This window comes from Bacteroides sp. An51A, assembly GCF_002161565.1.
Taxonomy (GTDB): domain Bacteria; phylum Bacteroidota; class Bacteroidia; order Bacteroidales; family Bacteroidaceae; genus Phocaeicola; species Phocaeicola intestinalis.
On record NZ_NFIC01000008.1, the window covers coordinates 173,015 to 227,882 of the forward strand.

Genomic DNA, 54,868 nt, shown 5'->3' on the forward strand with positions numbered 1-54,868 from the left:
TTTGAAGGGCGTTTTATAATATCATTTTTTCTATCGGGATAACCAGTATGCCTTGTGCGCCTAGCGCTTTCAGCTTACCGATAATTTCCCAAAAGCATTTTTGGTCGAGTACTGTATGTACACTGCTCCATCCTTCTGTAGCCAGCGGCATGATGGTGGGGCTTTTCACTCCAGGTAATACTTCGATGATTTCCTGCAGTTTGTCGGTAGGGGCATTCATCAGTACATATTTTTTGTCTTCAGCTGCTTTTACGGCTTCGATGCGGAAGAGAAGTTCGTCAAGAATGGTTTTCTTTTCGGGCGAGAGTCCGGGATAACCGATTAGTACGGCTTCGCTTTTCATTACTACTTCCACTTCTTTCAGGTTGTTGCTGATAAGTGTGGAGCCGGAACTGACAATATCGAAGATGGCATCTGCCAGTCCGATACCTGGAGCTATCTCTACAGAGCCGGTTATAACGTGGATGTCTGCCTGGATACCGTTGCGTTCGAGGAAGTTGCGTAGTATCCCCGGGTACGAAGTGGCAATTTTCTTGCCGTTAAACCACGATAGCCCTTGATAATTTTCTTCTTTGTGTATGGCTAGTGAGAGACGGCATTTACTGAATCCGAGACGATAGATGATGTCTGCTTTTTCGTTGCGTTCTACAAATTCGTTTTCGCCTACAATGCCTATGTCTGCCACTCCGCTGGCTATGGTTTGCGGAATGTCATCATCGCGCAGGAATAAAACTTCGACTGGGAAATTGCTGGCTTGGGTGAGCAATGTCCGTTTCGATGTAGAGATTTTAATGTCTGCTTCGGAAAGCAGAGCCATGGTGTCGTCGAATAAACGACCTTTGGATTGTACGGCAATTCTTAGCATGTTATTTCTGTTTTTTAGTTGTTTCAAAAAGCAAAAAGGCTTACCGTATTTACGGCAAGCCTTTTTTATCTTATAATAATCAAATTACACGACCTTCAGCCTACCGTATATTTACGTCAGGTAATGATGGTGGCGATGTGTTGTGTAATTTCTCATATTTGTTCTCTTGTTTTTTTCTTTCGTTTGCAAATGTAAAGTGTTTGCGTGTAATATCCAAATATTTATCAGGAAAAAAGTTCTTTTACTTTCAACTTTTCCTTTTTGTGGGCGTACTTAGAAGCTGTTTTGAATTTATCGTGCGATGATTTGGGATGAGTTTTTGAGGCATTTTCGCTTCTGTGATGAGGAAGATAGCGGGCTATCTGACGAAGAACAGGAGCGAAAAAGACCAAAAAATCGCCCAAAGCACACACGAAAACGGATACATCAAGCCAAGAAAAACTTTTTGGAGAAATTCAAAACAGCTTCTTATAATTCGCCCAAGTAAGGAGAAGGATCTAATTCCTTGTTTTGAATCAGTTCGTAAATGTGCCATGCCATTTCAGAAAAATTAGTGTCCAGCTCTTGCATGGTCTTGAGCCTCTCTGTGAGCTGTTGTTTGGAGGTAAAGACAGCTCCCCGTATCATATAGTGGAGTGCTTTTTCTATTTTTCCAAGACGGTAATAGCAATATGAGATAAGATAGCTTATTTTAAACGAGTCCTGATAATCGTGTTTTTCTATCTTTTTGAATGCTTCCAGGGCTTCTTTAAAGTGAAATGCCTGAAAGTAGATAACACCGATATCAAACCATGTATCCTGGATGTTGTAGCTGTAGGCTTCGGCTTTTTTAAAAGATTTCTTGGCAGAGCTTGTGTCGTTGTAGAGTAGGGATAATTCTCCTTTCAGCAGGTAGAACTGATGGTATTTGTCGTTGTATTGCAATCCCAATTCAATGGTTTCGTAACATGCTGTTATTTCTTTGGTGCGCAAGCATGCTAACGCGTGTTTGTAGCAGATTTCTGCCATGTCTACAATTTCGCTTGCTGTAATGCGGTGGTCAAGAATAAGTTGGGTATATTGTTTCATCTTGTCATAGTCCAGCAAGTCGAAATAAATGGATGCCAGTATGTACCATATCGGTTCTTTTTCCCGGACGTGCTTTTCGATGTATTCAAGGCAGGGAATTGCTTCGTGCAGTTGTTCCAGCATCAAATGGCAATCGACTTTCAGTTTCCAGGTGGTAAGGTTTGTCTCGTCTGCTACCATGGCAAAATCAATGGCTTCGAACATCTTGTCATATTCCTTGGTCTGGGCATAGCAGCGGGCAAGGTTTTGCCAGCTGTTCACGTCATAGGGTTCTTCGTCCAGAATGGCGTTGAAGCATTGGAGGACCTGGTCGTAGTGTTGGATTTCAAACTGGTACAGTCCCATAAGTTCCAGGGCTTCCAGATTATCCGGATTTTCATTCAAGGCTTTTTGTATCCATGGGTAAGCATATTTTTTTTGCTGATAATCGGTGTACAGCTGTGCGATATCGAGTATAGTGTCGATGTGCGGATAATCTTCATAGAGTTTGTTCAGTGTTGCCTGTGTCTGGCTCATGTCGTTTTTTTGCAGGTATAGTTCGGCATAGAGCAGCTGGGTATCGTAATCGTTTTGATAGGGGAGGTTATGAATCAGCAGATCCGCTTCGTCTGTATTCCGGCCGCTAAGCAGGGAGTGGCATTTGAAGACAAGCACGTCCTGATTTTCGGGATAGAGGGACAAGGCATAGTCGATGGCTTTGTCCGAGGCATATGGATTTCCTTTGCTGGCATAATATTCGGCAATGAGTGTCAAGTCATCGGCATCGAAATAGGTGCGTGTGCCTTCGCGTACCATGTTTTCGTATTTGGCAAGGGTTTCCTTGAAGTCCGGTTGGTTAAAAATAGAGGATGGATCTTCTTTCATGGATTAGTCTTTTGTTTATGAATTAGCAGGGTAAACAAGTGCTCTTGGTACACAAATGCCCGACAAGTGCATCGGGGATGCAAGATACTTGTCTTTTTATGGCATTTGTGGATAAAGAGCACTTATATATTGGTCATTTCCGGCTGATTTTGCTCCAGGTATCCTTGAGCGATACAGTGCGGTTGAACACCAGATGGTCTGGAGTTGAATCTTTGTCGGGTGTGAAATAGCCGATACGCTGGAACTGGAGGTAATCGAGCGGCTTGCTGTCGGCGAGGAATTTCTCTACGTAGCATTCTTGCAGTATATTCAGCGAGTCGGGATTGATCATCTCTTTCATGGCTTCCAGTGCCGAGCAGTTCTTTTCTTCGCGGATAGCCGCCATAGCATCGCGTGGGTTCTCCACCTTCCATAAGCGGTCGTACAGGCGCACTTCCGCCTTCAGGCAATGGTTGCAGCTCACCCAGTGCAGGGTGCCTTTCACCTTGCGGTTGGCTTCGGGCATGCCGCTCTTGGTATGCGGGTCGTATTCGGCATATACTTCGGTGACATTTCCGTTCTCGTCTTTCTTGCATCCGGTACATTTCACGATGTACGCGTTCTTCAGGCGCACTTCCTGTCCCGGCGTCATGCGGAAGTATTTCTTCGGCGCGTTCTCCATAAAGTCTTCGCGCTCTATCCAGAGTTCGCGGCTGAACTCGATGGTATGGGTAGGCGAGTTCGGGTCTTCGGGATTGTTGATGGCTTCCATTTCCTCCACCTGTCCTTCGGGATAGTTGGTCAGGATGAGCTTCACCGGATTCAGCACCGCCGACACACGGGTGGCACGGGCGTTGAGGTCTTCGCGTACCGCGCTTTCCAGCAGGGCGAAATCGTTCAGCGCGTCGTAGGTGGTATATCCGATTTTGTCCACAAACTTATGGATGGATTCGGGCGAATATCCTCTCCGGCGGAATCCGCACAGGGTCGGCATACGGGGGTCGTCCCATCCGTTTACCAGCCCTTCTTTCACCAGAATCAAGAGGTTGCGCTTGCTCAGCAGGATGTAACTCAGGTTCAGCTTGTTGAACTCGTACTGGCGCGGGCGGTTGTCGTCCAGGTCCTTGCCTTCTTTCACCCAGTCTACAAACAAGTCGTACAAGGGGCGGTGGGGCACAAACTCCAGCGTGCAGAGCGAGTGGGTCACCCCTTCGAAATAATCGCTTTGCCCGTGGGCGAAGTCATACATCGGGTATGCCTTCCATGTATCACCTGTGCGGTGGTGCGGGGTCTTCACCACACGGTAGATAATCGGGTCGCGGAAGTGCATGTTCGGGCTTGCCATGTCAATCTTGGCACGGAGCACCATCTTGCCTTCCTCTATCTCGCCGGCGTTCATCTTCTGGAACAGGTCGAGGCTTTCTTCCACGGGGCGGTTGCGGTACGGGCTTTCCGTTCCCGGCTGGGTCGGCGTACCTTTTTGAGCCGCTATCTCTTCCGAGGTCTGTTCGTCCACATACGCCTTTCCTTCCTTGATGAGGCGGATGGCGAAGTCCCACAATTGCTGGAAGTAATCGGAAGCATAATATTCATTGCCCCACTGGAAGCCCAGCCATTGGATGTCTTCCTTGATAGACTCTACGTATTCCACGTCTTCCTTCGTGGGGTTGGTGTCGTCGAAGCGCAGGTTGCACACGCCTCCGTATTTCTTGGCGATGCCGAAGTCCATGCAGATGGCTTTGGCATGTCCGATGTGTAAGTATCCGTTCGGTTCGGGCGGGAACCGGGTCTGTACTCTTCCCCCGTTCTTGCCTTCTTTCAAGTCTTTCTCCACAATTTGTTCGATGAAGTTCAGGCTTTTCTTTTCTGAACTTTCCGTTGCATTCATTTCAGTCATAACGCTTTCTTGTTTTTACACTTATCGGTTGCAAAAATAGTGATTCTTTTTCTAAATAGAAAAATGTAAAGAATAAAATGCGTGATGCTTCTATGGTGTACGGGACGGTAGGGGCAGCTCAGGTCTTACGGAAGCTTCACATACACCCGGTGCGGCGCGCGTCCTTCGATGCCGATAAGGTGTGCTTCCGTCCACTTGTTCAGGTCGCGCCAGGCGGTGGTCTTGGGCAGTCCTGCCAGTTCGCCGTATGCTTTCAGGGTGATATAGGCGTGGCTTTCCAAATACGACTGGAGGAGTTGCAGCCTTTCTTCTTCCGAATGTACCTTGGGATTCCGTAAGATTTTCTTTCCGGAAGGCGCGCGGAGCACGTTCCCCTGGCATTGCTTGGTGAATTTCTTCGAAGCCGTAAGCCTTACTTTGGCGAACCGGATAGACTGGGCATGCACGTCCGAGGGGTCGTACACCTCGGTATTGGCTTTGAGCGAGACCGAAGCCGTGCCGATGTTCCCTATCTGCACCCGGTATCCGTCCGACAAGTATTGTGCGGTCCAATATTCTATTTCGTCCATCACGGCAAGGATGGTCCCCTTGGTCAGTCCCGAATGGTTGGCGATTTGTTCGGTCAGCTTCTCGAACGTAACCGTCCCTCTCGACACGATTTTAGGGTAAAGGCGTGGTGTGGTGTCTTCCGCATTGGCAGAAGGCACAGGCAAGAAATCATAAAGAGCATCCATGATAATATGATATATTAAGGTTTATAATCTGTTTCCGGCAATATATATTTTATGTTCCACGGCGCGGAATGTATATTCCATGGGCTGGAATATACGTTCCAAAGCGTGGAATATACGTTCCAGCCCATGGAATATAGAACTGAAACGTCTGTAAAGATAATACAATCCAAATGCGAAAGCAAATGTTTGGGGGAGAAAATAAGAAAATCAGAGGAAAACGCAGGCATTGGAATTTACTTCAATTCTTTTCTTAGCGTTTCCATGTCGGTTATATAAGGGAATGTAGCGTTCCTGTATCCGTTAGGGAATTGAACAGCTTGCAGGTCTAAGCCTTTGATATGAACTTCTTCTGTATTTTCTAATTCGAATGTAAGGTATTCATTGCCAGAAGGAGAGAAACCTTTGGATGATAAATCAGCAGCTGTTACGTAAGAAGGAGCTTCAGGAGTGAGTTTGTATAAGAAACGGCTTTTTTTATGATGCAATAACAGATAGGCGGGAACAGGCATGCCTACTGGCATTTGCAGGGCACCACGCCTGAATCCAGAACGGACATAATAGAGCCTGTTTTGCAAAGTCAGATGCAATTGTTTTTCATCCTTATAGTAGCCTACTAATACGAATTCTTTTTCTGATGCATGGATAGAAGCGAAGGTGTTTTTTATATTTAGGGCTATGAATTTAGCCAAGCGGGGAGGTACGGCATTGCCAACCATTTTATAACCTTCTTTTATGTCGTTGTAAAAGAAACGGAAACTATCGGGAAAGCTTTGTATTCTGGCACATTCCCTTATGCTGAACCGGCGATATAAATGTTCATATCCGGCAGCGAATATGCGTTTGTGCGGGGATATGTATTTCATAGCCGGAGCTTGCGGGTGTAAAGGGCAGTTCTTGGCTTGTGCCTGGATGGTAAATGAAACTTCATTCCATGCACGTACCCGATTGCGTGACATGAACTTTGCATCAAACGGACCTGTGAAAACATCATGGTTAAGCCAACGTCCGTATGTTTGATTTACGGTGTCGCCATCCGCATAAAAACGAGGAACTACATTGATGTCTCCTATTGCTTGCTGTAAAGTTATATGAGGTTCTTGTAGAGGATATGGAAAGTGAAAATTGCAATTCAAGTCTTTTAGGAAACCTACGGCAAATACTCGGTAACGGTCTTGAGGAATGCGGAAATCTGCCGCATTCAATAAGGCATAGCTTACAATATAACCTGCTTTTTCAAGAATAGAAAGAAAAGATAAAAACGTTTGCAGATGTTTGTCGCTGATGATACCTTTAACATTTTCGATAACAAAAAATTTAGGTTGCTTCTCTTTTATTAACCGGATATAATCAAGGAATAGCTTTCCGCGCTCGTCGTTTAAGCCAAGTTGTTTCCCTCCTTCACTCCATGATTGGCACGGGGGACCTCCGATAAATCCGTCACAATCAGGAATGTCGGAGGCATGCAGTTTTCGAATATCAGATTTGCATAAAATGGTATGCGGATGGTTATATTGGTAAGTTTCATGTACGGAGACCTCGATATCATTGGCCCAGATGACTTCTATTCCGGCTTGTTCGAAACCGAGGTCTAATCCGCCGCAACCTGAAAAGAACGAAACTGCCTTCATCATAATTATGCTATATCTTCGGGAAGCAGTATGCCTTTTTCTATTAGCGTATTTTTGATTTGCAAAGCTACGTGATAAGCCAGGTTGACCGGAACTGCATTGCCAATCATCTTATAGCCGTAGTTTACGTCATCGTAAATAAATTTGAAACTATCCGGGAAACTTTGTATGCGTGCTACTTCACGGACGCTCATTCGCCTGTAAAGATGTTCGTATCCTTCTGCGAATTTTTGCAGGTTTTTTTCTACTTTAATCATTTTAGGAGCTTGAGGATGCAGCTGGCATTGGCGTCCGCTTGCCTGTACCGTAAAACCAGGTTCGTCCCATGAACGAACTCGGTTGCGCGACATGAATATAGGAGAATATGCTCCTGTAAAATATTCATTATTGGGCACAATGCATGCATCTCCGTTCGTTTTGTTTTTGTCTCGTGCAGGGATAGCTGTGTCTTGTAAATCCCAAATGCATTCACGTAAAGTCGGTTTGTGTTTAAGCGGGGTCGGGTACTTGAAATCGTGAATGTTCAAGTCTTTTCGGAAGCCAATGTAAAAGACCCGATCTCTGTCTTCTGCAACATCGTAATCGTTGGCGTTCAACATTTTCAGATTTACGTCATAACCGGCTTTGTCAAATAATTTCATAAAGCCGCTTACTGCACTGGAGTGGCGTTTGGCTAACATTCCTGAAACATTTTCGGCAACGAAAAATAGGGGCTGTTTATCTTTAAGTATGCGGATATATTCATAAAACAATTGTCCGCGAGCATCTTCAATGCCTTTTAAAGAACCGGCTTCACTCCACGATTGGCAGGGAGGACCGCCAATGATGCCGGTAATGCCATCAGGAAATTCAGAAGAAGGGATATTCCGTATATCTCCTTCTATCAGTTTGACGTTAGGAAAATTTATCCGATAAGTTGGGCATATTTTGGCATCAAGCTCGTTGGCGATTATCGTTTTGAATCCTGCATAATGGAAACCTAAATCCAAACCTCCGGCTCCGGAGAATAAACTGATTAATGTCATCATAATTAATTCCAAAAACAATTTAAAGTAATAATGGTTATTGGCATACCGATTAATTGAATGTCAAATTTCAGTGATGGCTCAACATTGGTTTTTGCGTTATGTATTCGGAAAGAAAATTGCCAGCCTTCATCCATATAGAGTTCAACTGTATTTTGACTGCCTGGTACAAAATCTAAACTAACAATTCGGGTAGGTAAGGACGCTATGGGAATAATTTTTGCGGATTTTTGCGTTTGGCTTGCCATCCCTAATGTACCATGTAGGTTATAAGATTGAATTTTTGTATTCCGTTCTTTATCAATACTGATAATTTTGTAAAAATCATATTCCCCTAAAAGATATTCGACTAACTTTCCGGGAATGTTTTTATGTTTCGCATATTGACGCTTGATTTCATTGATGAATGCTTTCAACAATGGAATATAAATATCTTTTTCTTTGTTGGGCAATTCTTTGAATTTTAAATGTGACCTTTGACTGGCTTTCAGATAATTGAATGTGGACTGTGTGTCTTTCCAATAATCTGATGAACAGGGTATGCCATACCATTTGCTGCCAAAATCTAATCGATCACTTAACCTGCTATGCTTTACGGCAAAATGGTTATGTTTTAAGCTTAATCCGATTTCCCAATGGATGTGATTGCGTATAATTAAGATGTCACGTACATCACCGTTTTCTCCTTTTTTATCGGCTTGTATCAATAATTCCAATACATCTTCCCCTTTTTCGATAATCCGTGGCTCTAATGTGAATAATTTGGCAACAGCTGCATATGCACTTGTTTTATAGATATTTTGTACATTCGTAGCTAATTTATTCCATGCTCGTTGGGCTGCATAATAACTACTGTTTGTAACGATTCTTGCCGGACGTATTTTACTTGTCTCTTCTTGGAGGATAAGTAGGCAAATAAATTCGTAAGCTCTGCCTTGGTTGTTGCTTTTGTTGCTCATGGTTATGTTATATAAGGGTAGCAAAAGTATAAAAAATATTCGAATAATTTCATATTTTGTGTCTTTGTTTTTGTGATGTTGTTGGAATTGATGTAACTTTCGGGGCAGAAATAATATATAATGGACAAGCTAACCAAAGAACAACGGCACCGGTGTATGGCGGCTATCCGCGGCAAGGATACCAAGCCGGAAATGATAGTCAGGAAATATCTGTTTTCGAGAGGATTCAGGTACAGGCTGAACCATCCCCGTTTGCCCGGGCATCCCGATATCGTGTTGCGGAAGTATCGGACGGTTATCTTTGTCAATGGTTGTTTCTGGCACGGGCATGAAGGATGCAGGTATTCGCATTTGCCTCGGACGAATGCAGCGTATTGGCAAGCGAAGATAGAGCGGAACAAAGAACGTGATAAAAAGGAGCAACGTGAACTGGCAAAGATGGGCTGGCATTGCATAACGGTGTGGGAATGCGACCTGAAGCCGGCGAAAAGGAATGAAACGTTAGAGTCTTTGGCATATACGTTGAACCATATTTATTTGAAAGACCGTTCCATCGTTTGTTATGAATTTCCTGAAGAAGTTTCTCCTATGGCTGCCGAGCCGGAACCGGAATATTAATGCCCAAGAAATCAGAAACAGAAAGTTATAGAAAGATTTCCATAAAAAGGTGTCTTATATTCCAACAGCACATGGAACATAATACTGAAACATCTGTAAAGATAATACAATCCAAGTGCGAAAGCAAATGTTGGGGGAGAAAATGCGAATTTAATGCTAAGTCAGGATGAAAGCCAGGATGAAATGACAAAGAAAGCCTTATCTTTGTATGACATCGTGTTTTTTCATAGGATAAATGTATAAGTGATGAAAACGGTATTGATTTTAGTATTCTTTTGGGCATCCGCTATGTTGGGTTATGGACAGGAGCAAGTATTTGATAGTGTCTTGAAGAAGGGCAATGCGTCATTGGTATTTGACAGACCTTCCGCTGATGTGGGCTTTTGTACAGGCATGGCGGCACTGGCAGGCTTTCTTGGGTTTTCTTTACTTATTCTGTTGGTTTTGTACGATTATTCCGGAGTTTTTTATACTTTTGTATTCCGAAAATTAAAGCTAATTAGAAACGGACATGAATTTGACTGGAACTTTGAAAGCCAATCCCGTATGGCGGGAGGCGAAAGATTATTTGCTGATAGCCTTGGGCATGATGATGTACGGGATAGGGTGGACGGTGTTTTTATTGCCCAACAACTTGCCTTCGGGAGCTGTGCCGGGTATTGCTTCTATTATTTACTGGGCAACAGGTTTCCCCGTACAATATACGTATTTGGCTATCAACGGATTTTTGCTGTTGCTGGCATTGAAGATTCTCGGGTTGAAGTTTTGCATAAAGACCATTTGGGCGGTAATTGTACTTACGGTCTTTCTGGCTGTTATCCAGAAGCTGGTTCAGGGAGGACTGATACATGATGAGCCGTTTATGGCTTGCGTGCTGGGAGCTTCGTTCTGTGGCGGTGGAATCGGTCTGGCATTTTCTGCAAACGGAAGTACAGGCGGCACAGACATCATTGCGGCCATTGTGAACAAATATCGCGACATCTCGCTGGGGAGGGTGATTCTGATGTGTGATGTCATTATCATTTCTTCCAGTTATCTGGTGTTGCATGATTGGGAGCGGGTGGTTTATGGTTACGTAGTCTTGTTTATCACCAGTTTTGTCATTGACCAGGTGGTGAACAGTGCACGCCAGTCGGTCCAGTTTTTCATCATATCCAATAAATACGAAGAAATCGGACACCGCATCAATAAAGACCTGCATCGGGGGGTGACATTTATCGATGGTGTAGGCTGCTATACGAACAATGGTGTAAAACTGATGTTTGTCTTGGCAAAAAAACGGGAGTCGAATACCATTTTCCGCCTGATAAAGGATATTGACCCTCATGCATTTGTCTCGCAGAGTGCGGTGATTGGTGTCTTTGGAGAAGGATTCGACCGGATCAAAGTAAAATGAAAAACTTTTTTAATCGAAATATCTATGACGACAACGAGTATTGAAATAGCGCGGCAGATGGCGGGCGATCACAATGTGGCGCTTGCTAAGGAAAGTGTTCACGCATTGGCTGATATTTTGGTCGGCAGGAAATACAAGAAAGGTGAAATGGTGCTGAATGAAGGCGAAGTATGTACTTGTGTGCGTTACATCGAGAAAGGTATGCTGCGCCAGTTCTATTTCAAGTATGGGAAGGATATGACCGAACATATTGCATACGAGAAAGGGGAGGTGGTTTGTCTGGAAAGCTATTTCCGTCAGGAGCCAACCCGTCTGATGATAGAAGCTTTGGAACCGACGGTGCTGTGGGAGATAGACAAGGCAGGCATCGACCGTTTATCAATAGAATATGTGGATATCGGGGTGCTGTATCGGAAGATTTTAGAGAATTCGTTGATAGAATCGCAGGTGAAGGCCGACACGTTGCGTTTCGAGTCTGCTCATGAACGTTATAACAAACTGTTCCAGCTGCATCCGGAAATCCTGAAGCGGGCACCATTGGTCTACATCGCTTCGCTGCTCCAGATGACTCCGGAAACCTTGAGCCGTGTACGTTCGGCAAGCCTGAACAGTTGAGATGTGCGTGATAAGTGATTTATGGGTCTGTAAAGAACTGGATATTTATGACATATGACTTGATTACCATATTAGGTCCTACCGCATCGGGAAAAACACCGCTTGCAGCGGCTTTGGCCCATCGTCTTCATACGGAAATCATCAGCGGTGACAGCCGTCAGGTGTATCGCAGGATGGATTTGGGGACCGGAAAAGACCTTGCTGACTATGTCGTAGACGGACACCGGATACCTTATCACTTGATAGATATTGCAGAACCTGGAACGAAATATAACGTTTTCGAGTTTCAGCACGATTTCCTGCAGGCATACGAGGATATCCGTTCGCGGGGAAAGCTTCCCGTCTTGTGCGGTGGAACAGGCATGTATCTGGAGTCTGTATTAAAAGGATACAAGTTGCTTCCTGTACCTGAAAATCCGGCATTGCGTGAAAGACTTGCCTGTAAATCATTGGAAGAGTTGACGGTTCTCCTTTCGACGTATAAGACTTTGCATAATTCTACCGATGTAGATACGGTGAAACGTGCCATTCGTGCCATCGAAATAGAAGAGTATTACCGCACGCAACCTGTCGATGCCCGGGATTTTCCGGAAATCCATAGTCTGATTATCGGGGTGGATATCGACCGTGATTTGCGTCGTAAAAAGATTACATACCGGTTGCGACAGCGTTTGGACGAAGGAATGGTGGACGAAGTACGGCGGTTGCTGGAAGAAGGCATTGCTCCGGAAGACCTGCTCTATTATGGACTGGAGTACAAATACCTTACCCTGTATGTAACGGGAGCCTTGACTTACGATGAGATGTTCCGTCAGTTGGAGATAGCTATCCATCAGTTTGCTAAACGGCAGATGACGTGGTTCCGGGGGATGGAGCGGCGCGGGTTTACCATTCATTGGATAGATGCTACGCGTCCGCTGGAAGAGAAAGTGGAGGAAATAATGAGATTGCTTGATACGAATCAAACCGAATATCCGTGAGATACCGGTAAGGTAGAAAATTTGGCAAATTGTGGACATTTATACAAATCAATAAATAAAGGATTATGGCAGTAGAACCTACCCGCTGGGGCGTAATATACAATCCGAAAGCCGGAAGCCGGAAAGCACAGAAGCGGTGGAAAGCAATTCGCGATTACATGGAGAGCCGGAACGTACAATTCGACTATGTGCAGTCGGAGGGATTTGGGTCGGTGGAGCGTTTGGCGCGCACCTTGGCTAATAACGGTTATCGCACCATTGTTGTGGTAGGTGGCGACGGAGCATTGAATGATGCGGTAAATGGCATTATGCTGTCTGATGCCGAGGACAGACATGACATTGCCTTGGGCATTATTCCCAATGGCATAGGGAATGACTTTGCCAAGTATTGGGGATTGGATTCGGATGATTATCGGGGGGCGGTCGATGTACTTATCAACCGTCGGTTGCGGAAGGTAGATGTAGGTGTGTTTGGTTATTACGACGGGCAGACGCATGTGAAGCGTTATTTCCTGAATGCAGTATATATCGGGTTGGGGGCGCGTATCGTTATCATCACCAATGAGACACGCCGGTTCTGGGGGATTCCTTTGTTCTCGTATCTCTCTTCATTGTTTTTGGTGGCATTTGAGCGTAAGCTGTACCGGATGCATCTGAAAGTAAACGATGAACATATTCGTGGACGTCTGATGGCTGTGGCGATAGGAAGTGCACGGGGATATGGATTGACACCTAGTGCTGTGCCTTATAATGGATGGCTGGACGTATCACTGATATATCGCCCGGAATTGCGTCAGTTGGTGTCGGGCTTGTGGATGTTGCAGCAGGGAAGGCTTTTGAATCACAAGACTGTGAAGCCTTACCGTACACGACAGGTGAAAATCCTTCGGGCGCAAAATGCCGAAATCAGTCTGGATGGGCGTGTTTGGTTCGACCGTCATTTCCCTATCGAAATAACCATTGCTCCCGAAGCATTGACACTGATAATTCCGGAATAAGTGGCTGTACATAATAGTTGGTGTATATTGAAAAGAACTTAATTTTGCACACATATTTAACAATAGAGTTTATGTAAATTAGTTATGATAGTTCCAAGGGTTGATTTTAATTCTGAGATTATGCAGTGCCATACATGTGGAAAAGATGTTTTCTACAAAGTTGTTTGCCCTGAGCCTGCACTCGTCTTTGACGATGCGCATGACTTTCGCGCTTCCTATGACATGTTCTATACGCACCCTGATGGCGGAAACTTTCTTGTTGTATTCCTTGTCCTGCCTGGAAAGCTCTTTCCCTTTGGGCTTCTTGACCGGTTGTATGATTTCCACCCCCTCAGGCTCATAGCCTTGGTATCCCGTATCTTGATACAAGGTGCAAGGCACAGGAAAAGAATACATTGTGTCAGCCATCTTCTTGTCGTGGGTCTTGCCCGAAACGGTCTGACTGACAAATATGACCAGACAAGCCATCGTTACAATGACGGCGTTCTTGACCGTGTGCCGTTTTTTCTTGCCGCTGTAACGCTCCTTTTGCATGTCCCGGTCTGCCGGACGGGGAATCTCCCGTTCCGTCCCGTCATGAAGAAGTACCGGCTTGTCTCCCTCTTTGGAAAGTTCCGCCAGCCGTTCGGCAAGCTCCTTGTCGGTTTCTGCGGGGACAAGACCTTTCGCTTTAAGGGACAGACGAAGGATTTTAGTCAGGCAATGGATGAATATGTTGCAGTGCTTCTGGTTCATTCCGAAACAGGCCGCATGATATTCCTGCAACGGGTTGTTTTTCAAATAAACCAAAATGAAGAACAGGCGGTCGGATATGCTGGGAAGGGGGCTGTTCTTGTAGATGGAAGGACTGCGGCGTTTTCCGCTACGGCGTTCCCCGGTCATTTCATACTCGGACAAATAGTCCTCATGCGCAGCCTCGAAATAAGGGAGAAGCGCACAAAACTGTTCATGGCTAACTCCCGTCAAGGCACGGAAACTTTTGCTGTTGTCTTTATGGTCGTGGTAATTCATGTTGCAAAGGTACGCGTATGCGCGATATATAACAAATCTAAATTACATAAACTCTAATAGATAATATACAATGATACAGACAATAGATGACCTGGTCCGTTCGGATAATTTTTTTCTGTTGGCGGGACCGTGTGTAATTGAAGGCGAGGATATGGCGTTGCGCATAGCTGAGCGTGTGGTAAAAATAACCGACCGTTTGCATATACCTTATGTGTTCAAGGGTTCTTATCGTAAGGCGAACCGTTCGCGTCTGGATTCGTTTACTGGCATCGGCGATGAAAAAGCATTAAAGGTCTTGGCAAAAGTAAGAAGTACCTTTGGTGTGCCGGTAGTGACCGATATTCATGCGGCTGAAGAAGCCGGCATGGCTGCCGAATACGTGGATGTATTGCAAATACCTGCGTTTTTGTGTCGTCAGACCGATTTGCTGGTAGCGGCTGCCCGGACGGGCAAGATAGTTAATATTAAAAAAGGACAGTTCCTTTCTCCCGCTGCGATGTGTTTTGCAGCCGATAAGGTAGTGGAAGCTGGAAATCCGCAAGTGATGCTGACTGAAAGGGGAGTCACATTTGGTTATCACGACTTGATTGTCGATTATCGGGGGATTCCCGAAATGCAGGCTTTCGGGCATCCGGTCATACTGGATGTGACCCATTCGCTCCAGCAGCCCAATCAGGCTTCGGGCGTGACGGGAGGTATGCCCCAGCTGATAGAAACCATAGCCAAAGCCGGAGTGGCGGTAGGTGTGGATGGTTTGTTTATGGAGACGCACGAAGACCCTTCGGTGGCTAAAAGTGATGGGGCAAACATGCTGAAGCTCGATTTGCTGGAGGGTTTACTCGAAAAACTGGTGCGCATCCGTCAAAGTATCTTGTAAGAATCATTGTTTATGTTTCAATAAAAGAATATCTTTGCATCACGAAAACAAGATCTACGATTATTAAAAGACTAAAGATATGCTTACAATTAAACAAATTACAGAGGATACCGACAAGGTAATCCGTGGATTGGAGAAAAAGCATTTCGCAAATGCAAAAGAAACCATTGCCCAAGTGCTCGAACTGAACAGCAAGCGTCGTAATGCACAAGCTCAATTGGATAAGAATCTGGCAGAAGTAAATGCTACATCGAAAACCATCGGACAGTTGATGAAAGAAGGGAAGAAAGAAGAAGCCGAAACAGCCAAGGCACGTGTGTCAGAAATCAAGGAAACAAGCAAGGCTTTGCAGGCAGAAATGGATCAGGCTGCTGAAGACATGCAGAATTTGCTGTATACCATTCCAAATGTGCCTTACGAGGAAGTGCCCGAAGGTGCTGGTGCCGAAGATAATCTGGTAGTGAAAATGGGAGGCATGGAAACCGAACTTCCGAAAGACGCACTGCCTCATTGGGAGTTGGCAAAAAAATACAACCTGATTGATTTTGATTTGGGTGTGAAGATAACAGGAGCCGGCTTCCCGGTCTATCGGGGACAGGGGGCACGCTTACAACGTGCGCTCATCAATTTCTTTCTCGATGAAGCTCGTGCCGCTGGTTATGAAGAAATAATGCCTCCTACGGTGGTAAATGCTGCTTCGGGTTACGGAACGGGACAGTTGCCTGATAAAGAAGGGCAGATGTATCATTGCAACTTGGATGATTTGTACCTGATTCCGACAGCAGAAGTTCCCGTCACAAACATTTACCGCGACGTGATACTTGATGAAAAGCAGTTACCCATCAAGAATTGTGCTTATACCGAATGTTTCCGTCGTGAAGCAGGTTCATATGGTAAAGATGTGCGTGGCCTAAACCGTTTGCACGAGTTTTCAAAAGTAGAACTGGTGCGCATTGATACCCCCGAACATTCCCGCCAGTCGCATCAGGAGATGCTCGATCACGTAGAAGGTTTGCTGAAGAAACTGGAATTACCTTATCGTATTCTGCGTTTGTGCGGAGGTGACATCAGCTTTACTGCTGCTATCTGTTACGATTTCGAAGTTTACTCGGAAGCTCAGAAACGTTGGCTGGAAGTAAGCTCGGTATCCAATTTTGATACGTATCAGGCAAACCGTTTGAAGTGCCGTTATCGTACTGCCAATAAGAAGACAGAGCTTTGTCACACGCTGAATGGTTCGGCACTTGCCTTGCCGCGTATTGTGGCAGCCCTGCTCGAAAACAACCAGACGCCGGAAGGTATCCGTATTCCGAAAGCATTGGTTCCGTATTGCGGATTCGATATGATTAAGTAAGAAGCTGTTTTGAATTTCTCCAAAAAGTTTTTCTTGGCTTGATGTATCCGTTTTCGTGTGTGCTTTGGGCGATTTTTTGGTCCTTTCCGCTCCTGTTCTTCGTCAGATAGCCCGCTATCTTCCTTATCACAGAAGCGAAAATGCCTCAAAAACTCATCCCAAATCATCGCACGATAAATTCAAAACAGCTTCTAAAAAGTATATTTGATTTTCCTTTGAACACAGAAACCCTAAGACACGGAGTTTAATCTATCAGATTGTTTTCGTGTCTTTGTGTTTCTGTGTTTTTTCAGAGCTTTTCAATTATTCGTTTTCTTACAGTTTGTTCAGGATGCGGTCCATTACCCAGTTGGTGGGAGTGGCGCTTATGCCGTCGCATGTACAGATGGCTTTTCCTTGCAGATGCTCCACTACGGCTTTGATTAGCGGAAGCTGCACATAGGACGGATTTTGTGGAAGGATTTCCTCACGTCCATGTTCCGTATGTAAGCCGATAGGCTCGTAGGTAAAGACAGAGAAGCAAATCATTCCTTTGTCACCAATAATTTCAATGCGGTCTTCTTTTGCCGATTCGTGAGCAACAAAACACCACGAGCCGGAACCAGGCAATCCGGATTCGAACTTGAAGCAAGCACTGATAGTATCTTCTGCCTGGTATAGTCCACCACGGTTGCTCTTATATCCTTCTGCTTCCAGGATACATCCGAACATTTCCTGCAGTAAATCCAGCTGGTGGGGAGCCAGATCATAGAAATAACCTCCTCCGGCAATGTCGGGCTGTACACGCCATGGCAGGTTGGTGCTGTTATAATCCAAGTCGCGTGGAGGCTGTGCAAAACGTATTTGCACATTGATGACATTTCCTATCTTGCCTTCTTCTACCAGTTGACGAACCTTTTGGAAATAGGGTAAATAGCGGCGATAATAGGCTACAAAGCAAGGTACACCTGTTTCTTGTGAGATGCGGTTGATACGTGCACAGTCTTCGTAGGTGGCTGCCATAGGTTTTTCAATGTATACAGGTTTTCCTGCCTTCATGGCCATAATGGCAAAGGTGGCATGCGAAGAGGGAGGCGTGGCGATGTAAATGGCGTTTACATCCTCGTCACCTATCAGTTCTTGCGCATCAGTATACCAGCGAGGAATGTTGTGTCGGTGTGCATACGATTTTACTTTTTCTTCATCGCGGCTCATGACGGCAACAACACGTGAACCGTCTATCATATTGAAAGCGGGACCACTCTTTTTTTCGGTCACTTCGCCACAACCGATGAATCCCCAGTTTACCTTGTCTAATTGCATAGTTTTCAAGTTTTGTTTTTCAGTTAACTTATTAATTGGTCTATATTTGTATATCACATGGAGAGAATTTAAACAGGCTCTAAAGTATCTGTGTATCTTCTTCTGTGATGAGATGTCATTAAAAGTATTTGTTGTACAGTTTCTTGTAAGAGACGGTTTTGCTGTACCGTTCAAGCCAATGGTTGAGGGTATCCAGCAAGGCAGGCGAATGCTTGTTTACGCCCCAGGCATAAAATTGCGTGAAACTGATAGCTGTATTGATGTCAAGGTTCGGGAAGCGTTCCTGCAAAGAGCGGGCGATGCTTTCATCGCATACGGCATAGTCGATGTCTTTTCCTGCCACCATGGCAAGAAGCTGTTCAGGTCCGTATTGTTCCACTTCCTGGATGTAGATGGTATCGGCTATTTCACTGATAAGGTTGTGGAGCCGGAGCAATGCCGGAGAACCTTTGATGACATGCAATTGTTTGTGTGCCAGGTCGAGCTGGCTGCGGATATAAGTGCTGTCTTGTTCGTTTTCGGGTTTTCGCTGTACCAGCACTTGTTTGCTTAACGTCAACGGACGGGTAAAGAGCAATGTGTCTTTCGATTGGGATGTGATAACGGTTCCTGTCGCCAGAAGATCGTATTTTCCTTTAGTGACACCTGCAAGTCGTTTCTCAAAGCTCATTTCTGGAGTTATTTCCAGTTTCAGGTGTTTGTCAGAGGCAAAAGCATTCAGCAGTTCATAATCGAATCCTTGCAGCGTGTCTCTGTTTATGTGGTAGCTGATAGCGTTGTATTCGGTCACTGCACGCAACACGCCCGATTGAACAATTTCGGCATAGTCGCGAGGGGCATAGGCAGGACTATTTTCTTTCTGTGTGCCGAACACAATAAATCCTGCAACAATAACTATTGCCACGATGCTGTATCGGATGAAGGGTTTGCCTTTCTGCATAATGTACGGTTTTTTTAGTCAAAGAAGTTCCACGATATGCCGATTTTGAACAGACGCGGATTCAGTGGGTAGTGGGGAGCCAGGAAATAACTGTGGGTCCCTTGTCCTTGAATCAGGTTGTACATCATCAAGAAGATACGCGTGCGTTTCAGGTGCAGGTTGATGTAACCGTTCACTAAAGGATAGTTCCCTAATTTGTAGCGCGTGTCTTTGTTTTGCAGATAGAATTGACCGATTGCCGGCGCATAGTCGGGGGCATAATATTCGGTGAAATAGCGCACGTCGGCACCCATTTCTACTTTCAAAACCTTCTTTGCCAGCCCGAAGCTGAGGTAGAGGTTATGGTACAAGACCAGTTTCGGCAATGGAAGGATGTCTTGGTTGCTTGAAGTCTGGTAAGTCACTTCGTTATCCAGGTGAAAAATACCCAGTTTGAAATCTTGCCGGAGCGATGCGCTGAATACCTGGATGCTCCCCGAGTGTTGGGCTACTCCTAGATTGTTCAGGTAATGAGTTGTGGTTCCACTTTCGTTGCTGCTGCCAGTTTCGTCTCCGCTACTGCCTTGTCCGTCACTTACCGAAAGGTTATCGAGATAAGTATAGTTGGTGATGTTTTCTACACCAGCTTTCAGTTGCGTACGCCAACGGTCAATGCTGAGTTGTCCTTCAATGCGGGTACGCATCATTTTCGAAAGGTCGTTATTGTCCCACCAATAATGTTTCGAGTGGAAATGACGATAGTAGAATGTCGGGTTTTGGTTCTTGATATAGGCATTTGCCTGTAAACGGACGGTATCATTGAACAGGCGGAAGTTCATGTTTCCGCGTCCTTCCACCGAAAATGCTCCGGCATCTTCGCCTATCAGTGCAAATTCACCCGTTACGTTATAATGGAACATTTTGCCTTGTTCTTTGATGAGTTGTCCTCCCACAGAAATGACATTTTCCGTATAATCTGTAGGAATACGTTGTCCGGGAGTTCCGGCGATGGTGTCGGTCATCGTAAAGCGGCGGAATTCGTGGGTGACGAAAGCGGTAAGGCCGGCTTTTGCCCATTTGTTGAATCCCTCGCGCAGTGATATGCCGAGCGTGTTCTTTACTGCCAGATAGTCTGTCTTGTCACGTTCTATGTCGGGCAAGAAATTATTTAGAAAGTATTCCGTGTTCTCCGTTTCATCTTGTGAGATATATTGGCGTCTTGCCACGTCTACTTTCACCGTGTGCATGAAACTGGTGACAGGTACGAATACCTGTGTGTTGGTTGTATCGTTTTCGTCCGGATTGTCACGGTAGAATCCTAAGTTATACCGATGAGTCAGGAAAGCATGGTATCCTGTGTTGTGGTTCCATATGGCACTCAGGTTGGTCGGGATTTCGCTATTGGCGTATGTACGTCCTCCTTCAGCCATATCCAGCGGCGCACTGACGTAACGATCATCGGTGATACCGCCGTTTTCGGCTACCTTCAAGTTGTCGTTGATGAAGCTGAAATGCATATTGTATTTGTCACCCAGATAGTAGGCAAATAGGTTTCCGTTGAACAAAGCTGTTGACTGGTGGGCGTATTTCCCTCGTCCGTACACATAGTCGATGTTGAACCCGAATCCCAGCCGTTTGTTGGCATTCACGGCAAAATAGGCTTTGAAACGTTCTTCTCCGTCGCGGCTGCTACCTTGTTTATAATAAGTCAAGTTGACAAAGGGCGACTTGGTGTTTGTGTATGTTACGTCTTGCGGTTGTAACACAGTGTAATCGTAAGGGTCGAAAAAGAAGAACTGGCTGGCATCTTTACGGTCGAAAAATACATGAGCAATACGGGGAGCTCCCAAGTTCCCCAAATAGGTATAATGTCCGTAAGGACCTCCTGTATCGTTCGTGTTTTGGAAGCCATGCTGCAAAGTATCGACAGGCACTTCGGTACGGTTTCCGAAACGGGCATCAATTTTCCACGATGTCAGCCCGATGGGAATGGTGCTGGCATCGTTAACGGCGGTTGTGTCTATCGGATTCCCGTTCCGGTCGTACATATCTCGGTCTGTACCTGATGCCGAACTTCCGAATTGGTTGGATAACGTGTTCTGTGCGGACAGTTTGCCGCATATCAGTGCTATGATTGCTATAAAAAGTATCTTCCTCATAATGGGGACAAAGATATAAAAGAAAAACGAAACAAGGGATAACTTAGGGGCAGATTTGCAGATATTCGTCATTGTTAAACGGGGCAAATGCATCTAAGAAGCTGTTTTGAATTTCTCCAAAAAGTTTTATTGAATATCCGCATTCCACCCGATTGCCATGTAGGGGCGTATCGCATACGCCCAAAACATTCACGTGGATTAGTTGATGCATTCGGGCGTATGCGATATGCCCCTACATAGGATATCTGCGGATATTCAAAACAATTCCTTAATCTGGGTTACTTCATTTCCTTGATGATGTCCATGCCGATGTGGATAGCTTCTTCATTCATTGGAATCAGGCTGTGATGACGTTCGGGAAGTGTCTTGTACAAGGCTTTTACCACACTTGCGATGGATACAATGGGACGGATTTTCAGCAGTCCGCCTAATACAATCATGTTGAAAGTCTTTGCCATCTTCCGTTCGTTGGCTTCGTCCATGGCGTTGATGCGATAGACGTGGATATCTTTGCGGGTAGGCGGATTGATTATGCCGTAGCCGTCGTAAATCAGTACGCCGCCAGGTTTTACTTTACTTTCGAACTTTGCCAGAGAAGGTTGGTTCAAGATGATGGCGGTATCGTATTTGCTCAGAATCGGAGAAGATATGCGTTCGTCGCTCACGATGACCGTGACGTTGGCGGTTCCTCCGCGTTGTTCGGGGCCATAGGCAGGCATCCAGGTCACTTCTTTGCCTTCCATCAGACCGGAGTAGGCAAGGATTTTTCCCATCGACAATACGCCTTGGCCTCCGAATCCAGCTATAATGATTTCTTCTGTCATATTGTTTTGAGTTTTTAAGTTTTTTAGTTTTTAAGTCTTTAAGTTCTTGAGTTTTTTAGTTCTATAGTTCTTAAGTTTGCAAATAAAATGCTGTCAGTATTGCAGAGCTTAAAAACTCAAGAACTTAAAAACTCAAATCGTCGTATCTTTCAAGTCGCCCAGCGGGTAGAAAGGAAACATGTGTTCTTCCATCCATTTGTTGGCTGCTTCGGGAGTCATTTTCCAGCCCGAGCTGCAGGTCGACACGATTTCTACCAGGCTGGAACCTTTGCCCTGCATCGAGTTTTCGAAAGCTTTGCGGATAGCTTTCTTCGCCTTGCGGATAGCTGCAACGGTGTGCACAGACTGGCGGGTGACATAGCAAGTGCCTTGCAGGGTGGCTGCTATTTCGGTCATCTTCAGCGGATAACCGTGGATTTCCGGATTACGTCCGTAGGGGCAAGTGGCGGTTTTCATGCCGACGAGAGTGGTAGGCGCCATTTGTCCACCTGTCATACCGTAAATGGCATTGTTGATAAAAATGATGGCGATGTTATCACCACGGTTCAGGGCGTGAATGCTTTCGGCAGTTCCGATACATGCCAGGTCGCCATCGCCTTGATATGTGAATACCAGGCGGTCGGGCCACAAGCGCTTGATGGCTCCTGCCAATGCGGGTGCACGTCCGTGTGCGGCTTCCTGGCAGTCGATGTCCAGGTAATTATACATAAAGACGGCACATCCTACAGGGCTGATGCCGATGGCTTTTTCAGTCATGCCCATTTCGTCGATGACTTCAGCTATCAGCTTGTGTACGACTCCATGGCTGCATCCCGGGCAGTAGTGCATCGGGTTGTCGTTCAATAAACGAGGTTTCTGGTAAACCAGGTTTTCGGGTTTTACGATATCTTCTTTTGTCATAGTTTTCCTCCTTGTCGATTACGTTGAGAGAATCGGAGCGCGTACTCTATCATTTTTATAATGATGGATGTCGCACATACGTAGAAAAATACGGTCTGGTTGACATCTGTAAAGAACAGGATGATAGTAGCCACTGCACCTATCATAAAAACAATGTTCAGTACGGTTCTGATCTGGTTTATCTTGTTCATAATCGGTTACTTGTTGTTGATGAGTTTTTCTTTCAATGATTCGATGACTTCATCCGGGTCGGGAACGATTCCTCCCAGGCGCCCGAAGTGTTCGACCGGAATGCGGCATTCCACAGACAGCTTGACGTCTTCAATCATTTGTCCGCTGTTCAGTTCGACGACGAGGATGCCTTTCATTTGCCGTGCTCTTTCCTTCAGGGCTTCTCCAGGGAACGGCCACAAGGTGATGGGGCGGAACAAGCCAACTTTGATGCCTTCCTCGCGGGCGTGCTCCATTGATTTCTGGGCGATACGGGCACATGAGCCGAAAGCTACAATCAGGTATTCGGCATCTTCGCAATCTATTTCTTCGTAACGGGTTTCATGTGCCGTTATTTCTGCGTATTTGGCTTGCAGGTGCAGGTTGCGCTGTTCCATTACCGCAGGGTCAAGTTCCAACGAAGTGATGATATTGGGCTTGCGTCCTTTACGTCCTGTGGTAGCCCATGGACATTGGGCAATGATTTCTTCTTCGGTGCGGCGCGGACGAGGTTCGGGAAGTACGACTTTCTCCATCATTTGTCCGATGACACCGTCGGCAAGAATCATGGCCGGGTTCCGGTATTTAAAAGCCAGTTCGAATGCCAACCCTACGAAATCGGCCATTTCCTGTACCGATGCCGGAGCCAGTGCGATGACATGATAGTCGCCGTGTCCGCCTCCTTTGGTGGTCTGGAAATAATCTGCCTGGCTGGGCTGGATGGTACCCAGTCCGGGTCCTCCTCGCATTACGTTTACTATCAGGCACGGAAGTTCGGCACCTGCAATGTAAGAGATTCCTTCCTGTTTCAGGCTGACGCCCGGGCTGGAGGAGGAAGTCATTACCATCTTGCCGCTTCCGGCACCTCCATATACCATATTAATAGCTGCCACTTCGCTTTCTGCCTGCAAGACGACCATACCGGTTGTCTCCCATGGCTTTAGTTCGGCGAGAGTTTCCAATACTTCCGATTGGGGAGTGATAGGATAGCCGAAGTAACCGTCCACGCCGAACCGGATGGCCGCACGGGCGATGGCTTCGTTTCCTTTCATTAAAACTACTTCTTCTGCCATATCTTTTTAAATTTTTATAGTTGACTAGGTCTTAGGTACTAGTTGACTAGGTCTGGAATTGTTTTACTACGGTATTTAAAACCTAGTCAACTCGTACCTGGTCACCTGGTTACCTGTTTTTAAAAACTTACGCTTCTTTTGCCCTGTATACTGTCAGACAAGCGTCCGGACATACGATGGCGCACGAAGAACAACCGTTGCAGGTGTCTTCCAGGGTCTGTTGTACGTAATTATATCCTTTTTGATTTACTTTTTTGGTAAGCGACAATACATGCAACGGACAGGCAACCACGCATAGGTTGCACCCTTTGCAGCGTTCTGTATTCACGATTACCACACCTTTCATCTTAGCCATAGTAAAATTACCTTATTCTTATTGATTAAACATGTCTTTGTTATAAAATTCCAGGATATCCATCACCATGCGCCGGGCTTCGGATGCCGGACTGTCGGGATTGAGGGCAATGGCTTCCTGATAATTGTTCAGGGCTCCTTGCCAGTCGCCTTGCTTGCGGAACGCATTCCCCAGCAGGTAGTAGGCATAGTCGGCATTGTCCGGATGCTGGGCCAGGAGCTTGTTCAGTTCTTGGATGGCTGCGTCAATCTCTCCATCGTCAATCTTGCTTTTAATCTCTTTCAGTCTTTCTGTCATGGTTATGATTTGTCTTTCCGGCAAAGATAGTCTTTATTTTTTATTATTTCCTACGTGGACTGGAAATATTTTCGAAAGAGTAGTGGGGAAAGAGTTTTTATGCGTGGGTGAAAATAAGTGCATGTGCCGTTGGAAGTATATGCGTGGCCCGATGAAAACGTATGTGTGGAAGATTGCATATATTATCCTTATGGATGCGCATATTCGTTGTATGGGAGGTCGCTGGACGGGGGTAGGAAAGATTGGATTTTGGCTTTGGCTTTCATGTTGTAAAAGAATTACAGCCGAAATCGTAGGTAATCTCGCAAAAAAGTAGCATCTTTGCACTATGAATTGGATAGAACATGTTACGATACTGGATTTGTTGATAAAAGGGTTTATAGTGGGAGTGGTGGTTTCCGCTCCGCTGGGGCCTGTTGGCGTTCTTTGTATTCAGCGTACATTGAATAAAGGACGCTGGTTTGGCTTTGTGACAGGACTGGGGGCGGCACTGAGCGATATTTGCTATGCGTTGCTTACGGGATACGGCATGAGCTTTATGGACGAGCTTATTCTGAAGCATCAGATTTTTCTGCAAGTGGTGGGCAGTATCATGTTGCTGGCTTTCGGCATTTATACGTTCCGGAGTAATCCGGTGAAGGCGCTTCGGCCTTCGTCGGGTAAAAGAGGAACTTACCTGCACAATTTTGTGACCGCCTTTTTTGTCACCTTTTCCAATCCATTGATTATCTTCCTGTTCATCGGACTCTTTGCCCGGTTCTCATTCGTGATGCCGGGTAGCCCTATCGGCTTCCAGCTGGTGGGCTATCTTGCCATTATTATGGGAGCGGTAAGCTGGTGGTTCAGCATCACTTATTTTGTGAACAAGGTGCGCACGCGGTTTAATGTGAGGGGCATCTGGATGCTGAACCGTATCATTGGTGTGGCGGTGATTGTAGCGGCGATGGTGGGATTCGTGCTGGCTGCTACCGGAAAATCTTTCTCTTGACAGATACGATAAGAATATGTATATTTCCCGACAACTTAAACAACAGAATATTGCAGAATACTTGCTCTATATGTGGCAGGTGGAAGACTTGATTCGTGCCAACGGTTGCGATATCGGACAGATACGGCGGAATGTCGTCGACACGTATCTTTCTCTGACCGACCCGCAAAGGCAAGAGTTGACGCAATGGTATGAAGACTTGATTAATATGATGCACGATGAAGGCGTGATGCAGAAGGGGCATTTGCAAATCAATAAGAACATCATCGTATGGCTGACCGACCTGCATCTGCGTTTGCTCCGCTCGCCTAAATTCCCTTACTATAGCGCTGCTTATTACAAGGCTCTACCTTTTATCGTAGAGCTTCGGGCAAAGGGGGCGGACAGGGACGTGCCTGAACTGGAGACGTGCTTCGATGCCATGTATGGCGTATGGATGCTGAAACTGCAAAAGAAAGAGGTGAGTGAAGATACGCAGAAGGCGGTGAAAGCAATCAGTGATTTGCTGGCTATGCTTGCCGGTTATTATATAAAGGAGAAAAAAGGGGAATTGGATTTAGACTGATATCGTAGAAAAATAAGAAATATGGCAAATCAGGAAATAGAAAGAAGAAGAACATTTGCGATTATTGCACATCCGGATGCCGGTAAGACTTCGTTGACGGAAAAACTGTTGCTTTTCGGAGGGCAGATCCAGGTGGCAGGTGCTGTAAAATCGAACAAGATTAAGAAAACCGCTACCTCCGACTGGATGGATATTGAGAAGCAGCGTGGTATTTCGGTCACTACATCGGTGATGGAGTTTGATTATCGGGATTACAAAGTAAATATCCTTGATACACCTGGTCACCAGGACTTTGCGGAGGATACATACCGTACGCTTACGGCGGTGGATAGCGTAATCATCGTGGTGGACGGGGCGAAAGGTGTGGAAACGCAGACACGCAAGCTGATGGAAGTGTGCCGTATGCGCAACATGCCGGTGATTATTTTCGTCAATAAGATGGACCGTGAGGCTAAAGACCCGTTCGACCTGCTGGATGAGTTGGAAGAAGAACTCGTTATCAATGTGCGTCCCTTGACCTGGCCTATCGAAAGCGGACCGCGTTTCAAGGGTGTGTATAACATTTATGAGAAGAAGCTGAACCTGTTCCAGCCTTCCAAGCAAGTGGTGACGGAGAAGGTGGAAGTGGATATCCATACCGAAGAGCTTGATAACCACATTGGCGCTCCTTTGGCTGAAAAACTGCGCAACGATTTGGAACTGATAGAAGGCGTATATCCCGAATTTGATGTCAATGAATACTTGAAAGGTGAACTGGCACCTGTATTTTTCGGTTCTGCATTAAATAATTTTGGCGTACAGGAATTGTTGGACTGCTTCGTGGAAATTGCTCCCAGTCCCCGGCCGGTACAGGCAGAGGAACGTGTGGTAATGCCCGACGAGCCTAAATTTACCGGATTCATTTTTAAGATTACGGCAAACATTGACCCTAACCATCGTTCGTGCGTGGCGTTCTGTAAGGTATGTTCGGGTAAGTTTACACGAAATACGCCGTATTTGCATGTGCGGCAAGGCAAGACAATGCGTTTTTCTTCACCCACTCAGTTTATGGCTCAGCGCAAGACCACAGTAGATGAAGCGTGGGCAGGCGATATTATCGGTTTGCCGGATAACGGTACGTTCAAGATTGGCGACACGCTGACCGAAGGCGAACAGTTGCATTTTAAGGGATTGCCCAGTTTTTCGCCTGAAATGTTTAAGTACATCGAAAATGCAGACCCGATGAAGACCAAGCAATTAAATAAGGGTATTGACCAATTGATGGACGAAGGCGTGGCGCAATTGTTCATCAATCAGTTTAACGGACGTAAGCTGATAGGCACGGTAGGGCAGTTGCAGTTCGAGGTAATCCAGTATCGTCTGGAGAACGAATACAACGCAAAGTGCCGTTGGGAGCCGGTCAGCCTGTACAAGGCTTGCTGGATAGAAAGCGATGATATGGACGAACTGGAAGCATTCAAGAAACGGAAGTTCCAGTATATGGCAAAAGACCGCGAAGGGCGTGATGTCTTCCTTGCCGACAGCGGATATGTGCTACAAATGGCTCAGAATGATTTCAAGCACATCAAGTTTCATTTCACCAGCGAGTTCTGATTTGTTTTTTCACCACAGATTACACGGATTTAGAAGCTGTTTTGAATTTATCGTGCGCTGATTTGGGATGAGTTTTTGAGGCATTTCCGCTTCTGTGATGAGGAAGATAGCGGGCTATCTGACGAAGAACAGGAGCGAAAAGGACCAAAAAATCGCCCAAAGCACACACGAAAACGGATACATCAAGCCAAGAAAAACTTTTTGGAGAAATTCAAAACAGCTTCTTAAATCATTCTTACTCCATGTAATCGGTGGTGAATTTGTTATAATAGCTTTAGCAGTTCTTTTTCCCTCATCAAATCGTTTACGTTTTTTTCGGGAGATACCAGCATCATGCTTCTTATCACGTCTCCTTGTTGGCAAGTATAATCATAATACGCTTGCTGTTCTTCATTCAGTTTGTCTTTTGGAATGACTTCCGTACGCATTTCGGCAAATTCTTCTAAGGGGATTTCATTCCCTTGGCGCACGAAGACTACCCGTCGGGCGATGGGGTTGCGGCTATAATCGTGTGTCAGGTAGATGCCTTTCATCCAACCGGGGTATTCGATAAGCGGCAATTGCAAGAAGACTACTTTCAGTGCCAATTGCAAGTGCTTTTGTTCATTAAACATCAAGTACCCTATTTGGAACGGAGAAAACACGCCCACGCCTGCATAATAATCACCGTTCATGTTTTGCGAATAAACTTTGGGCAACGCATCGCCGTCGGTGATAGAAGCTATCATATACGGTTCCACTTTCAGCCCGTCGGAGAAAGAAGACGAACTGTATGCCAAATACAATCCGGTATAGATTCCTGCATTGGGCAGGTAGCGCAAGGCTTCTTTCTCGATGTCGTCCAGAAACGGGCGGGCATTGTTCTTGTTGCTTGCCTGCCGGGGCTCGATATGGTTTACCTTATCATATAAGGTGTCCAGGCATCCCAGCAGTTTGCGTTTCGATACGTTGTTTACTTGTTGCAGGGCTTTGTCTAACGCCGCTTCCTGCTCTTCTCCGCCCGAAACAAGATTGACATACATCGGAAGTACGGAAGAGTAGAGCGATGACAGTACGCTCGAAGCGATGTCGGTCTCTTCGGATATGTCCTTCATCCTTACCCCCGATTCGCGGAGCTTTTTCATTCGTTCGTAAAGGGAGAGTAATCTGTCCATAGTCGTTTTGTCGATTTTTTGCAAATGTACGATTTAGATGTTACAGCAATATTTCAATTGTTTCATTTCGGTGACATTATCTTGATATAAAGATGAATTTATAAATGTCCTGTAAAAGAGGTTTATAATACATCATAAATTAATTCTTTCAGAATCAAGGGCGGGATAGCTTTGCACTCGAAATCAGACTAAAACGTTGAAAGATATGAAACAATTGATTAAAAACAGGAATTTATCGGAAGTGCTGCTCATCTTGTGGGCAGGAGGTGCGGCATTGCTTTCTTATTCGTTGGTGTATGCCTTGCGCAAGCCTTATACGGCGGCTTCGTTTGAAGGATTGGAGCTCTTTGGAAGCGATTACAAAGTGGTGGTGACCACCATTCAGATTTTGGGTTATGTGATTGCCAAGTTTTTCGGCATTAAGATTATTTCGGAACTGAAGAAGGAGAACCGCTTCCGTTTCTTTGTAGGTTCGGCAGTGCTTGCCGAGGCGGCATTGGTAGGGTTCGGATTGCTGGATACTCCTTGGAATGTCATCGCGATGTTTGTCAATGGCCTTTCGCTGGGCTGCATGTGGGGCGTGATATTCAGTTTTATCGAAGGGCGGAAAGTGACCGACATTCTGGCAAGCCTGTTGGGCGTAAGCATGGTGTTCAGTTCGGGCGTGGCGAAAAGCTTTGGGTTGTTTGCCATGAACGAAATGCACATCAGCCAGTTCTGGATGCCTGCGGTCATCGGCGGTTTTGCCTTGCCTTTGCTGGTGCTGATGGGATACATGCTGAAGCGGCTTCCGCAGCCCACGGCAGAAGACATCGCCCTGCGCAACGAGCGTGTGACGCTGGACAGCAAGGGACGCAAGGCGCTCTTCTTGAAATATGCGCCGATATTGACCTTGTTGTTTATCGGCAACTTCATGCTGCTCGTTTTACGTGACATCAAAGAAGACTTCCTGGTGTACATCTTGGACATGAGCAACCAGTCGTCGTGGATGTTTGCCCGGATAGATACGATTGTGACGCTGATTATTTTAGGCATTTTCGCCCTGTTCATCTTCTTCCGCAGCAATATCCGTGCGCTGCTTTGGCTGATGACCCTGGTGATTGCCGGATGCCTCACCATGACGTATGTGTCTTATCATTACGATACGCTCGACCTCTCGCCCGTGATGTGGCTTTTCATTGAAAGCTTGTCGCTGTATATCGCTTACCTGACTTTCCAGACGGTTTTCTTCGACCGGTTTATCGCTTGTTTCCGAATCAAGGGGAATGTAGGTTTCTTCATAGCGATGATTGACTTTATCGGCTATTTGGGCACGGTGACGTTGTTGTCTACCAAAGAGCTGCTCAATATTGAGGTAGAATGGTTCGCTTTGTTCAATCACATTGCTTGTGGAGTAGGTGCCTTGTGTACGGTGTTGTTTACTGTTGCGGGTATCCTCATTTACCGTAAGTACAACGCTACGCTCGAAGTGAAGAAGGCTGATGAAATGTGTGTGAACGCGCAATATAGTATGTAAATATATAAATAAGGTATATGGAAAAGACTTACGATGTCATCATCATCGGTGGCGGATTATTGGGATGCGCTACTGCTTATCAGTTGGCAAAACGGAAAGCCGGAAGAATCTTGCTGCTTGACGGAAACGAAATCGCTTCGCAGGCATCATCGCGTGCGGCTTGCCTGCTGACACGTGCTCGGACCAAACCTGCCCTGATGGAATTGGTGCAGGAAACGTATGATTGCATAAATGAGATAGAAACGCTGCTGGGCGAGTCGCTGGAACTCCAGCAATGCGGAAGCATTACCGTCGCTTCGTCCGAAGCCTCGCTGAAAGGGCTGGAAGCTTTGGAAGAGGCCGCTACCCGTTTCGGCATCCCCAACGAGCGCATTCCGAAAGACAGGGTGCAGGCGTTGCTTCCGTGGATAGATGCGGAAGCGGTGGATGTGGCGCTTTATATGCCCACCGATGCGTTTATCGATTCGGCGCTGCTCTGTTCGGGTTATGCCAAGGCGGCTGCCCGTTTGGGCGTGACGCTTCGCCCGAATTGTAAGGTGAAAGAGATTATGGTTGAAGGCGGCCGCGTCTGCGGTGTCCGGCTGGCTGACGGTGAATGCATCGAAGCCCCGGTTGTGGTCAATGCGGCAGGTTCGTGGGCCAATCTGTTGATGCGTCCCCTCCATGTAGGGCTTCCGTTTACGCCGGTTCGCAGCCATTTCTGGATAACGAAGATTGACAAGGAGCGTTTTCCGGCAGGGCATCCGTTTACCGTGATTCCCGATGCCCGTGCCTTCACCCGCTCGGATGTGGGTGCCTTGATTATCGGCTTGCGCGAAAGCCGTTGCCAGCCGTTCGACCCGGCTACTCTGACCGGACAACTGGAAGATTTTGATTTCCGCAAAGAAGCCGAATGGACGGTGCTCGACGAATGTGCGCCGCTGCTGAAGCCTTACTTGCACGATATTGACGATTTGCCCATTGCGCATTACATGGCAGGCCCGTCTTGCTATGTGCCCGATGCCATGTTCATCATCGGTCCGGTGCAGGCATACGCAGGGCTGTTCACCGTTACCGGATGCTGCGGAGGCGGCGTTGCGGCAGGCGGAGGCATGGGACGGCTGGCAGCGGAACTGATTACGGGCGAGACTCCTTTTGTCAATCCGGCGTTGTTCGCTCCCGAACGCTTCGGCGAGGTAGACCCGTTCTCGCCCGAGTTTCAGCAGCGTTGCGCCGATGCCCGTTCGAACAAGAAAGGCGGATAAGTTTGGGATTTGTTGCCCACGCCGTGGGGAAGGTTTCCAGCTTTGGGATTTCTGTACATTGCAGGAAGCTTTCGCACGCCTAAACTGGACACAACGGAAAAATAGTAAATGGTAAACAGTAAAATAGTCAATAATGAAACGGTATATTGTATTTTTGAAACAGGTTCCTCAGTCGACTAAAGTGGAACTTGACTCGGTGACAAAGACATTGAAGCGTTCTTCGGCATTGAGTCGGACGAATCCGGATGACTTGTATGCCTTGCAAATGGCGCTCGACTTAAAACGAGATACCGCAGCCGAAGTGGTTACGGTCAGCATGGGGCCGGCCTCGGCAGAATCCGTATTGCGCGAAGCGTTGCAGCGGGGCGCCGACCGGGCGATATTGCTTTCTTCTCCGGCTTTTGCCGGAAGCGATACGTGGTGTACGAGCCTGGTTCTGGCTGCGGCTGTGCGCAAGATAGGAGCGTACGACTTGTTGTTCTTCGGCAAAATGGCCATCGACGGCGATACGGCGCAAGTGGGGCCGGAAGTGGCAGGGCAGTTGGATATTCCTCAAGTCACCTGCCTGTCTGCCGTCGGGCAGCTGACCGAACATACGATAAGCGTCAGCCGGAAAGCGGGGGCGTATTTGCAGCGGATGGAAATCGAGTTGCCTTGCGCCGTGATGGTAAGCCGCGAAAACGGCGAACTGGATTGCATTACTTTGTCGGGCTGGCGCCGGGCGCAACGGCAGGAAATCCTTCGTTGGGACGAGAAGGACCTGAGTATAAATGCGTCTTCCGTAGGGCTGTATGCTTCTCCTACGCGGGTGGTATCGACTGCCGTGCCTGTCCGGAAAAAAGAAATCAACTGGTGTACGGATGCAGCCGCATTTGCTGAAGCAATTAAATAAGTGTGCAAAATGATATGATCAGAAACACAGATTTTCGCGGATTAGCGCAGATTATTTTTATTTACGATTTGACAATTTACTATCTACTGTTTGAGCACTAAATCGTACTTCGTAAATCAAAAATAGTAAATCAAAAGAATCCGTGAAAATCTGCGTTAATCTGCGTTTCTGAGATGGCTACATTATATAAATTAATTCTCAACATCTACTTATTAAACGAATCTTATCACTTATAACGAATGAATCTTATGAATGAACATACTGCCTCTTTTGCGCTTCGGGTGCGCAAAGACCAATGTATCGGTTGTGGAATGTGTGCGGACGCTTGTGCTTACGGTGCCATCCGCATGGCGGAATATCCGGAAATCGACCCGTATAAATGCCGTTTGTGCGGAAGTTGTGTGCAAGCCTGCCCTTCGGAGGCTTTGGCGTTGAATGAACCGGAGACGCAGACGCAAATTTCCGGCGGAACGTCTAAAGGCATTTGGGTGCTTGCCGAAACAGAAGCGGACGGAACCCTTTCTGCGGTTACAAAAGAATTGTTAGGGAAGGCTGCCGTTCTGGCTGAAAAGCTGCATCAGGATGTAGAGGCTCTTTTAATCGGGAGTGAATCGGATGCGGCGGTGTCTTCGTTGGCGGCGTATGGAGCACAGCGGATACATCTTGCCGGGCATCCGTCGTTGGCTTCGTTCATCGAAGAAAATTATGCCCGTGCTGCCGTCCGGGTTATCCGCGAATGCCGTCCGGATATCTTGCTGGTAGGCGCAACGCCTCGCGGGCGTGGATTGTCTGCCCGTATCGCGGCCCTGCTCCAGACGGGTTTGACTGCCGATTGCACGGAGTTGGACATTGATGCCGAAACAGGCCTGCTTCAGCAGATACGTCCGGCTTTTGGCGGAAACTTAATGGCTACGATTGCTACTCCGGCGCACCGTCCGCAAATGGCTTCGGTACGTCCGGGAGTGATGAAAGCGCGTGAAGCGAACCCTGCCTTGAAAGGGGAATGCATCTGGCATGATTTATCGGACTTTAAGTGCGACGGCCGTATCCGCTTATTGGACGAGGTATTGGAAACAGCCGGCGGGGATTCGTTGGGGAACAGCCGGATTGTGGTCGGAGTAGGGCGTGGCGTGAAGAAGAAGGAAACGGTAGAGCGTATCTGTCAGTGGGCTAAACAATGGGGAGCAGCTGTGGCCGGGTCACGTGCTGCGGTAGAAGCTGGCTTGATTGACGCGCATTTGCAAGTAGGGCAGACCGGCCAGACCATTGCTCCAGACTTGTATATCGCTATCGGTATCAGTGGGCAAATCCAGCACACGGCAGGCATTGCCGGTGCCAAACGAATTGTTGCAATTAATCCGGATAAGACTGCGCCGATATTTAATGTGGCAGATTACGGTTGGGCAGTTCCGATAGAAGAAGCGCTTCCCCAATTAATGGCTGTACAGGTATGAAGAAAATCGTATCTGGATTGTTGAGTGCCATTCTCCTGTTGGGAGGAGTGACAGCGCAGGCACAAGAGCAGTTGAAGGTAAAGTTCCGTTCGCGTGCCCTGCTCGATGCCGCCGTGTCGGGCTATGGCAAAGAAGACGTGCAAGGCTATTATCGGCTGGAAGATTTCCGGGTCGGGTTCAAAGCGACTTACGGGCAGTGGGAGGCAAAAGCCGATATCGGATTGGGAGGAGGTAAAGTAGCGATAAAGGATTTGTTGCTGAATTACCACTTTAAGAACAGTGTGCTTTCGCTGGGCAATGCGTACGAGCCTTTTTCGATGGATATGTTGATAAGCACAGCCGATTTGCGTTTCCATCAGTCGGCTGCATCGGTCTTGGCTTTTACCGATAGCCGGAAGTTGGGTGCAACGTATCATTTCTATACCGATTCGTGGTATCTTGCTACGGGTGTCTATACGCATAATGATATCAATAAGATAGGGAGCAATCAGAAGAATGCCTTTGTATCGACTTCCCGTGCCGTATGGCGCAAGCAAGGGAAAGACCATCGGCTGATTCACGTAGGCGGTGCCTTTTCTTTCCGCACGAAACAGGTCAATACCGAAGAGCCGCCTGTGGGTACGGTAGATAGTGAGGGCATTACATCGATGTTTCCTGCTTCGTTGCTTGAAGCTGAAGTGCCGAATATGGGAACAGAGGTGAAAGGGGTAGTTGAGGCATTATACACCGCTCCACGCTGGATGGTTCAAGCCGAATATTATTTCGACCGTTTGAACCGTACGGATGGCGGGAAGGCATACCGTCCGCACGGGGGATACATTCAAGGCGGTTTCTTGTTGAAAGGACGCGGCTTCGAATACGATGCGGTGTATGGCATACCGAGCCGTCCGGCTACTCCACAAGCTATCGAACTAGTTGCCCGCTTGAATTATACGGACATGAACGATAACCGTGCAGGAATTTATGGAGGTGAGGAGACTGACTTGTCTTTAGGTGTAAACTGGTACATCAACCAATATTTAGGAGTGAAGCTGAACGGCAGCTATGTATGGGTAGGGGAGCATTGCAACGCTTTTTATAAGAAAGACTTCTTTCTTGCCCAGCTTCGGTTGCAGTATATTTTCTGAAAAGGAAAAGGCGCGGAAAGAATCAGAATCCTGATTGTTTCTGCGCCTTTGCACTTGTGCGTCGTAAACCTTATTCACTCCATACTGTCTGGTACCACGAAATGGCGGAACGGTAATAGTCGTTCCATCGGGTATTTCCTGGCACGGCATCGGGAATGTACATGCCCATTCCGCAATAGCGGTCTTCGTCTACTCTGAAAGTGGAGTGATTCGTGATACAGCTTTTGGCAAGTACGGTCTGGTCCAATACTTGCTGGAAAGACTCCGGAAGTGTCCCTCCATTCAGCTGGCGGATGACATCTGCTACATCGAACGAGAAGTATTGGTAGTCGTTTATTCCATATTGCTGGATGGAGTGAAGCGAAAGATCTTCGAGGGCGGATGTGTGTTGGGAGAGTTGCTCCCTCACGGCTGTGGCAAAAACGTCCATCTGTTTGCAGTCTACTACGGCATAAGTTCCCCATAGCCCTCTGCTTTTATTGAAATTGATGACATTTTCGCAAAGTTTGTCGAAGTCGATTTCGTCTTGATACAAGTTATTCAATATCTCGTGGTAAGGGAAACCTACTACTGGTGTTTCCAATACCGAAGCGATGCAATAGCGTGTGGCGTGACGCAGTTCGTAGCACACTTCGGCGGTTTGCATCATGCAGGCATCGAATAGCACGAAGTCGAGATTGTCTGGGAAAGTCTGTTCCAGTACGTCGGCAAGTTCGGGGATGTTGATAGAGTTATAGACATTCCCGTCTTGTCCGAATGATTTGGTAGCAATGTCTGTGCCTGCAGCAGGCATCCAGCTGGTAGCATGTGAACCGAAGATAAGTCCATAGCTGAGCGAGGGAACAATGTCTGCCATCATTTGCAAGTTGGCACGCATCACTTCCGGATCGGTTGAAGTTCCCGTTACGGCAGTATAGCGGTTGGCTTGTGCGATGACGTTGCCTTGAGTGATGTCATTGCCTTCCAAAGCTGGTTGGCCGTTGATTTGCCCGTGTCCATCAGAGAAATAGGCAAGGATTTGCGCTTCGTTAATGTATTGGTTGCTGGAAGTCGGTTTGTAGTAAATGAGCAGCGTGCATGAGTCTCCACTTTCAGCAAGGCTTTCGTACATCCATTGTACATTGTTCATAATATCTTCGTCCAGATTGTTGTTGGCAATCAAATAGGCAAGTATGGCACGCTTGGCCTGTACCGGCTGTTCATGTTCGGGTATTTCGTCCGAACAGCCCGTCAGGATGAAAAGTGAAACAATGTATAGGAATAATTTTCTCATAATCAATAAATCTCTGCTTTTTCAAATTTGAATTCAGGGTCTACGTCAAGAAGCACCAGCGTATTTCCCTTCTGGTATTTTTCTTTCAGCTTGTTGATTTCCTTTTGCAGGTTTTTCTTTTTTTTGTTGTAGTAAACGAAGCACGTACGGTTTTTCCCGTTTTCCTGTTGTTCCAGGTATTCTTTTAGCTGGATGCTGTATTGTGCACGTCCTACCAGCAATCCGTCACCGCCTACCATGGCACTGTCTACATATTGGATATCTGTGAAATAAACCAGTGAGTCACTGAATGAAGCCGATACTCCAGCGATGTAGACGCCGTATTTGTTCTTGTTTTTCGGCGATTTGGCAAGAACGGGTATCACGATGGATGCGATGAGCAAAAAGCAAAGCAGTTTAATCTGTTTCATAAATTTATAAGTTTTACAAAGCAAAAGTAAGCAATTGTAGGCATATATGAAACCGTCTGGAGTGAAATTAACATATTTAAGTTCGTTTTCGGAAGGAAGGCATTGGCTGAGCGTGGCATTCCTTTACCTTATTATATAATATAGCTTGCAGGGCATAATAGTGAAAAAGCTGTAAGTGTCCGTAGACCTTACAGCTTTTTGTAAATTCGGAAACCGATGTTCGTTTATCCTAAATAAGATTTGAGCAGTTTGCTACGCGAGTTTTGTCTTAATCTTCTGATGGCTTTTTCCTTAATCTGGCGCACACGTTCGCGTGTCAGTCCAAATTTGTCACCAATTTCTTCCAACGTCATTTCTTGCGTTCCTATACCGAAAAACATCTGGATAATTTCCTTCTCTCTTTCGGTCAACGTAGAAAGCGCTCTGTCGATTTCCCTCGAAAGTGATTCATTCACCAAGGAGCGGTCCGCCATAGGGGAGTCGTCGTTTACCAGCACGTCCAGTAGGCTGTTGTCTTCTCCTTCCACGAAAGGAGCGTCTACAGAGATGTGGCGTCCTGAAACTTTCAGCGTGTCCGAAATCTTGTCTACCGGGATTTCCAGTTCGTCTGCCAGCTCTTCCGGTGACGGACGGCGTTCGTTTTCTTGTTCGAATTTAGAGAAAGCCTTGCTGATTTTGTTCAGCGAACCTACCTGGTTCAATGGCAAGCGCACGATACGGGATTGCTCGGCCAGTGCTTGGAGAATAGATTGACGAATCCACCATACGGCGTAACTGATGAATTTGAAACCACGGGTCTCGTCAAACTTCTCGGCAGCCTTAATCAAGCCCAGATTTCCTTCGTTTATCAAGTCTGGAAGGCTCAATCCTTGGTTTTGATACTGTTTGGCCACTGATACTACAAATCGCAGGTTTGCACGTGTAAGTTTCTCTAACGCTGCACGATCGCCTTTGCGAATACGCTGAGCGAGTTCCACTTCTTCCTCTACCGTAATCAGGTCTTCGCGTCCGATTTCCTGAAGGTATTTGTCCAAAGAGGCGCTCTCTCGGTTAGTGATACTTTTGGTAATCTTAAGTTGTCTCATTATTTATACCGAATTTGGGAACAAAGATAAGAATTTTTCCTGATATAATAGCTCTTGATTTAATATAAATTGGGTGAATTAACAAAAATATGCTTCTATTTGCTTGGATTTTTTTGTTTTAGGCAAAAATTTTTTAGGAATTTCTTAGAAGCTGTTTTGAATTTATCGTGCGATGATTTGGGATGAGTTTTTGAGGCATTTTCGCTTTTGTGATGAGGAAGATAGCGGGCTATCTGACGAAGAACAGGAGCGGAAAGGACCAAAAAATCGCCCAAAGCACACACGAAAACGGATACATCAAGCCAAGAAAAACTTTTTGGAGAAATTCAAAACAGCTTCTTATGTTGCCAATTATAGTCAGAAACAGTTTCAAAGAGCCTGAATGAAAAATTAATTGAATATCCGAAACATCCCATGTAGGGGCGTACCGCATACGCCCCTACATGGTGATATTCGTGTTTATTGCCGTTGTCAGAACAGGCTCCATGCCACAGTAAGCCCTGCCATTACGATAGCAACCATACTCATCAGTTTTACAAGAATGTTCAGGCTGGGACCGGATGTGTCTTTGAACGGGTCGCCTACGGTATCGCCTACTACAGTGGCACGGTGCACTTCGCTTCCTTTTCCGCCAAAGTTTCCTTCTTCCACATATTTCTTGGCATTGTCCCAGGCACCTCCGGCATTTGCCATAAAGATGGCTAGCACGAAGCCTGATGAAAGTCCGCCAATCAGCAGACCGATGACACCCGGTACACCGAAGAGCAACCCCGTAACTATAGGAGCGATGATGGCAAGCAGAGAGGGGAATACCATTTCGCGTTGGGCGCCTTGTGTGGAAATCTGTACACACCGGGCGTAGTCAGGCTCGGCATTTCCACTCAGGATGCCTTTTATTTCACGGAACTGGCGGCGCACTTCTTCTACCATGCGCGAGGCTGCACGCCCTACAGCATTCATCGTAAGACCGCAGAAAAGGAAAGACATCATACTGCCAATGAACATCCCTGAAAGCACTTTAGGATTCATTAGTGTAACATCGTAATAAATCATGAAGTCGTCCAGTCCTGCCTCGTGGATGGCTATCTGGATGCCGTTGGGAAGTTCAAGGATGGCGGTTCCGATACGTTCCAGTCCGATACGTACTTCTTCGATGTATGAAGCCAGCAGGGAGAGTCCTGTAAGGGCTGCCGAGCCGATGGCAAATCCTTTTCCGGTAGCTGCGGTAGTATTGCCCAGCGAGTCGAGCGCATCGGTACGCCGGCGCACCTCTTCGCCCAGCTTGCTCATTTCGGCGTTTCCTCCGGCATTGTCGGCAATGGGGCCGTAAGCATCTGTGGCAAGGGTAATTCCTAAGGTGGAAAGCATGCCTACCGATGCGATTCCGATGCCGTAAAGTCCCATCCCAATGTTGGTGAAGTCGAATCCTGAAGCTAGCCAGTAGGAAAGGATGATGCCTGCTACTACGGCTATGACTGGGATGGTAGTGGAAATCATTCCCAGTCCGATGCCGGAGATAATAACGGTGGCAGGTCCTGTCTTACCACTTTCGGAGAGCTTGCGTGTGGGTTTGTATGATTGTGAAGTGTAATATTCGGTAGACTGCCCGATGATGATTCCTACCAGCAGGCCTACGATGACAGCCAGTGATATGTTTACCCAGTTGTCCAATCTTAAAAGCCAAAGGATGAGAAACGTGCCGATGATGATGAAAAACGAGCTGAGGTTGGTTCCGGTAGAAAGTGCTTTCAGCAGCTCTTTCATCGTAGCGTTTTCGCGTGTGCGTACTGCAAAAATGCCGATAATGGATAGGATGATGCCGATGGCAGCTATCAGCATCGGTGCGATGACTGCCTTGAACTGCATTTCGGTGTCTCCTGTGCCGATAAAAGCAGCGGCACCCAGTGCGGCGGTGGCAAGGATGGAGCCACAATACGATTCGTAGAGGTCGGCTCCCATACCTGCAACGTCGCCTACGTTATCGCCTACATTATCGGCGATGGTTGCCGGGTTACGCGGGTCGTCTTCAGGTATTCCGGCTTCAACTTTGCCTACCAGGTCGGCTCCTACATCGGCGGCTTTCGTGTAGATGCCTCCGCCTACGCGGGCGAAGAGAGCCTGTGTGGAAGCTCCCATTCCGAAGGTGAGCATTGTAGTGGTTATGACGCAGAGCTTTGAGGTAGGGTTCAGTGCATTGTCGGGGATGCATCGTTCCAGTAAGAGATACCAGAAGGAGATGTCGAACAAGCCCAGTCCTACTACCACCAGTCCCATGACTGCTCCGCTTCGGAAAGCGATGCGCAGGCCTTTGTCGAGTGAGGTACGGGCGGCGTTGGCAGTACGTGCTGAGGCGTATGTGGCGGTTTTCATTCCGAGGTAGCCGGACAAGCCGGAGAAGAACCCTCCTGTCAGGAATGCGACGGGCACCCAGTGGTTCTGGAGGTTGAAGCCGTATGCCATGATGGCAAACAGGAGAGCAAGTCCGATAAACACGAGTGTCACCACTTTATATTGTTGCTTGAGGTACGACATCGCCCCACGGCGTACATGTTCGGCGATTTTCTGCATCTCGGGTGTTCCTTCGCTTTCTCCTTTCATCTGTTTATAGAAGAAAGCCGCCAAGGCAAGTGCCAGGAACGAGGCGGCTGGAGCAATCCAGAAGAGATAGTTTTCCATAATGTTATGATTTTGAATGGTGTGTCGGTCTTGCAGACAAGTTTCACCTTGGGCACAAAGACATACAGAGGTTTTTCCCGTGGGCTGTGTGGTCGCCGGGTGATGCGTATTGTCTGTTCTTGTAATTTTCTCAAAGGTAAGGAAAAAATCTCTTCGGTTTGTTTCCTGATTTACAGATTTTGTCGCTTTTTCTGTTTATTTTCAGAAATGAGCAGGAGTTTGTCACCTTCATGAAGTTCTATTTGTCCGTTGGGAATGATGAATTCGTTTCCGCGTTTTACCAGCATCACCAGTGTGCCTTGAGGCAGGTTCATGTCTGCCAATCTGTTTCCTTCTTCCAGCATTTCGGCGGTGAGGGTCAGGTCGTCCAGTCGGGTATCTATTTCATCGGGAAGCTCTACGCCGAATGCGTTTCCTTCTTTGGCTTGGGGCATGTCGAGCTTGAGCCAGCGTGCCATCTGTGAAATGCTCATCCCTTGAATGACAAGCGAGAGAAGGGTGATGAAAAATACAATGTTGAACAATTGGTTTGACCCTGGGATTTCAGCTATGACGGGGTAGGTAGCGAAAATGATGGGAACAGCTCCACGCAGCCCTACCCATGATACGAAGAGCCGTGCACGTAGGGAAATGTTCCGGAAAGGAAGCAGGCAGAGGAACACGCTTACTGGACGTGCCACTACAATCATGAATGCACCGATAAGCAAGCCGATGCCTGCGATACCTATCATCTCATGTGGGTTTACCAGCAGTCCGAGGGCGAGGAACATGATGATTTGGAAAAGCCATGTCAGCCCGTCCATAAAAGTTTGTGTCTCTTTCCGTGATGCCAGTTTGGCATTGCCTACGATGACTCCGGCTATGTAGACCGCCAGATAACCGTTTCCGTGTACCAGGTCGGTGGTAGTAAAGGTAATAAATACAATACTCAGCAGGAGGATGGGGTAAAGAGAGGTATTAGGTAACTCGATTTTGTTGATGAGCCATACGGCGAACTTGCCTGCTGCATAGCCGATTGTTCCACCGAAAAAGAATTGTACAAGCAGGTCGCGTGCGATGATTCCGGCATGCAAATCTGTTCCGCTTCCAATGACTTGTATCAGCACGATGGTAAGCATATATGCCATGGGGTCGTTGCTTCCGCTTTCCAGTTCCAGCATCGGGCGCAAGTTTTCTTTCAGGTTCATCCGTTGTGAGCGGAGCAGGTTGAATACCGAAGCCGAGTCGGTGGATGACATTGTGGCGGCAAGTAATAAAGAGGCGAGTAGGGTCAGCTGAATGTCTGCTTTTGTATGGTCGGATAAAAAATAAATGAACAGCCCCGTCAAGAGGGTAGTGACCAGCACGCCTGCAGTAGACAGAAGTATCCCTTGAGGCAGTATGGGCTTGATTTCGCGGAACCGTGTGTCCATCCCTCCCGTGAACAAGATGATGCTCAGCGCTATCATTCCTACGAACTGGGCATCTTTCGCGCTGTTGAACTGGATGCCCAGTCCGTCGCTTCCGAAAAGCATTCCTACCAGGAGGAAGAGCAAGAGGGTGGGGATGCCGAACTTATATCCGGTCTTGCTGATGAGAATACTGATGAATATCAGGATAGAGCCGATGAGTAGAATGTTTTCTGCAGTAATCATTATGAGTCTTGTTCTTTTTTTAAAGGTTGATGAAAAGTGTCCATGCAAAGATAATACAAAAAAGTGAGATACAGGACAAATCCTTAGAAACAGTTTTGAATTTATCGTGTGCTGATTTGGAATGAGTTTTTAAGGTATTTCCGCTTCTGTAACGAGGAGGATAGCGCGGACTATCTTTGCAGGATGCAGCCGGTTGCGGAAACCCGCGGATATAGGTGCGCCGGCAAACGCATATAGGTCCATTCGCTGTAAGATTATTAATCTTCAGGCTGCAAGATTATTAATCTTACAAGCGGAAGATTATTAATCTTACACCAGACGAAGTTATCTGCACTGGGGGAAGAAGATAATAACAACAACTAAATATGAGTCAAAAGCAGAGGTAAAAACCGGAATATCGCAATTGCAAGCCTACGAGGATAAGAAATGCAGTCCGGTCTTTTTGAGGCAGCACCTGTCATGTCTGAATGCCTTTATCGGTGGAATCATATATGTGCAAAATTACTTCCGCCAACGGGTGTTGGATATATAATAAGGTGTACAGAATAGGTATCGGTTGCCGGGAAGTGGACAATAGAACAGGTTTTGGCAGAAATTTGTCCAAATATGTTGTGTAACACACAAATTTATGAACATAACTCGTAAGGAATTTGTAATATTGCAGTCGAATTAGTGTAAATGATACACTTTACTGATAATGGCCGGTTCTTGTAACTTGCGTGACCTTTTGGACATCTAATTAACATGAAACATAAATTAAAAAAACAAACGTGATTATGAATTGGAATTCAAGTGAATTTGTTTGGCTCGACTGGGCGGTTCTCGTCATCGGGGTCATTCTGATTGCGTGGGCGGTGTACCGTGCAATCCAAAAAGACAAAAAGCAACAACAAGGGGCTAACAGTGAAGATTACCTCTTCGGGAAAGGAGAGCCGTGGTACATTATCGGTGCGGCTATCTTTGCCGCCAATATCGGGTCGGAACACCTGGTCGGACTGGCAGGTACAGGAGCCAAGGACGGCGTTGGTATGGCACACTGGGAGATGCAGGGCTGGATGATTCTTATCCTCGGATGGCTGTTCGTCCCCTTCTATCAATTATTGAACAATAAGTTGGGCAAGATTATTACGATGCCTGACTTCCTGAAGTTCCGTTATACAAAGCGTACCGGTTCGTGGCTTTCCATCATTACTTTGATTGCATACGTGCTGACAAAAGTTTCTGTAACCGCATTCACCGGAGGTATTTTCTTCGAATACTTATTGAATATCCCGTTCTGGTACGGTGCTATCGGGCTGATTGCTATTACAGCGGTATTTACTGTTTTCGGTGGAATGAAAGGTGTGATGACCTTGTCGGCTATCCAGACTCCTATCCTCATCATTGGTTCTTTCCTTGTCTTGTTTTTAGGACTGCATCTGTTGGGAGATGGAAGCATTGCCGAAGGCTGGTCGCAGATGATGGCTGTATGTAATGCTGCCCACGACGGCTTTGGTACTACGCACATGTTCCATACTGATCCGGCAGATCCGATGTATCCCAAATTCCCGGGTTATGTAGTGTTCCTCGGTGCGTCTATCATTGGTTTCTGGTATTGGTGTACCGACCAGCACATTGTACAACGTGTGTTGGGGCAGACTAAGGGCGAAGACAATTCAGTAGTAATGGCACGTGCCCGTCGCGGTACGATTGCAGCCGGTTATTTCAAGTTGTTGCCTATCTTCATGTTCTTGATTCCGGGTATGGTGGCATACGCACTCTCGATGAAGGCGGGAAGCGGTATTGAGATGGATATCACTAACACACATGATACTGACGGCGCATTTGCCATGATGGTGAAAAATATCTTGCCGGCAGGGGTCAAAGGTATTGTGACCATTGGTTTTGTATGTGCCCTCGTTGCATCGTTGGCAGCATTCTTCAATAGCTGTGCTACGTTGTTTACCGAAGACTTTTATAAGCCGATGAAGAAAGGCATGAGCGAGAGCCATTATGTGTTTGTAGGCCGTCTTGCAACGGTAGTTGTTGTGCTTCTGGGATTGGCTTGGATGCCGATTATGATGAACATGGGTAACCTGTACTCTTACTTGCAAGACATTCAGTCACTGATTGCTCCGGCAATGGTGGCGGTGTTCTCGCTGGGTATCTTCTCAAAGAAGATTACTCCCAAAGCCGGCGAATGGGGACTTATCGGTGGTTTTCTGATTGGTATGGTGCGCTTGTTCACCAATGTCGTTACCGAATCGGGCACCAAGGTGATGGAAGGAGCTTTCTGGGAATACACGTCTTGGTTCTGGCAGACCAACTGGCTGGTGTTTGAAGTATGGTTGCTTGTATTCATTATCATTCTGATGGTTGTTGTGTCTTGTTTTACACCCGCTCCGTCCAAAGAACAGGTGGAAGCGATTACCTTCACCAAAGATTACAAGAAGGCTATCCGTGAGAGCTGGAATAAATGGGATGTCATCGCCACATTGGGTGTTGTTGCCTGCTGTGCAGCTTTCTACTGGTATTTTTGGTAAAGAGTAGATGAATGATGTTTTAAATAAAAAATAATAAGCGATGAAAAACATTCGGAATTCATTTTTAGGAATGAGTGCGGCACTTGCCTTGATGGCATCTTGCACTACGCAGGAACAGAAACCTGCATTGACCCTTTCGGGATTGGATCCTGCCAATTTTGAAACGACTGTAGACGGGACAAAAGCGGTTAAACTTTATACGTTGACAAATCATAACGGAATGGAAGTCTGCATTACAAACTTTGGTGGACGTATTGTCTCGCTGATGGTGCCGGACAAAAATGGCACGATGACAGATGTGGTGCTGGGCTTCGACAGCATTGCCGATTACCAGAATATCCCGAGCGATTTCGGAGCAGCCATCGGGCGTTATGCTAATCGTATTAATAAGGGGCAGATGAAAGTGGACGGCACTTTGATTCAATTGCCGACAAACAATTTCGGACATTGTCTGCACGGTGGACCTACCGGTTGGCAATATCAGGTGTATGAAGCAAATCAGACCAACGACAGTACTTTGGTCTTGACGATGAACTCGGCAGATGGCGATAATAATTTCCCGGGTAATGTGACTGCACATGTGACTTACGCATTGACAGCCAATAATGCCATCGATATCAAGTATGATGCTACTACCGACAAGACCACGGTAATCAATATGACCAACCATTCATACTTTAACCTGAATGGCGATCCCTCCAAGCCTGGAACCGACCAGATTCTGTATGTTGCGGCAGACAGCATTACTCCTGTCGACAGCACGTATATGACCAATGGCGAGATGATGGCTGTAAAGGATACTCCATTCGATTTCAATACGCCGAAGCCTATCGCTCCGTCTGTAACCGATTTTGAAAACGAACAAGTGAAGTTCGGTAATGGATTCGACCATAACTGGGTACTGAAGACTAAAGGCGATATCAGCCAGGTAGCAGCCAAGCTGACCAGCCCGACTTCGGGTATCAGTCTGACCGTATACACCGACGAGCCTGGTATCCAGGTTTACACAGGAAATTTCTTGGATGGAACCGTGAAAGGTAAGAAAGGCATTGCTTATCCGCAACGGGCTTCTGTATGTTTGGAGACTCAACATTATCCGGATAGTCCTAATAAGCCGCAATGGCCTTCGGTTATCCTGGAACCGGGTGAAACTTATCAGAGCCATTGTATATTCCAGTTCGGTATAGAAAAATGATTTTATGAACGATGTGTCTACATATTACAAGAATAATCCGAAATTTTTCGTCGGTATTGATTGCATCATATTCGGTTTTGAGAAAGAACAATTGAGCTTGTTGTTGCTTCAGCGTAATTTTGAGCCGGCAAAGGGTCAGTGGTCTTTAATGGGCGGTTTTGTCCAGGAAAATGAAAGCGCGGATGATGCGGCAAAGCGTGTGCTGTACGAACTGACCGGATTGAAGGATGTTTATATGGAACACATCGGAGCTTTTGGCAAGATAAACAGAGACCCGGGTGAACGGGTTATCTCGCTTGCTTATTATGCACTCATCAATACGAATAAATACGACCGGGAGCTGGTGCAACAGCATAATGCGTATTGGGTAAATATTGATGAGATACCTGATTTGATTTTCGACCATAACCAAATGGTAGAAAAAGCCCGGACGGCCATGAAGGAAAAGGCTTCTACCGCTCCCATTGGTTTCAATTTGCTTCCAGAGCTTTTTACACTTACGCAATTGCAAAGCTTGTATGAAGCTATTTATGGCGAACCAATGGATAAACGCAATTTCCGGAAGCGAATTGCGGATATGGGTTATATCGAGAAAACAGATAAAATAGATAAAACAGGTTCTAAAAGAGGGGCTTATCTGTACAAGTTCAATGATAAGGCTTATCAGCGGGACCCGAAATTCAAACTATAAGACTTATGTTAGAAAATTTGAAAGAAAAAGTGTTTCAGGCAAACCTTGATTTGGTGAAACATGGATTGGTGATTTTTACATGGGGTAATGTATCTGCTATCGACCGCGAAAAAGGGCTGGTAGTGATTAAGCCCAGTGGCGTAGCTTACGACGTAATGAAAGCATCGGATATGGTGGTGGTAGATTTGGATGGCAATGTAGTGGAAGGTGATTTACGTCCTTCCAGCGATACGCCGACTCATCTGGTTCTTTATAAGGCATTCAAGGAAATAGGTGGGGTGGTGCATACGCATTCTACGTATGCTACTGCATGGGCACAGGCCGGATGCGACATTCCGAATATAGGGACTACACATGCCGATTATTTTCACGAAGCCATCCCTTGCACGGCGGATATGACCGAAGAAGAGGTGAAAGGCGATTATGAATTGGAAACCGGAAACGTGATTGTAAAACGTTTCGAAGGAATGAATCCGGTTCATACTCCGGGTGTATTAGTGAAAAATCACGGACCTTTTGCGTGGGGTAAGGATGCTCACGATGCAGTTCATAATGCTGTAGTGATGGAGCAGGTGGCAAAAATGGCAAGCATTGCATATGCCGTCAATCCGCATCTGACGATGAACCCCCTGCTGGTAGAGAAACATTTCAGCCGCAAGCATGGTCCGAATGCTTACTACGGACAGAAGAAATAACATACTAACTTTTTAAAATACATAGAACTATGAGCACATTTGATCAATTTGAAGTATGGTTCGTAACAGGAGCTCAGCTTCTGTACGGAGGCGATGCTGTTATCGCAGTAGACGCACACAGTAATGAAATGGTAGCTGGATTGAATAACAGTGGAAATCTTCCGGTTAAAGTAGTATATAAAGGTACGGCTAACTCTTCAAAAGAAGTGGAAGCAGTAATGAAAGCAGCCAATAACGATGAGAAGTGTATCGGTGTTATCACGTGGATGCATACATTCTCGCCTGCAAAGATGTGGATACATGGCTTGCAACAATTGAAGAAACCGTTGCTTCACCTGCATACTCAGTTTAATGAAGAAATTCCTTGGGATACCATGGATATGGACTTTATGAATCTGAACCAGTCGGCACACGGTGACCGCGAGTTCGGACATATTTGCAGCCGTATGCGTATCCGTCGTAAAGTAGTAGTTGGTTATTGGAAAGATGCGGAAACCCAACGTAAGATTTCCGTTTGGATGCGTGTATGTGCAGCTTGGGCAGATGCACAGGACATGTTGATTATTCGTTTTGGCGACCAGATGAATAATGTAGCCGTAACGGATGGCGACAAGGTAGAAGCTGAAGTTCGGATGGGATACCATGTAGACTATTGTCCGGTAAGTGAACTGATGGAATATCACAGCCAGGTGAAAGACGAGGATGTAAAAGCATTGGTGGATGAGTATTTCCAGCTGTATGACCATGATAAAGAACTGGAAGATCAACGAACCGAAGCCTATGGAAAGGTATGGAATTCGGCTAAAGCGGAACTTGCCTTGCGTGCTATTTTGAAGGCAAAAGGTGCGAAAGGCTTCACTACTAACTTTGATGATTTGGGTCAGACAGACGGAAGTCATTTCGACCAGATTCCGGGACTTGCATCTCAGCGTCTGATGGCAGAAGGTTATGGCTTCGGTGCTGAAGGTGACTGGAAATCAGCAGCCTTGTACCGTACGGTATGGGTGATGAATCAAGGTCTGCCCAACGGATGTTCGTTCTTGGAAGACTATACGTTGAACTTCAATGGTGAAAGAAGTGCTATCCTGCAGGCACACATGTTGGAAGTTTGTCCGTTGATTGCAGCTCAAAAGCCACGTCTGGAAGTACATTTCCTGGGTATCGGTGTCCGTAAGAGCCAGACTGCCCGTTTGGTATTCACTTCAAAGACGGGTACTGGATGTACAGCAACAGTGGTGGATATGGGTAATCGTTTCCGTTTGATTGTAAACGATGTAGAATGTATTGAACCGAAACCGCTGCCTAAATTGCCGGTAGCTTCTGCATTGTGGATTCCGCAGCCTAATTTTGAAGTAGGTGCAGGTGCATGGATTTTGGCTGGTGGAACTCACCACTCTTGCTTCTCGTACGATTTGACTGCAGAATATTGGGAAGATTATGCTGAAATCGCAGGCATCGAAATGGTACATATCAACAAAGATACCACCATTAGCGACTTCAAGAAAGAACTCCGTATGAACGAAGTTTATTATATGCTGAATAAAGCTCTTTGCTAATAGTTGATCGGAACACAGAGACACGGAGCACTGAGGTTTTATTCGTAAATAGATTCTCTGTGCCTTTGTGTCTCTGTGTTTTATTTTTATTATTTATTATAATCATATAATCATATCATGAATACAGACACAAAATCAATTATCGAATCAGGAAAGGCTATTTTGGGTATCGAATTGGGTTCGACTCGTATTAAAGCAGTATTGATCGACCCCGAAAACAAACCTATAGCTCAGGGAAGTCATGTTTGGGAAAACCAATTGGTAGATGGACTGTGGACTTATAGCATTGATGCCATTTGGAACGGACTTCGGGATTGTTATGCCGATCTATGTGCTGATGTAAAGAAACAGTACGATACGGATATAGAAACTTTGGCGGCTATTGGCGTTAGTGCCATGATGCACGGTTATATGGCTTTCAATGATAAAGAGGAGATTCTCGTTCCGTTCCGTACGTGGCGCAATACCAATACAGGCATAGCTGCAGCAGCTCTTTCGGAAGCATTTGTTTACAATATTCCGTTGCGCTGGAGCATCTCTCATTTGTATCAGGCTATTCTGAACGGTGAATCACATGTAAAAGATATTGCTTATCTGACAACTTTGGCTGGATATGTGCACTGGCAGTTGAGTGGGAAAAAGGTATTGGGCATCGGCGATGCTTCGGGTGTGCTTCCCATTGACCCTGCTACAAAGAATTATTCGGCAGAGATGGTGGAGAAATTCGATAAAATGGTTGCACCGAAAGGCTTTTCTTGGAAATTGACCGATATTTTGCCTAAGGTGTTGCAAGCCGGTGAGAATGCAGGTTTCCTGACACCTGAGGGTGCTAAAAAACTTGATGGGTCCGGCCGTTTGAAAGCAGGCATACCTTTGTGTCCTCCCGAAGGAGATGCAGGAACAGGTATGGTGGCTACCAATGCTGTGAAGCAGCGTACAGGTAATGTATCGGCAGGTACTTCTTCGTTTTCTATGATTGTACTGGAGAAAGACTTGTCGAAACCGTATGAAATGATTGATATGGTGACTACGCCTGACGGCAGCCTGGTTGCCATGGTACATTGTAATAATTGTACTTCCGACCTTAATGCCTGGGTTAATTTGTTTAAAGAATATCAAGAACTACTGGGGGTACCCGTAGATATGAATGAGGTTTTCGGAAAACTGTATAATCATGCTCTTGAAGGAGATGCTGATTGTGGTGGACTGATTTCTTACAATTACATTTCGGGTGAACCGGTAACCAGACTTGCTGAAGGAAGACCTTTGGTTGTACGTTCTGCCAATGATAAATTCAACCTTGCCAACTTTATGCGTGCCAACCTGTATGCATCTGTGGCTGTACTGAAAATAGGTAATGATATTTTGTTCAACGAAGAGAAAATCAAAGTAGACCGTATTACAGGTCACGGAGGATTGTTCAAGACAAAAGGGGTAGGACAGCGCATTTTGGCGGCAGCACTCAATTCGCCTATATCTGTTATGGAAACGGCCGGTGAAGGCGGTGCCTGGGGTATTGCTTTGTTAGGGTCTTATTTGGTGAACAATCCACAAAAATTGTCGCTTGCCGATTTCCTTGATGAACAAGTATTTGCTGGGAACACAGGTGTGGAAATTAAACCGGACCTGAAAGATGTAGCAGGATTCAATGCATACATTGAAACTTATAAAGCTGGTTTACCTATCGAAGAAGCAGCTGTAAAATATAAGGTTAGTGAATGAGCCGATTAATGATTAATTAAAGAAGAAAAAATGAAAAACAAACTGATTCTTAGTGGCTTGATGCTGGGCGTCAGCCTTGCTGTATCCGCACAACAACACGCGACTGTAACCGTTCACACAGAAAAGGCTGAACAAATCATTCCGAAAGAAATATACGGACAATTCGCTGAGCATTTGGGTACCTGTATTTATGGGGGCTTGTGGGTAGGTGAGGATTCTCCTATTCCTAATACAAACGGATACCGTAATGATGTACTTGAAGCGTTGAAAAAATTGAAAGTACCTGTATTGCGTTGGCCAGGCGGATGCTTTGCCGATGAATATCATTGGATGGATGGCATTGGACCCAAAGAAAACCGCCCGAAAATGGTGAACAATAACTGGGGAGGGACTGTAGAAGATAATAGTTTTGGTACTCACGAATTTCTTAACTTGTGCGAGCTTTTGGGTTGCGAGCCTTATATCAGCGGCAATGTGGGAAGCGGAACAGTAGAAGAAATGGCAAAGTGGGTGGAATATATGACATCTGAGCAGGGAAGCCCCATGGCAAAGTTGCGTTTGCAGAATGGACGTGAAAAACCTTGGAAAGTAAAATACTTTGGTGTAGGTAATGAAAGTTGGGGTTGTGGAGGCAGTATGCGTCCGGAATATTATGCCGATTTGTATCGTCGTTATTCTACATATTGTCGTAACTACAATGGAAATAAATTGTTTAAGATTGCCAGCGGTGCCAGCGATTACGATTATAATTGGACAGAAGTGTTGATGCAGAATGTCGGTCATCGTATGGATGGTGTATCTTTGCATTATTATACAGTACCTGGATGGACTGGAAGTAAAGGTTCTGCTACTAAGTTTACAACCGATGATTACTATTGGACGATGGGTAAATGCCGTGAAATTGAGGATGTGTTGAAGCGTCACATGGCTATTATGGATAAATATGATCCGAAGAAACAAATTGCTCTTATCGTCGATGAATGGGGTACTTGGTGGGATGAAGAACCCGGTACAATTCCCGGCCATCTGTATCAGCAGAACACGATGCGTGATGCGTTTGTAGCTTCACTTACATTGGATATCTTCCATAAATATACCGACCGTGTGAAGATGACCAACATAGCCCAGATCGCTAATGTGCTGCAATCGATGATTTTGACGAAAGAGGACAAAATGGTCCTGACGCCGACTTATCATGTATTCGAAATGTATAATGTACATCAAGATGCTACGTTCTTGCCATCAGACCTGCAATGTACCTATAAGAATGTGCGTGATAATCGTGTGGTACCTATGATTAGTACAAGTGCTTCGCGTGACAAGGAAGGACGTATTCACTTGTCGTTGTCTAATATCGACCTTGAAGAATCGGCTGAGGTAACCGTTAACCTAGAAGGTTTCGAGGGGAAACAGGTTACGGGACGTATCCTGGCTGCAGATAAGATTGATACGTATAATACGTTTGAAAATCCGGATGCCGTTACTGTGAAGGATTTCAAGGATGTTAAGTTGCAAAAGGGCGGTTTGTTGGTAAAATTGCCTGCTATGTCTATTGTTACACTCGAAATCAAATGATAATTTATGAATAAATCAACAATTTTCAGTTTGGCCTTGGCGACTTGTTGCTGTACGGGGCTGGCGGCACAGGAAGTCAACCACATGGTGGTAAAGGCAAACAAGCCAGGTGCCGAAATCCAACCCACCATGTATGGACATTTTTTTGAGGATATTAATTATGGTGCAGATGGAGGATTGTATGCCGAATTGGTCATGAACCGTTCATTTGAATTTCCCAATCGTCTGCAAGGCTGGAAAACATTCGGTAATGTTACGGTCTTGGAGGATGGACCTTTCGACCGTAATCCACATTACATTCGTCTTGCAGATCCGGGACATCCGCATAAGCGTACAGGGGTAGTCAATGAAGGCTTTTTCGGCATTGGATTGAAAGAAAATGCTCAATACCGCTTTACTGTGTGGGCCAGAGGAAACGGGCAGAAGATCCGGGTGGAACTCATTGATCCGTATTCGATGGGGGAAACTCAGGTGTTGACTTCGGGAGACGTAGCCTTGAACTCGGCTGATTGGAAAAAATATGAATTGGTGCTTACTGCTCCACAAACCATTGATGCGGCACAGCTGCGTATCTTCCTGGCTTCTGCAGGCAATGTTGACTTGGAGCATATTTCACTTTTCCCCGTCGATACATGGAAAGGGCGTGAAAATGGTTTGCGTAAAGATCTTGTACAGGCCTTGGTTGATACCAAACCAGGTGTATTCCGTTTCCCTGGTGGATGTATCGTAGAAGGTACACATATCAATGACCGTTATCAATGGAAAAACTCAGTAGGTCCTGTAGAGAACCGTCCGTTGAACTCGAACCGATGGGAATATACTTTCCCTCATCGTTATTATCCTGATTATCACCAGACATATGGTATGGGATTTTACGAACTTTTCTTGTTGGCTGAAGATATGGGCGCTGAGCCTCTTCCGATTGTTAATGTAGGTCTGGCATGCCAGTATCAAAACGATGATCCTAAAGCGCATGTCCCAGTGGACAGCCTGCAAAGCTATATTCAGGACGCACTTGACCTTATTGAGTTTGCCAATGGTGATGAAACAACAAAGTGGGGTAAACTTCGTGCCGAAATGGGACATCCCGCTCCTTTTAATATGAAATTTATTGGAGTAGGAAACGAACAGTGGGGACCGGAGTATCCCGAACGTCTGAAATATTTTGTCGATGCTATCCGCAAAGCTTATCCCGATATTCAGATTATCGGTTCATCTGGTCCGAATTCGGAGGGTAAGGACTTTGATTATTTGTGGCCTGAGATGAAAAAGTTGAAAGTGGATTTGGTCGACGAACATTTTTATCGCCCCGAAGATTGGTTCTTGAAGTCGGGCAATCGTTATGATAATTATGACCGTAAAGGACCGAAGGTGTTTGCAGGAGAATATGCTTGCCACGGAAAAGGAAAGAAATGGAATCATTTTTATGCATCATTGCTTGAAGCTGCTTTCCTGACAGGAGTGGAACGTAATGCTGATGTAGTGTATATGGCTACTTATGCTCCTTTATTGGCGCATGTGAAAGGCTGGCAATGGCGTCCGGACTTGATTTGGTTTGACAATTTGCGTAGTGTACGTTCATGCAGCTGGTATGTGCAATACCTTTATGGACACAATAAAGGTACACAGGTTGTGCCTTTGTTGATGGATGGCAAGGCTGTAAGCGGTCAGCCAGATCAAAATGGTTTGTTTGCCAGCGCTGTGTGGGATGAACCTACAAAAAGCTATATCGTTAAGATTGTCAACGTATCCGATAAGGCTCAATCTGTAACGGTAGAATTTGATGGCTTGAAAAAGAAAAAACTTGCTACGCAGGCCGATTGTATCCTGTTCCACTCGGATAATCCGGATGAAGAAAATTCGTTGGATAATCCCAATCTGATTACTCCGAAAGAAAGTAAAGTTACTGTTGATGGTAAGACTTTGCAGTCTGAAGTAGGTGCACAGACTTTTGTTATCTATCGTGTAAGTATGCAGGAATAATCTTCCTCTTGTAGGGAAACAGGTTGAAGGAAGAACTGGTTTGCCATTTTATTGGAATAATACCTTGAACTAGCTATATCTCCATTGTTGTTTTGGTGATATTGATAGGGCAAGGTATTATTTTGTTTGGATGGTTTATATGTGGTGGAATGTCGGATAATTAGAGCATTTTTTGTATATTGGAGGTAAGAGCCTGTTTAAATTTTGCTCAGGTTAATTTTGCGAATTGTTTTCGAGGATGTTTTTCTGATTTTATAAGGAGGATAGCGGGCTATCTGACGAATAAAATCGGGGAAACAGACCGGAAACAAACGCAAAAGAACCTGATAGAATATTAGAAGCTGTTTTGAATTTCTCCAAAAAGTTTTTCTTGGCTTGATGTATCCGTTTTCGTGTGTGCTTTGGGCGATT

General features: G+C 46.1%; 49 protein-coding genes. 26 read left to right on the plus strand and 23 right to left on the minus strand.

Translation table 11 applies throughout. The annotated features are described in order from the left end of the window. Positions 1–13: 13 nt before the first annotated feature. Positions 14–865, minus strand: a complete 852-nt coding sequence (hisG, locus tag B5G04_RS15940; RefSeq protein ID WP_087211149.1) for an ATP phosphoribosyltransferase — start codon at positions 863–865, stop codon at positions 14–16. 301 nt (positions 866–1,166) lie between these two features. Between hisG and B5G04_RS15945 the strand changes: the two genes are divergently transcribed. After that, positions 1,167–1,352 carry a hypothetical protein gene (locus tag B5G04_RS15945; protein WP_158100122.1) on the plus strand — a complete coding sequence of 62 codons (186 nt, stop codon included), beginning with the start codon at positions 1,167–1,169 and terminating at the stop codon, positions 1,350–1,352. On the opposite strand, the gene B5G04_RS15950 is transcribed toward B5G04_RS15945, so the two are convergent. From B5G04_RS15950 to B5G04_RS15975, 6 genes are all read right to left on the minus strand, one after another. Beyond that, positions 1,334–2,797, minus strand: a complete 1,464-nt coding sequence (locus tag B5G04_RS15950; protein WP_087398019.1) for a tetratricopeptide repeat protein — start codon at positions 2,795–2,797, stop codon at positions 1,334–1,336. The two genes, B5G04_RS15945 and B5G04_RS15950, sit on opposite strands and share 19 nt — an antisense overlap. A gap of 133 nt (positions 2,798–2,930) precedes the next feature. Beyond that, entirely contained in the window at positions 2,931–4,673 is a 1,743-nt protein-coding gene (locus tag B5G04_RS15955; protein ID WP_087249350.1) for a glutamine--tRNA ligase/YqeY domain fusion protein, read from the minus strand. A gap of 125 nt (positions 4,674–4,798) precedes the next feature. Continuing rightward, positions 4,799–5,407 (minus strand): HU family DNA-binding protein, encoded by a 609-nt coding sequence (locus tag B5G04_RS15960; protein ID WP_087398020.1) that lies wholly within the window; start codon positions 5,405–5,407, stop codon positions 4,799–4,801. Positions 5,408–5,640: 233 nt separating this feature from the next. Further along, a complete protein-coding gene (locus B5G04_RS15965) occupies positions 5,641–7,038 on the minus strand; it encodes a DNA cytosine methyltransferase (protein WP_239414126.1) in 1,398 nt (465 codons plus the stop codon). A 2-nt stretch (positions 7,039–7,040) separates the two neighbouring features. After that, positions 7,041–8,060, minus strand: a complete 1,020-nt coding sequence (locus B5G04_RS15970) for a DNA cytosine methyltransferase (RefSeq protein WP_022041202.1) — start codon at positions 8,058–8,060, stop codon at positions 7,041–7,043. Positions 8,061–8,065: 5 nt separating this feature from the next. Beyond that, the gene (locus tag B5G04_RS15975) at positions 8,066–9,019 is read right to left on the minus strand and encodes a HaeIII family restriction endonuclease (protein WP_022041203.1); all 954 of its coding nucleotides are present in this window, start codon (positions 9,017–9,019) and stop codon (positions 8,066–8,068) included. Positions 9,020–9,139: 120 nt separating this feature from the next. On the opposite strand from B5G04_RS15975, the gene B5G04_RS15980 reads away from it, so the two are divergent. From B5G04_RS15980 to B5G04_RS16000, 5 genes are all read left to right on the plus strand, one after another. Then, on the plus strand, positions 9,140–9,637 hold the full coding sequence (locus tag B5G04_RS15980; RefSeq protein ID WP_087398021.1) for a very short patch repair endonuclease: 498 nt from the start codon (positions 9,140–9,142) through the stop codon (positions 9,635–9,637). Between the two features lie 511 nt (positions 9,638–10,148). Beyond that, positions 10,149–11,033, plus strand: a complete 885-nt coding sequence (locus tag B5G04_RS15985; protein WP_022041205.1) for a YitT family protein — start codon at positions 10,149–10,151, stop codon at positions 11,031–11,033. Between the two features lie 24 nt (positions 11,034–11,057). After that, positions 11,058–11,648, plus strand: a complete 591-nt coding sequence (locus B5G04_RS15990; protein WP_087398022.1) for a Crp/Fnr family transcriptional regulator — start codon at positions 11,058–11,060, stop codon at positions 11,646–11,648. Between the two features lie 47 nt (positions 11,649–11,695). Then, on the plus strand, positions 11,696–12,628 hold the full coding sequence (gene miaA, locus B5G04_RS15995; RefSeq protein ID WP_087398023.1) for a tRNA (adenosine(37)-N6)-dimethylallyltransferase MiaA: 933 nt from the start codon (positions 11,696–11,698) through the stop codon (positions 12,626–12,628). Positions 12,629–12,693: 65 nt separating this feature from the next. Then, positions 12,694–13,626 (plus strand): YegS/Rv2252/BmrU family lipid kinase, encoded by a 933-nt coding sequence (locus tag B5G04_RS16000; RefSeq protein ID WP_022041208.1) that lies wholly within the window; start codon positions 12,694–12,696, stop codon positions 13,624–13,626. A 78-nt stretch (positions 13,627–13,704) separates the two neighbouring features. On the opposite strand, the gene B5G04_RS16005 is transcribed toward B5G04_RS16000, so the two are convergent. After that, the gene (locus B5G04_RS16005; RefSeq protein ID WP_087395870.1) at positions 13,705–14,637 is read right to left on the minus strand and encodes a transposase family protein; all 933 of its coding nucleotides are present in this window, start codon (positions 14,635–14,637) and stop codon (positions 13,705–13,707) included. 70 nt (positions 14,638–14,707) lie between these two features. Here B5G04_RS16005 and kdsA point away from each other — a divergent pair, with 70 nt between their 5' ends. Then, complete coding sequence (kdsA, locus tag B5G04_RS16010; RefSeq protein ID WP_087398024.1) at positions 14,708–15,514, plus strand: 3-deoxy-8-phosphooctulonate synthase; 807 nt, start codon at positions 14,708–14,710, stop codon at positions 15,512–15,514. Between the two features lie 79 nt (positions 15,515–15,593). Beyond that, positions 15,594–16,868 (plus strand): serine--tRNA ligase, encoded by a 1,275-nt coding sequence (gene serS, locus B5G04_RS16015; RefSeq protein WP_022041210.1) that lies wholly within the window; start codon positions 15,594–15,596, stop codon positions 16,866–16,868. 315 nt (positions 16,869–17,183) lie between these two features. Here the strand turns inward: serS and B5G04_RS16020 are convergent, their stop codons facing one another. The 9 genes from B5G04_RS16020 to B5G04_RS16060 form a co-directional block, all read right to left on the minus strand. Further along, on the minus strand, positions 17,184–18,170 hold the full coding sequence (locus B5G04_RS16020; protein ID WP_022041211.1) for a Gfo/Idh/MocA family oxidoreductase: 987 nt from the start codon (positions 18,168–18,170) through the stop codon (positions 17,184–17,186). A gap of 118 nt (positions 18,171–18,288) precedes the next feature. Then, positions 18,289–19,110: a transporter substrate-binding domain-containing protein gene (locus tag B5G04_RS16025; RefSeq protein ID WP_087398025.1), complete on the minus strand. Its 822-nt coding sequence runs from the start codon at positions 19,108–19,110 to the stop codon at positions 18,289–18,291. A 14-nt stretch (positions 19,111–19,124) separates the two neighbouring features. Further along, positions 19,125–21,248, minus strand: coding sequence for a putative porin (locus tag B5G04_RS16030; protein ID WP_087398040.1), 2,124 nt, complete (start codon positions 21,246–21,248; stop codon positions 19,125–19,127). A 278-nt stretch (positions 21,249–21,526) separates the two neighbouring features. After that, complete coding sequence (locus tag B5G04_RS16035; protein WP_022041214.1) at positions 21,527–22,072, minus strand: 2-oxoacid:acceptor oxidoreductase family protein; 546 nt, start codon at positions 22,070–22,072, stop codon at positions 21,527–21,529. Positions 22,073–22,204: 132 nt separating this feature from the next. Then, positions 22,205–22,972: a thiamine pyrophosphate-dependent enzyme gene (locus tag B5G04_RS16040; RefSeq protein WP_022041215.1), complete on the minus strand. Its 768-nt coding sequence runs from the start codon at positions 22,970–22,972 to the stop codon at positions 22,205–22,207. After that, on the minus strand, positions 22,969–23,163 hold the full coding sequence (locus tag B5G04_RS16045; protein WP_022041216.1) for a hypothetical protein: 195 nt from the start codon (positions 23,161–23,163) through the stop codon (positions 22,969–22,971). Before B5G04_RS16045 ends, B5G04_RS16040 begins: the two co-directional genes overlap by 4 nt. Positions 23,164–23,169: 6 nt before the next feature. Continuing rightward, positions 23,170–24,255, minus strand: coding sequence for a 3-methyl-2-oxobutanoate dehydrogenase subunit VorB (locus B5G04_RS16050; RefSeq protein ID WP_022041217.1), 1,086 nt, complete (start codon positions 24,253–24,255; stop codon positions 23,170–23,172). A 127-nt stretch (positions 24,256–24,382) separates the two neighbouring features. Next, entirely contained in the window at positions 24,383–24,610 is a 228-nt protein-coding gene (locus tag B5G04_RS16055) for a 4Fe-4S binding protein (protein WP_022041218.1), read from the minus strand. Positions 24,611–24,628: 18 nt separating this feature from the next. After that, entirely contained in the window at positions 24,629–24,907 is a 279-nt protein-coding gene (locus tag B5G04_RS16060; protein ID WP_087398041.1) for a tetratricopeptide repeat protein, read from the minus strand. Positions 24,908–25,235: 328 nt separating this feature from the next. Here B5G04_RS16060 and B5G04_RS16065 point away from each other — a divergent pair, with 328 nt between their 5' ends. The 4 genes from B5G04_RS16065 to B5G04_RS20005 all read left to right on the plus strand — a co-directional run bounded on the left by B5G04_RS16065 (position 25,236) and on the right by B5G04_RS20005 (position 28,281). After that, positions 25,236–25,895, plus strand: a complete 660-nt coding sequence (locus tag B5G04_RS16065) for a LysE family transporter (protein ID WP_087398026.1) — start codon at positions 25,236–25,238, stop codon at positions 25,893–25,895. Positions 25,896–25,911: 16 nt separating this feature from the next. After that, positions 25,912–26,460 (plus strand): DUF4924 family protein, encoded by a 549-nt coding sequence (locus B5G04_RS16070; RefSeq protein WP_087398027.1) that lies wholly within the window; start codon positions 25,912–25,914, stop codon positions 26,458–26,460. Between the two features lie 21 nt (positions 26,461–26,481). Next, a complete protein-coding gene (locus B5G04_RS16075; RefSeq protein ID WP_087398028.1) occupies positions 26,482–28,053 on the plus strand; it encodes a peptide chain release factor 3 in 1,572 nt (523 codons plus the stop codon). 75 nt (positions 28,054–28,128) lie between these two features. Beyond that, the gene (locus B5G04_RS20005) at positions 28,129–28,281 is read left to right on the plus strand and encodes a hypothetical protein (protein WP_158098054.1); all 153 of its coding nucleotides are present in this window, start codon (positions 28,129–28,131) and stop codon (positions 28,279–28,281) included. Between the two features lie 35 nt (positions 28,282–28,316). Here the strand turns inward: B5G04_RS20005 and B5G04_RS16080 are convergent, their stop codons facing one another. Next, on the minus strand, positions 28,317–29,207 hold the full coding sequence (locus tag B5G04_RS16080) for a hypothetical protein (RefSeq protein WP_087249338.1): 891 nt from the start codon (positions 29,205–29,207) through the stop codon (positions 28,317–28,319). Between the two features lie 205 nt (positions 29,208–29,412). Between B5G04_RS16080 and B5G04_RS16085 the strand changes: the two genes are divergently transcribed. The 5 genes from B5G04_RS16085 to B5G04_RS16105 all read left to right on the plus strand — a co-directional run bounded on the left by B5G04_RS16085 (position 29,413) and on the right by B5G04_RS16105 (position 35,440). Continuing rightward, complete coding sequence (locus tag B5G04_RS16085) at positions 29,413–30,723, plus strand: DUF5690 family protein (RefSeq protein ID WP_087398029.1); 1,311 nt, start codon at positions 29,413–29,415, stop codon at positions 30,721–30,723. A 17-nt stretch (positions 30,724–30,740) separates the two neighbouring features. Beyond that, entirely contained in the window at positions 30,741–31,967 is a 1,227-nt protein-coding gene (locus B5G04_RS16090) for an FAD-dependent oxidoreductase (RefSeq protein ID WP_087398030.1), read from the plus strand. 133 nt (positions 31,968–32,100) lie between these two features. Continuing rightward, the gene (locus B5G04_RS16095; protein WP_087398031.1) at positions 32,101–32,859 is read left to right on the plus strand and encodes an electron transfer flavoprotein subunit beta/FixA family protein; all 759 of its coding nucleotides are present in this window, start codon (positions 32,101–32,103) and stop codon (positions 32,857–32,859) included. A 248-nt stretch (positions 32,860–33,107) separates the two neighbouring features. Next, a complete protein-coding gene (locus B5G04_RS16100; RefSeq protein WP_087398042.1) occupies positions 33,108–34,313 on the plus strand; it encodes an electron transfer flavoprotein subunit alpha in 1,206 nt (401 codons plus the stop codon). After that, on the plus strand, positions 34,310–35,440 hold the full coding sequence (locus tag B5G04_RS16105; protein WP_087398032.1) for a porin: 1,131 nt from the start codon (positions 34,310–34,312) through the stop codon (positions 35,438–35,440). Before B5G04_RS16100 ends, B5G04_RS16105 begins: the two co-directional genes overlap by 4 nt. Positions 35,441–35,510: 70 nt before the next feature. On the opposite strand, the gene B5G04_RS16110 is transcribed toward B5G04_RS16105, so the two are convergent. The 3 genes from B5G04_RS16110 to B5G04_RS16120 form a co-directional block, all read right to left on the minus strand. Continuing rightward, positions 35,511–36,713: a clostripain-related cysteine peptidase gene (locus B5G04_RS16110; RefSeq protein ID WP_087212829.1), complete on the minus strand. Its 1,203-nt coding sequence runs from the start codon at positions 36,711–36,713 to the stop codon at positions 35,511–35,513. A gap of 2 nt (positions 36,714–36,715) precedes the next feature. Next, entirely contained in the window at positions 36,716–37,123 is a 408-nt protein-coding gene (locus B5G04_RS16115; protein WP_022041230.1) for a hypothetical protein, read from the minus strand. A gap of 224 nt (positions 37,124–37,347) precedes the next feature. Continuing rightward, the gene (locus B5G04_RS16120) at positions 37,348–38,208 is read right to left on the minus strand and encodes an RNA polymerase sigma factor RpoD/SigA (protein WP_022041231.1); all 861 of its coding nucleotides are present in this window, start codon (positions 38,206–38,208) and stop codon (positions 37,348–37,350) included. Between the two features lie 172 nt (positions 38,209–38,380). On the opposite strand from B5G04_RS16120, the gene B5G04_RS20010 reads away from it, so the two are divergent. Continuing rightward, positions 38,381–38,590, plus strand: a complete 210-nt coding sequence (locus tag B5G04_RS20010) for a hypothetical protein (protein ID WP_158100123.1) — start codon at positions 38,381–38,383, stop codon at positions 38,588–38,590. An 89-nt stretch (positions 38,591–38,679) separates the two neighbouring features. Here the strand turns inward: B5G04_RS20010 and B5G04_RS16125 are convergent, their stop codons facing one another. Further along, a complete protein-coding gene (locus B5G04_RS16125) occupies positions 38,680–40,884 on the minus strand; it encodes a sodium-translocating pyrophosphatase (RefSeq protein ID WP_087398033.1) in 2,205 nt (734 codons plus the stop codon). A 170-nt stretch (positions 40,885–41,054) separates the two neighbouring features. Next, complete coding sequence (locus tag B5G04_RS16130) at positions 41,055–42,521, minus strand: potassium/proton antiporter (RefSeq protein ID WP_162608581.1); 1,467 nt, start codon at positions 42,519–42,521, stop codon at positions 41,055–41,057. Positions 42,522–43,294: 773 nt separating this feature from the next. Here B5G04_RS16130 and B5G04_RS16135 point away from each other — a divergent pair. The 8 genes from B5G04_RS16135 (at position 43,295) to B5G04_RS16170 (ending at position 54,457) form a co-directional block, all read left to right on the plus strand. Further along, a complete protein-coding gene (locus B5G04_RS16135) occupies positions 43,295–45,040 on the plus strand; it encodes a sodium:solute symporter (protein WP_022041235.1) in 1,746 nt (581 codons plus the stop codon). 40 nt (positions 45,041–45,080) lie between these two features. Further along, positions 45,081–46,235, plus strand: coding sequence for an aldose epimerase family protein (locus B5G04_RS16140; protein ID WP_022041236.1), 1,155 nt, complete (start codon positions 45,081–45,083; stop codon positions 46,233–46,235). 13 nt (positions 46,236–46,248) lie between these two features. Further along, positions 46,249–46,926 (plus strand): NUDIX domain-containing protein, encoded by a 678-nt coding sequence (locus tag B5G04_RS16145; RefSeq protein WP_087398043.1) that lies wholly within the window; start codon positions 46,249–46,251, stop codon positions 46,924–46,926. 5 nt (positions 46,927–46,931) lie between these two features. Beyond that, the gene (locus tag B5G04_RS16150) at positions 46,932–47,621 is read left to right on the plus strand and encodes an L-ribulose-5-phosphate 4-epimerase (protein WP_087398034.1); all 690 of its coding nucleotides are present in this window, start codon (positions 46,932–46,934) and stop codon (positions 47,619–47,621) included. A gap of 29 nt (positions 47,622–47,650) precedes the next feature. Continuing rightward, positions 47,651–49,177, plus strand: a complete 1,527-nt coding sequence (gene araA, locus B5G04_RS16155; RefSeq protein WP_022041239.1) for an L-arabinose isomerase — start codon at positions 47,651–47,653, stop codon at positions 49,175–49,177. A 117-nt stretch (positions 49,178–49,294) separates the two neighbouring features. Beyond that, positions 49,295–50,899, plus strand: coding sequence for an FGGY-family carbohydrate kinase (locus tag B5G04_RS16160; RefSeq protein WP_022041240.1), 1,605 nt, complete (start codon positions 49,295–49,297; stop codon positions 50,897–50,899). A gap of 30 nt (positions 50,900–50,929) precedes the next feature. Then, positions 50,930–52,474, plus strand: coding sequence for an alpha-N-arabinofuranosidase (locus B5G04_RS16165; RefSeq protein WP_087210875.1), 1,545 nt, complete (start codon positions 50,930–50,932; stop codon positions 52,472–52,474). A gap of 6 nt (positions 52,475–52,480) precedes the next feature. Further along, complete coding sequence (locus B5G04_RS16170; protein ID WP_087249324.1) at positions 52,481–54,457, plus strand: alpha-L-arabinofuranosidase C-terminal domain-containing protein; 1,977 nt, start codon at positions 52,481–52,483, stop codon at positions 54,455–54,457. Positions 54,458–54,868 lie beyond the last annotated feature (411 nt).

Coding starts and splice junctions, on each gene's coding strand:
- hisG (WP_087211149.1), bottom strand. CDS start 865: ATGCTAAGAATTGCCGTACAATCCAAAGGTCGTTTATTCGACGACACC.
- B5G04_RS15945 (WP_158100122.1), top strand. CDS start 1,167: ATGATTTGGGATGAGTTTTTGAGGCATTTTCGCTTCTGTGATGAGGAA.
- B5G04_RS15950 (WP_087398019.1), bottom strand. CDS start 2,797: ATGAAAGAAGATCCATCCTCTATTTTTAACCAACCGGACTTCAAGGAA.
- B5G04_RS15955 (WP_087249350.1), bottom strand. CDS start 4,673: ATGACTGAAATGAATGCAACGGAAAGTTCAGAAAAGAAAAGCCTGAAC.
- B5G04_RS15960 (WP_087398020.1), bottom strand. CDS start 5,407: ATGGATGCTCTTTATGATTTCTTGCCTGTGCCTTCTGCCAATGCGGAA.
- B5G04_RS15965 (WP_239414126.1), bottom strand. CDS start 7,038: ATGATGAAGGCAGTTTCGTTCTTTTCAGGTTGCGGCGGATTAGACCTC.
- B5G04_RS15970 (WP_022041202.1), bottom strand. CDS start 8,060: ATGACATTAATCAGTTTATTCTCCGGAGCCGGAGGTTTGGATTTAGGT.
- B5G04_RS15975 (WP_022041203.1), bottom strand. CDS start 9,019: ATGAGCAACAAAAGCAACAACCAAGGCAGAGCTTACGAATTTATTTGC.
- B5G04_RS15980 (WP_087398021.1), top strand. CDS start 9,140: ATGGACAAGCTAACCAAAGAACAACGGCACCGGTGTATGGCGGCTATC.
- B5G04_RS15985 (WP_022041205.1), top strand. CDS start 10,149: ATGAATTTGACTGGAACTTTGAAAGCCAATCCCGTATGGCGGGAGGCG.
- B5G04_RS15990 (WP_087398022.1), top strand. CDS start 11,058: ATGACGACAACGAGTATTGAAATAGCGCGGCAGATGGCGGGCGATCAC.
- miaA (WP_087398023.1), top strand. CDS start 11,696: ATGACATATGACTTGATTACCATATTAGGTCCTACCGCATCGGGAAAA.
- B5G04_RS16000 (WP_022041208.1), top strand. CDS start 12,694: ATGGCAGTAGAACCTACCCGCTGGGGCGTAATATACAATCCGAAAGCC.
- B5G04_RS16005 (WP_087395870.1), bottom strand. CDS start 14,637: ATGAATTACCACGACCATAAAGACAACAGCAAAAGTTTCCGTGCCTTG.
- kdsA (WP_087398024.1), top strand. CDS start 14,708: ATGATACAGACAATAGATGACCTGGTCCGTTCGGATAATTTTTTTCTG.
- serS (WP_022041210.1), top strand. CDS start 15,594: ATGCTTACAATTAAACAAATTACAGAGGATACCGACAAGGTAATCCGT.
- B5G04_RS16020 (WP_022041211.1), bottom strand. CDS start 18,170: ATGCAATTAGACAAGGTAAACTGGGGATTCATCGGTTGTGGCGAAGTG.
- B5G04_RS16025 (WP_087398025.1), bottom strand. CDS start 19,110: ATGCAGAAAGGCAAACCCTTCATCCGATACAGCATCGTGGCAATAGTT.
- B5G04_RS16030 (WP_087398040.1), bottom strand. CDS start 21,248: ATGAGGAAGATACTTTTTATAGCAATCATAGCACTGATATGCGGCAAA.
- B5G04_RS16035 (WP_022041214.1), bottom strand. CDS start 22,072: ATGACAGAAGAAATCATTATAGCTGGATTCGGAGGCCAAGGCGTATTG.
- B5G04_RS16040 (WP_022041215.1), bottom strand. CDS start 22,972: ATGACAAAAGAAGATATCGTAAAACCCGAAAACCTGGTTTACCAGAAA.
- B5G04_RS16045 (WP_022041216.1), bottom strand. CDS start 23,163: ATGAACAAGATAAACCAGATCAGAACCGTACTGAACATTGTTTTTATG.
- B5G04_RS16050 (WP_022041217.1), bottom strand. CDS start 24,255: ATGGCAGAAGAAGTAGTTTTAATGAAAGGAAACGAAGCCATCGCCCGT.
- B5G04_RS16055 (WP_022041218.1), bottom strand. CDS start 24,610: ATGGCTAAGATGAAAGGTGTGGTAATCGTGAATACAGAACGCTGCAAA.
- B5G04_RS16060 (WP_087398041.1), bottom strand. CDS start 24,907: ATGACAGAAAGACTGAAAGAGATTAAAAGCAAGATTGACGATGGAGAG.
- B5G04_RS16065 (WP_087398026.1), top strand. CDS start 25,236: ATGAATTGGATAGAACATGTTACGATACTGGATTTGTTGATAAAAGGG.
- B5G04_RS16070 (WP_087398027.1), top strand. CDS start 25,912: ATGTATATTTCCCGACAACTTAAACAACAGAATATTGCAGAATACTTG.
- B5G04_RS16075 (WP_087398028.1), top strand. CDS start 26,482: ATGGCAAATCAGGAAATAGAAAGAAGAAGAACATTTGCGATTATTGCA.
- B5G04_RS16080 (WP_087249338.1), bottom strand. CDS start 29,207: ATGGACAGATTACTCTCCCTTTACGAACGAATGAAAAAGCTCCGCGAA.
- B5G04_RS16085 (WP_087398029.1), top strand. CDS start 29,413: ATGAAACAATTGATTAAAAACAGGAATTTATCGGAAGTGCTGCTCATC.
- B5G04_RS16090 (WP_087398030.1), top strand. CDS start 30,741: ATGGAAAAGACTTACGATGTCATCATCATCGGTGGCGGATTATTGGGA.
- B5G04_RS16095 (WP_087398031.1), top strand. CDS start 32,101: ATGAAACGGTATATTGTATTTTTGAAACAGGTTCCTCAGTCGACTAAA.
- B5G04_RS16100 (WP_087398042.1), top strand. CDS start 33,108: ATGAATGAACATACTGCCTCTTTTGCGCTTCGGGTGCGCAAAGACCAA.
- B5G04_RS16105 (WP_087398032.1), top strand. CDS start 34,310: ATGAAGAAAATCGTATCTGGATTGTTGAGTGCCATTCTCCTGTTGGGA.
- B5G04_RS16110 (WP_087212829.1), bottom strand. CDS start 36,713: ATGAGAAAATTATTCCTATACATTGTTTCACTTTTCATCCTGACGGGC.
- B5G04_RS16115 (WP_022041230.1), bottom strand. CDS start 37,123: ATGAAACAGATTAAACTGCTTTGCTTTTTGCTCATCGCATCCATCGTG.
- B5G04_RS16120 (WP_022041231.1), bottom strand. CDS start 38,208: ATGAGACAACTTAAGATTACCAAAAGTATCACTAACCGAGAGAGCGCC.
- B5G04_RS20010 (WP_158100123.1), top strand. CDS start 38,381: ATGATTTGGGATGAGTTTTTGAGGCATTTTCGCTTTTGTGATGAGGAA.
- B5G04_RS16125 (WP_087398033.1), bottom strand. CDS start 40,884: ATGGAAAACTATCTCTTCTGGATTGCTCCAGCCGCCTCGTTCCTGGCA.
- B5G04_RS16135 (WP_022041235.1), top strand. CDS start 43,295: ATGAATTGGAATTCAAGTGAATTTGTTTGGCTCGACTGGGCGGTTCTC.
- B5G04_RS16140 (WP_022041236.1), top strand. CDS start 45,081: ATGAAAAACATTCGGAATTCATTTTTAGGAATGAGTGCGGCACTTGCC.
- B5G04_RS16150 (WP_087398034.1), top strand. CDS start 46,932: ATGTTAGAAAATTTGAAAGAAAAAGTGTTTCAGGCAAACCTTGATTTG.
- araA (WP_022041239.1), top strand. CDS start 47,651: ATGAGCACATTTGATCAATTTGAAGTATGGTTCGTAACAGGAGCTCAG.
- B5G04_RS16160 (WP_022041240.1), top strand. CDS start 49,295: ATGAATACAGACACAAAATCAATTATCGAATCAGGAAAGGCTATTTTG.
- B5G04_RS16165 (WP_087210875.1), top strand. CDS start 50,930: ATGAAAAACAAACTGATTCTTAGTGGCTTGATGCTGGGCGTCAGCCTT.
- B5G04_RS16170 (WP_087249324.1), top strand. CDS start 52,481: ATGAATAAATCAACAATTTTCAGTTTGGCCTTGGCGACTTGTTGCTGT.